The sequence below is a fragment of the Bradyrhizobium sp. T-12 genome, assembly GCF_058314695.1.
On sequence record NZ_CM177756.1, the window covers coordinates 893395 to 948053 of the forward strand.

Sequence of the window (54659 nt, forward strand, 5' to 3'; positions counted from 1 at the left end):
ACTTGCGGTCCTCCGGCCGCGGCATGGCCGCCGTGCAGCAGAACATCACCTACCGGCGCGAGCTGGTCGCCGGCGACATCGTCGAGATCCGCAGCCATCTGCTCGAGGTTCGCGACAAGTCGATCCGCTTCCGGCATGACATGACGAACGCCGAGACCGGCGAGATCGCCGCGATTTGCGAGATCACCGGCGTGCACATGGACCGGAGCCAGCGCAAATCGGCGCCGTTCACCGATGCCGTCCGCGAGACCGCCTTGCGGCATCTCGCCGAGCCGGCCGAGGCTTGAACCATGGCTGCGTTCGAGCCGAAGAACCCGGGCTATCGGGCAGCGGCCATCGCCATGTTCGATGCCCAGCCGGCGATGCACACCCTCGGCATCGTGATTGTCCGCCTTGCACCGGGCGAGGTCGAGCTGGCGATGCTGCATTCGCCTGCATTCACCCAGCAGAACGGCTTTGTTCACGCCGGCATCATCACCGCCGGGCTGGACAACGCCTGCGGCGCTGCCGCCTTCACCCTGATGCCGCGCGAGGCGGATATCCTCACCGTGGAGTTCAAGACCACGCTGCTGGCGCCGGCCCGGGGCGAGCGCTTCGTGTTCAAGGCCGAGGTCGTCAAGCCCGGCCGCACGCTGACCTTCTGCGAGGCCAGGGCATTCGCCGAGCATGACGGCAAGACCACGCCGATCGCCACGATGACCGCGACATTGATGGCGATGCTTCCGCGCATTGCTGCCTCGCCCGCGCCGGCCCCGTCCGGCGCATAGCCGCAATTGACAAGCCTGCCGGCCCATCCCTTCATGCGGCGGTCATGCTTGCAAGTCTCGGCCTCATCCTGCTGTGCCAATTGATCGGCGAAGCCGTCGTGCGCGGCCTCGGCCTGCCCCTGCCGGGCCCCGTGCTCGGCCTGCTGCTGCTCCTGGTCCTGCTGCTCGTGCGCGACCGGGTTGCGTTGATCGCGCGCGGGCCGCTCGGCGGCGACGGCGTGGAGACGACAAGCAAGGGCCTGCTTGCCCATCTCTCGCTGCTGTTCGTGCCGGCCGGCGTCGGCGTGGTGCAGAAGCTCGATCTCCTCGCGGCCCACGGCATCGCCATCGTTCTGGTGCTCGCCCTCTCCGTGGTCGTCACGCTGCTTGCGACCGTGCTGACCTTTCGGCTGGTCAGCCGCCTGTTGAAGCAGCAGGACGCGCCATGAGCGACAATCCGTTCTCGCTGTGGGTCTATCTCTCGCAGTCGCCGCTGCTCTGGCTGACCGTGACGCTGCTGGTCTATGCGGCCACGGACGCGGTGTCGCTGGCGACGCGGCGCCATCCGCTGGCCAATCCCGTGCTGCATGCGATGTGGATCATCGGCGCGTTCCTGCTGCTGACCGGCACCTCCTACACGACCTATTTTGCCGGCGCGCAATTCGTGCATTTCCTGCTCGGGCCTGCAACCGTCGCGCTCGCCGTGCCGCTCTACGAGAACCGCAAGCGCGTGGTCGCCTCCATCGTGCCGATGCTGTTGGCGTTGGTCGCGGGCTCGGTCACCGCCGTGGTGTCGGTGGTGCTGCTGGCCGAGCTTGCCGGCCTTCCCCGCGAGGTGGTGCTGTCGCTGGCGCCGAAATCGGTCACCGCGGGCGTTGCCATGGGCATCGCCGAATCCCTGCATGCCGATCCCTCGCTGGCGGCCGTCGCGGTGATCCTCACAGGCATCATGGGCGCCATCATCGTGACGCCGCTGATGAACCGCACCGGCATCACCGATTACCGTGCCCGCGGATTCGCGGCCGGCCTTGCGGCCCATGGCATCGGGACCGCGCGCGCGTTCCAGGTCGACGAGATCGCGGGCGTGTTTTCGGGTATCGCCATGAGCTTGAACGCCTTGGTGACCTCGTTCCTGGTCCCCCTGGCCGTCGCGCTGCTGGTGCGATGACATCGCCGCCGCGACACTCTATATGACCTGTAACAATTCCCAGTCCCGAACCGTATCGACGGAGATGGGACCGAAACGGGACGAGATATGGCCGGATTCAAGAACAAGGCATTTGAGCCGACGCGGCGCACGGCTCTGACGCTGATCGGGGCGAGCGCCCTTGCGGCGGGCGGGATCAACTCTGCGCTGGCAGCCGCTGGTGACGACGAGGTGTTGACCGAAGCCAAGGTGCTGCGCGATCCCGATACGCCCGTCGCCGGCAATCCCGATGGCAACATCACCATCGTCGAATGGTCTGATTATAATTGCCCCTATTGCCGCAAGCTCGAGCCCGAGCTGCGCCAGGTCGTTCAGGACGACGGCAAGGTGCGACTGGTGATGAAGGATTGGCCGATCCTCGGGCCGGTCTCGGTCACGGCGGCGCGGTCCGCGCTCGCGGCGAAATTCCAGGACAAGTATCATAAGGCCCATGACGCCATGATGGGCGTCAGCTCGCGCCTGACCGAGTCGCGCATCAACGAGCTGCTGGCGGCGGCCGGCGTCGACATGGACCGCCTGAAACGCGATCTTGCCGGCCGGGGCAGCGACATCGATGCGCTGCTCAAGCGCAACAACGAGCAGGCCGAGGCCTTCGGCTTCAACGGCACCCCGTCTTTCATCGTCGGCAAGTACCGTGTGCCCGGTGTGCTCAGCATGGCCGAGTTCGAGCAGGTCATCGCCGATGCCCGCAAGGCCAAGATGAACTGACGCGCACGGCGTCGATCGGCGCCGACACGTCGACCGCAGCCAACACAAAGGCGCCGCCGCGGTGTTCGCGACGGCGCCTTGTTCATGATACGGCGTCGTTACTTCGACGAGATCCGGACCCAGTCCTTGTGCGCGCGATCGCGCAGCGCATCCCAATCCGCCTTCGCCACGTCCCAGTTCACGATGGTGCGATTGGTGGTCGCGACCTGGCCGTTGGCGACGGACGACGTCTGCATGGAATCATAGACGTAGACGCCGCCCGCGAGCAGCAACGCGCCCAAAATCATTCCTAAAAACGTCTGCATTTGCGAACCTCCGGTGACGGGCGATAACGTCGGTGGGGCTGGACGGTTCCGTGCTGGTCCAGGGGGAGTTCGGCCCGGATCGGCCCTACGGGGCGTGGATTAACGGAAGCAGGTTGGCTATATTTGAAATCAATGACGAACGATGCATCCGCAAGCCTGATCGACAAGCTCGGTCGCAAGTACCTCTGGTGGCGACCGGTCGACGGATTGCCATTCTCCGAGGATCGCGTCGTCGCGCAGATCATGAACTTCGGCACATACGACGATATTCTCCAGCTGGAGGCCGCGCTGGGTACCGCCCGTCTCTCAGACATCATGCTTCACGCCGAGCCGGGTTGGTTCAGCGATCGCTCCTGGGAATTTTGGCGCGGGCGCCTTTCCCTCGCAACGGGGACCGAGCTGCCGGACAAGGCGCCACGAAGAGCCTTCGATGCAGCAACGTTTTGAGCCGAAACTGTCGATCTTGCCTGCCGCTCAACGCGAAATTTGGCCCCTGCTTGTCCCTTCACGGAAGTTGCAGCTTGTCCTCTACGGCGGAACTGCCGTTGCCCTTCAATTGGGGCACCGAGAGTCGCTCGATTTCGACTTCTTCTGCTCTGCTCCATAAGGACGAAGTCCGTGCGCAATTCGACTTCGTCAAGGGTGCGGTCATCCTTCATGATGCGCCCAATACACTGGTTGTCTCGACCACCATGCCCTCAGGCTCAGTGAAAGTCTCATTCTTCGGACGCATCGGCTTCGGTCGCATCAACGACCCGATGCAAGTGGCTGATGGCACCATGTTTGTAGCATCGCTTGAGGACTTGCTGGCCGCCAAGCTCAAGGCGACGCTCGACCGCGCCGAAGCCAAGGACTATCGGGACATGGCTGAAATGATCTCCGCGGGTGTGTCGTTGCCGCGCGGAATCTCGGCATTCCGGGAGATGTTTGGCGGCGAACCAGCGCAAGTGCTGCGCGCAATAGGTTTCTTCGAAGATGGAGATCTTCGAGCTCTGAGGGCGAGCGATCGCCGGATCCTGCGGGAGGCCCGAGATCGCGTAGGGGCGTTACCCGATGTGTCTCTCAAGCAGGGCTTATTGTGATGACTGCTAAGCGGCATTCAGCCACTGCATCAGCGCCGTGTTGATCTCGCGCGGATAGGTGTGGCTGAGATCGTCGATCTCGCGATAGGTGACATCGGCGCCGGCGGCTGCGAGCGCCGCCTGCGTCTGGCGCGCTGTCTGCACGGGAAACATCCAGTCGAGCTTGCCGTGGGTGATGAAGATCGGCAGCCTCTGCAGGCGCGTGGCGTCCGCCATCTCCGCCATCAGCGGATGGAAGGTTGCCGAGACCGGGGCGAGATGGGTGAAGGGCGAAGCGGCTTCAAGCCCGCTCACGTAACAGAAGGTGCCGCCATCGCTCATTCCGGTCAGCAGCATGCGCGAGGCATCGACGGTCCAGCGGCTGCGCACGGCTTCGAGGATGCGCATGAGATTGGGCGTATCGGCATCATCGCCCATCAGCGCCCAGGTCGAGCCCATCGCGGTCGGCGCCACCAGGATCGCGCCGAGGCTGCGCGCATCGCGCAGCCAGCTCCACAGAAAACCGCGTCCGTTGCCGCTGCCGCCATGCAGCGCCATCACCAGCGGCATGGCGCGATCCTGCGTGTAATACTCGGGCACATAGACCGAGAAGCCGCCGCGGCTGCCGGGCTCGTTGTGATCGTGCAAGATGCCGGTGTCTTCGCGCGTGCCGGCTTCGAGCCGGGATAACAGGTCCGCATCGTCGCGATGGGCGGCGTTGAGGAAGAAGCTGCTTACCGGCGGAAACTGCGCCGCAAGGGGATAAAGCGCCTCCTGCGCGCGCGGCAGATGGCGCAGCGCGCGGAACACCGCGACGAGATCGCCATGGCCGCGCCCGACCTCACGGATGCCGGCAAAGGCGGCGAGCGTCTCGTCGCAGGCGCGATTCAGTTGCGCGCGCAAGCCGGCGAACTGCTCCGGCCAATCCCCGATCGCATCGCGTGCCGTCTGCAGCGCCTCGTCCGGCGTGCCGATTGCGTTCATGACGGAGGCAAACGCCGGCGGATGCAGATGACGGGCAAAGAAGCCGAGCGCCTCCAGCGCGTTCAGCAGCGGCGGAAGCACGGCCACGATGTCGTCGATCACGGCCTCGCTCATTGCAGCTTCCTTGGCGGCGTCCTTCAGCGGGGAGTCAATGCAGCTTCGGTGCCTTCAACAGCTTGAAGCGATCGGTCGAGGTCACCGTGACGTCGAAGGTGACGCCTTCGTGGTGCACGGTCAGCGGCACGTCGACACCGGCGGCGCCGAGCGACCACATCTTCTTGTAGAATTCGGTCTGGCTCGTGACCTTGTCGCCGTCGACGGCGAGGATGACGTCGCCGGTCTTGAGCTCGGCGCGCGCGGCCGGGCCGTTGGCGGAGATTCCGATCACCACTACGCGGTTGTCGATGTCGGTCGAGAACAGCCCGAGCCATGGCCGCGCCGGCTTGTTGACGCGGCCGAACTTGCGCAGATCTTCCAGGATCGGCTTCAACAGGTCGATCGGCACGATCATGTTGACGTGCTCGGCCTTGCCGTCGCGTTCGCGATCCAGCTGAAGCGAGCCGATGCCGATCAACTCGCCGCGCTCGTTGAGCAGCGCGGTGCCGCCCCAGTTCGGATGCGCGGGATAGGTGAAGATGGCTTCGTCCAGCAGGTATTCCCAATAGCCGGCGAATTCCTGCTTGGCCACGATCTGGCTCGCGACGGAGCGCGTGCGGCCGCCGGTGCCGCCGACCACGACGCGGTCGCCGATTCGGGTTGCTGCCGAGTTGCCGAGCGGCAAGGGCTCGACGTCGAGCGCACCGAGCGCCTGCACGAGGCCGAAGCCGGTGACGGAATCGAAGCCGAGCGCATGCCCTTCGACCACCCGTCCGTCAGCGAGATGCAGCCACACCGATTCCGCCTCGGTGATGAGATAGCCGATGGTGAGCACGAGGCCGTCATCAATCACGACGCCGTTGCCCGCGCGCTCGGTGCCCAGCGTTTCGGCGCTGAAGGCGTCCGGCGGGATGATGGCGTGCAGGCCGACGACGGATGCGAGCGCGCGGTCGAGATCGAAACCGTAGTCGCTCGCACGCGGCTGGTTGGCCGGCGGCACTCTCCATTCGGTCAGGGTGGTCATGGAGTTCTCCTGGCTGAGTGCATCGCTCCGGGATTGCTGCAGAGCGGCGCGCGACGCACGCATAATTTAGGCCGGGGGAGGCCGTCTTGAAAGCCTCGTTCCCCAACTATTCGTGAGAACGCCGCGTGAAATCTTCGAAAGGCGCGGGGAACGCGCACGGCGGCAGGCGTCCCCTCGATCCGGCACGTGCCGCATGGCTGGTGTCCGGCGAGGTGCTAGGCGCCGTGCAGTGAAGCTGCTAACCATTGCCGCTTCGTTTGACCAAGGGATCACGGATCGAAGCATGGACAACCGCAGCGACATCTGGCGTGGCATCGACACGATCAAGGCGCGTTTCATCGACCTCAGCGACAAGGTCTGGGGCATGCCCGAGGTGTGCTACACCGAGGCGCGGTCCGCCGCCGAACATCTCGCCGAGCTGCGCCATCAAGGTTTCCGCATCACCGAGAAGGTCGCGGGCATTCCGACCGCGGTGATGGGCGAGTGGGGCGAGGGCGGTCCGGTCATCGCTTTCATGGGGGAATATGACGCGCTGCCCGGCCTCAGCCAGGAAGCGGGCGTCGCCGAGCATCGTCCGATCGAAGCCGGCGGACACGGCCATGGCTGCGGTCATAATCTACTCGGTTCCGCCGCGCTGCTCGCCGCGACCGCGGTGAAGGACTGGCTCGCCCAGAACAAGGTGCCCGGTCGCGTGCGCTATTATGGCTGCCCGGCTGAAGAGGGCGGCGCAGCCAAGGCCTTCATGGTGCGCTCCGGCGCGTTCGAGGACGCCGACATCGCGATCACCTGGCATCCGCACAGCTTCTGGGAGGTCGCGGTGACGCCGTCGCTCGCCAACACGCGTGCGGACTTCATCTTCACCGGCCGCACCTCGCATGCCGCGGCCTCGCCGCATCTCGGCCGTTCCGCGCTCGATGCGGTGGAACTGATGAATGTCGGCGTGAACTACATGCGCGAACACATGCCGAGCGATGCGCGCGTGCATTATGCGTTGCTCGACACCGGCGGCATCGCACCCAACGTGGTGCAGGCCCATGCGCGGGTGCGCTATTCGATCCGCGCACGTGATCTTCCCGGCATGAACGAGCTGGTCGAGCGCGTGTCCAAGATCGCGCAGGGCGCGGCGCTGATGACGGAAACCAAGGTGGAGATGAAGATCATCTCCGCGGTCTCCAACATCCTGCCGAACGCGCCGCTGGAGCAGGCGCTGCACCGGGTCATGGAAGAGCTCGGACCGCCGCATTTCGATGATGCCGACAAGAGCTTTGCCGGCCAGATCCGCGCGACGCTGAGCGACAAGGACATCGCGTCCGTCTATTACGCGATCGGCATGGAGCCGACCGATCGGCCGCTGGCCGACTTCCTGGTGCCGCTCGATGCCAAACGCAACCCGCTGGTCGGCTCGACCGACGTCGGCGACGTCAGCTGGGTGGTGCCGACCGTGCAGGTTCACGCACCGACGGTTGCAATCGGCACGCCCTTCCACACCTGGCAGGTGGTGGCGCAGGGCAAGAGCCCGCATGCCCACAAGGCCATGGTGCAGGCGGCCAAGGCGATGGCCGGTCTCGGCATCAAGGCGCTGTCGGATCCGGAGCTGATCAAGGCGGCGAAGGCCGATTTGAAGAAGCGGACGGCCAAGACACCTTATGTCTGTCCGCTGCCGGACCACGTTGAGCCGCCGCTCGACATGTCCGTGGCGTAGAATTTCGCCTCGACATTTCGTCTGATCCGGCGAACAAATTTTTCGCAGTGCAGCGTGCAATCCAGCATGTTTTGATGCTGGATTGCCGAACGGATGGGCTGCAGAACGCAGTTTTGCCCAACGGACAGCCAGAAGACCGTTTGCATACACACGGTCCCAGTTGACGCGCCCCCCATTCGGTGTGCCATCTACTGCCAGCTAATTGGGCGGCTCCTTATCACGGCCGTCTTCATCACGATGGGAACCAGACGGGGGACAACCATGCTGGATAAAGAACTGCGTTCGATGATCGGCCAGGTGAAGGACGGGCGAATGGATCGCCGCGCCTTCATCAAGCACATGGCCGCGGTCGGCCTCACCGCCCCCCTGGCCAACCAGATCCTCGCGCTCGGCGGCGTCGCCATGGCGGAGGGCGCCTCGACCTACAAGCCGACCAAGCGCGGCGGCGGCGGTGCGCTGAAGCTGTTGTGGTGGCAGGGTCCGACCTTGCTCAATCCGCATTTCGCCACCGGCACCAAGGACCAGGACGGTGCGCGTCTGTTCTATGAACCCCTCGCCTGCTGGGATCCCGACGGCAACATGAAGCTGGTGCTGGCGGCGGAGATTCCGTCGATCCAGAACGGCCTGCTCGCCGCCGACGGCAAGTCGGTGACCTGGAAGCTGAAGCCCGGCGTGAAGTGGCACGATGGCCAGCCGTTCACGGCTGACGACGTCGTGTTCAACTGGGAATACGCCAAGGATCCGGCGACCTCCGCACTGACGATCGCGACGCTCCGCGACATCACGGTCGAGAAGGTGGATGAGCTCACGGTGCGCATCGTCTTCAACAAGCCGACGCCGTTCTGGGCCGACGCCTTCGTCGGGGCGCCCAACACCATCATCCCGAAACATCTGTTCAAGGACTACACGGGGTCCAAGTCGCGCGAGGCGCCGACCAACCTCTCGCCGGTCGGCACCGGCCCCTACAAGTTCGTCGAGTTCAAGCCGGGCGATCTCGTTCGCGGCGTGCTCAACCCCGATTATCACATGCCGAACCGTCCCTATTTCGATTCGGTCGAGATGAAGGGCGGCGGCGACGCCGTCTCGGCCGCGCGTGCGGTGATCCAGACCGGCGAGTATGATTTCGGCTGGAACATCCAGGTCGAGGACGACGTGCTGTTGCGCCTGGAGAAGGGCGGCAAGGGAAAGACCGTCTATGCCGTCGGCGGCGACACCGAATTCATCGCACTGAACTTCACCGATCCCAACACCGAGGTCGACGGCGAACGCTCGTCGATCAAGACCAAGCACCCGCTGTTTTCCGATCCGGCGGTGCGCAAGGCGCTCTCGCTGCTGATCGATCGCGAGTCGGTCAAGAAGGCGATCTACGGCCGCGCCGGCCGCACCACCGCGAACTTCCTCAACGGGCCCGAAAAATTCGTGTCCAAGAACACCTCGTGGGAATTCAGCATCGAGAAGGCCTCGAAGATGCTCGACGATGCCGGCTGGAAGCCGGGCGCCGACGGCATCCGCGAGAAGGACGGCAAGAAGCTCAAGCTCGTCTACCAGACCTCGATCAACGGCCCGCGCCAGAAGACCCAGGCGATCGTCAAGCAGGCCTGCCAGAAGGCCGGCATCGACGTCGAGCTGAAATCGGTCGTCGCCTCGGTGTTCTTCTCCTCCGACGTCGGCAATCCCGACACCTACTCCAAGTTCTACGCCGACATGGAGATGTTCCAGATCCCGCTGAGCCAGCCGGATCCGTCGCAGCACATGCGCCGCTATCTCTCGACCCTGGTCGCCACCAAGGAGAACAAGTGGCAGGGCACCAACTTCCCGCGCTGGGTCAACAAGGAGTACGACGCGACCATCCAGGCCGCGGACGGCGAGATGGATCCGGTCAAGCGTGCTGCGCTCTACATCAAGGCCAATGACCTCATGTACCAGGACACGGTGTTCATCCCGGTGCAGCATCGCCTGAAGGTCGAGGCGGCCGCCAACAACCTGCGGCCGGTCGTTTCCGGCTGGGCCAACGAGACCGACAATCTGTTCGACTGGTACCGCGAGGAATGATCCCCCAGCGCTAGACGGGGGCTTTCCCTCATGAGTCAATATGTTCTACGTCGCCTGCTGATCGCGATTCCGAGCCTGCTCGGAATCTCGGCCGTGCTGTTCTTCGTGCTGGCGCTTGCGCCCGGCGATCCCTTCTCCGAATTGGCGACGAATCCGAACGTTCCGCCCGAAGTGCAGGCCGCACTTCGGGCCAAGTTCGGCCTCGACGATCCGATCCATCTTCGCTACCTGCATTGGCTCAGCGCCATGCTGCACGGCGACTGGGGCTTCTCCTTCGTCAGCCGGATGAACGTCGACACGCTCATCCTGCAGCGCCTGCCGGCCACGCTCTACGTGATCGGCTCGGCGCAGATCCTGGCCCTGCTGATCGCGATCCCGGTCGGCGTCTATGCCGCGACCAAGCCCTATTCGCTGTTCGACCAGATCGCCAACACGCTCGCCTTCGTCGGCTTCTCGCTGCCGACCTTCTTCACCGGCATCCTGTTCATCCTGATCTTCTCGGTCACGCTGGACTGGCTGCCGTTCGTCTATACCACCGACATCAAGGCCACCGGCATCCACTGGGTGCTGGAGATGATCCGCCAGGCGATCATGCCGGTGGCGGTGCTCGGCCTGTTCCAGGCGGCGTCGATGACGCGGTTCGTGCGTTCGGCGATGCTGGACGTGATCCGGCTCGACTACGTCACCACCGCCCGCGCCAAGGGGCTCGGGCAGGCCAAGGTCATCGTCAAGCACGTGATGCGCAACGCCATGATCCCGGTCGTGACGTTGATCGCGCTGCAGATGCCCGCGGTGTTCGGCGGCGCCATCGTCACCGAGCAGATCTTCCGCATCCCCGGCATCGGCTCGCTGCTGATCTCCTCCATCCTCTCCAACGACACGCCGGTGGTGATGGCCGTCACCTTCGTCTTCGCGTGTCTCGTCGTGCTGTTCAATCTCATCGCGGACGTGCTTTATGGCTGGCTTGACCCTCGCATCTCCCTCCGCTGAGCGGCGCGTCTACTCGCCCTGGCGCGAGACGTGGCGGCGTTACAGCCGCCACAAGCTCGCCGTCGTCAGCGCCTTCCTGCTCCTCATTCTGGTTCTCGCCGTCGTGGCCGGGCCGTTCGTGTGGCGTGTGAAGATCAACGACATCGACATCGTCGCGGGCATGCAGGGGCCGTCGCTCGCCCATCCGTTCGGGACCGACGATCTCGGGCAGGACATCCTGGCGCGCATGATCTATGGCGGCCGCATCTCGCTCGCGGTCGGCCTCGCCGCGATGCTGGTCTCGGTCTTCATCGGCACGCTGATCGGCGCGCTCGCCGGCATGTCGCGCGGTGCGCTCGGGCACGGCCTGATGTGGCTGACCGACCTCTTCCTGTCGCTGCCGCAACTGCCGCTGCTGCTCCTGCTCATCTACCTGTTCCGCGACGGGTTGAAACAGGTGTTCGGCCCCGAAGGCGGCATCTTCATCCTGATCGTGCTCGTGATCGGGGGGCTGCGCTGGATGCCGGTGGCGCGGCTCGTGCGCGCGCAATTCCTGTCGATTCGCGAGAAGGAGTTCGTCGAGGCTGCACGCGCGCTCGGGGCCAGCCCGGTGCGGCAGGTGGTGCGGCATATCCTGCCCAATGCGCTCGGCCCGGTGATCATCGCCGGCACCATCGACGTTGCCGCCGCGATCATCGCGGAATCGACGCTGTCCTTCCTCGGCCTCGGTTTTCCGCCGGATACGCCGACCTGGGGCCGGCTGCTGTATGACGCCAAGGACTTTCTCGACATCGGCCCGCACTGGGCGCTGTTCCCGGGCGGCGCGATCTTCATCGCGGTGGTGGCCATCAACTTCATCGGCGACGGTCTGCGTGACGCGCTCGATGCGCGACGGGTGATCTGATGGCGCCGCTGCTCGAGATCAAGGGACTGAAGACCCACTTCTCCACCGATGACGGCATCCTGCAGGCCGTCGACGGCGTCGACATCTCCATCAACCGGGGCGAGACGCTTTGCGTCGTCGGCGAGTCCGGCTGCGGCAAGACCGTCACCGCGATGTCGATCCTGAAGCTGATCGCGATGCCGCCGGGCCGCATCGCGGCGGGCCAGATCATCTTCGAGGGCCGCGACCTGGTGCCGCTGACCAGCAATCAGCTCGACGAGATCAGGGCCAAGGAGATCGGCTTCATCTTCCAGGAGCCGATGACCTCGCTCAACCCGGTGCTGACCATCGGCGAGCAGATCGCCGAGAGCCTGCGCCGCCACGAGGCCGTGACCAGAAAGCAGGCGCTCGATCGCACCATCGAGATGCTGAAGCTGGTGCAGATCCCCAACGCCGAAGGCAGGGTGCACAATTATCCGCACCAGTTTTCCGGCGGCATGCGCCAGCGCGTGATGATCGCGATGGCGCTGGCCTGCAAGCCGAAGCTGATCATCGCCGACGAGCCCACCACGGCGCTCGACGTCACCATCCAGGCCCAGATCCTCGACCTGCTCCAGGACATGAAGGAGCGCTTTGGCATGGCGGTGATGCTGATCACCCATGCCATGGGCGTCGTCGCCGAAACCGCGCAACGCGTCGTCGTGATGTATGCCGGCAAGGTCGTGGAGGAGGCGCCCGTCGACGACCTCTTCGACCATCCCGGCCATCCCTATACGCAAGGCCTGATCCGCTCGATCCCACGCATCGATCTCGACAGCGAGCACAAGACGCGGCTCGAGGCGATCGGCGGCTCGGTGCCGATCCTGATCAATCCGCCGGTCGGCTGCCGCTTTGCGCCGCGCTGCAAGTTCGCCATGAATGTCTGCACCGAGAAGGAGCCGCTGCTGCGCGAGATCGCGCCGGGTCACCGCATGGCCTGTCATCTCGGGGATCCGAACCTGGGAGCCGCGTCATGAGCGAACCCTTGCTCCGCGTCAGCGGCCTGAAGAAACATTTCCCCGTGCTCGGCGGCCTGTTGTCGCGCCAGGTCGGCACCGTCTATGCGGTCGACGGCGTGTCGTTCTCGGTCAACCGCGGCGAAACGCTCGGTCTCGTCGGCGAATCCGGCTGCGGCAAGTCGACGACGGGACGTTGCGTGCTGCGCCTGATCGAGCCGACCGACGGCGAGGTCGTCTTCGACGGCCAGGACGTGCGTCAGCTCGGCGGAAATGATCTGCGCGCGATGCGGCGGAACATGCAGCTGGTGTTCCAGGATCCCTTCGCCTCGCTCAATCCGCGCATGACGGTCGGCGCCATCCTCGGCGAGGCCTTCACCATCCACAATCTCGCATCGTCCGCGAAAGAGCGCGAGGAACGTGTCGCGGGACTCCTGGTCAAGGTCGGGCTCAAGGCCGAGCATATGCGGCGCTATCCGCATGAATTCTCGGGCGGCCAGCGCCAGCGCATCGTGATCGCGCGCGCGCTCGCGGTCGAGCCGAAGCTGATCGTCTGTGACGAGCCGGTCTCGGCGCTCGACGTGTCGATCCAGGCCCAGGTCATCAACCTGCTGGAAGACCTCCAGGCCGAGCTGAACCTCACCTATCTCTTCGTCGCGCACGACCTCTCGGTGGTCGAGCACATCTCCGACCGCGTCGCGGTGATGTATCTCGGACGCATCGTCGAGCTGGCGAAAGCGAGCGACCTCTACCGCAACCCGCAGCATCCCTACACCCGGGCGCTGCTCTCGGCGGTGCCGGTGCCCGATCCCAAGCTGAAGCGTGAGCGCATCCGCCTCAAGGGCGACGTGCCGAGCCCGATGAAGCCGCCGTCGGGCTGTCACTTCCACACCCGCTGCCCGATTGCCCAGCCGCGCTGCGCCGAGAGCGCGCCCGTGCTGAAGGAGGGCGCTGGAGGGCATTTCGTGGCGTGTCATCTGGCCTGACGCCGGCAGGCGATTGCGACGGATTGGTGCGGGGAGGGGAACGTGAGTCAGATCCATGATACCGGTCTCATCATGACTGAAGCGGAGCTGCTTTCGACTCGAGCCACTAAAATCGGCGCCGATGCGCGCCGGGCGTTGTGGGGATCTGCGCTGGGTTACGGCATGGATGGGTTCGATCTGCTCATCCTGGGCTTCATGCTGACGGCGATCTCGAGGGATCTTCATCTGACGCAGCCGCAGGCTGCTTCGCTGGTGACCGCGACACTGGTCGGGGCGGTGCTCGGTGGCTTCGTCTTCGGCCTGCTATCCGACCGGCTCGGGCGGGTCCGCGTCCTGACCTGGAGCATTGTCCTGTTTGCGGTCTTCACGGGACTATGCGCCTTGGCTCAGGGTTATTGGGATCTCATGATCTACCGGGCCATCGCAGGCATCGGGCTCGGCGGCGAATTCGGCATAGGCATGGCGCTGGTCGCGGAGGCCTGGCCGTCGGACAAGCGGGCGCGGGCGACCTCCTATGTCGGTCTCGGCTGGCAATTCGGCGTGCTCTGTGCGGCGCTGGTGACGCCGGTGCTCCTGCCCCTCATCGGCTGGCGCGGCATGTTCGCGGTGGGGCTGTTTCCGGCTCTGGCTGCCTATGTGATCCGGCGCAGGCTGCACGAGCCCGACATCTTTCTGGCTCGTCGGGCCACGACGACGGATGCCGTCGCCTCGCTTCGCGCGCTCGTCGCCGACAGAGAGACGGCAAAGATCAGCCTTGCCATGGTCATCCTCTGCTCGGTGCAGAATTTCGGCTATTACGGCATCATGATCTGGCTGCCGAACTATCTCTCGACGCGGTTCGGCTATGGCCTCACCCAATCGGCAGTCTGGACCTCCGTCACCATTGCCGGCATGGCGCTTGGCATCTTTCTGTTCGGCCATGCGGCCGATCGCTTCGGTCGCCGACCTGCGTTTCTCACTTACATGCTGGGCGCAGCCGTCATGGTGCTGGTCTATTCGCAATTGACTGCCGCCACCGCGCTGTTGGTCGGCGGAGCCGTGATGGGCTTCTTCGTCAACGGCATGCTCGGCGGCTATGGCGCGCTGATGAGCGAGCTCTATCCGACCGCTTCGCGGGCGACTGCACAAAACGTGTTCTTCAATATCGGCCGCGCGGTCGCGGGGTTCGGTCCGCTGGTGGTCGGCCTGATCAGCGCGTCCTACGGCTTTCCGACGGCGATCGGTGCGTTGGCGCTGCTCTATTTGCTGGATGTCGTGGCGCTGCTCGCGCTGGTTCCAGAGCGGCGCGGCGCGGAGCTTGCCTGATCCGGCCTCTGCTCATGACGCCGCGAGCAGGCCGTGCTTCGCGAGCGCCTGCCTCAGAGCCTCCGGCGTGGTGTGATGATGCGCCAGGAGACCGGCTTCCTTCGCTCCGGCGACATTCTGCGCGAGGTCGTCGATGAAGAGAACGGTCGCGGGCACCACCTGCAGCTCGGACAGGCAGAGACGGTAGCAGCGCGGGTCCGGCTTCGCGGTCTTGAACTGGGCCGAGGTGTAGATGTTCGCGCCGAACAGCGGACGCAGCTCCGGCAGCAGCGTGTCGATGTGGTCCGCGACCAGCGTGGTGTTGTTGGTCAGCACGGCGATATCGACGGTTTTGCGTAAGCTCGCGGCAATTTCCAGCATCGCGCGATCCGCCTGCATCGAGCGGCGCCGCGCCTCGACCCATTCGTCGAGCGATAGCGGATAGCCGATGCGTTCGCCAAAGCCGCGCAGATAGTCGGCGGCGTCGAGCGCGCCGGAATCGCCGAGCAGCTCGAATCCACTGTCCCAGATCGCCTTGTAGACGGCGTCGCTGGTCGATCCCGCAAGCTCCGCGAGACACGCGACACGCTTGCCCCTGTCGTAGCCGCAGAGGACGTTGTCCATGTCGAACAGGACGAGCTTGATTGTATCGGTCACGGCAGCACTCTCGGGTCGGCCGGCGCCCGGCCGGGCCCGGACTCATATCCCGTCAGGCCGCAGGCGACAAACGGATGCGAGAAGGCGAGGGCGGATCCGTGTCACGCAGTCTTGGCTGGCCAGGGGACGACCTGTCCCGACATCACCAGGCGGTCACGGCCGCTGTCCTTGGCAGCGTAGAGCGCGCGGTCGGCGGCGGCGACCAGCGTGCTGCAATCCGTCGTGGCCTGGGCCGGACGAGCGGTTGCAGCGCCGACGCTGGCGGTGACCAGCCGGCTGGGCGGATTTTGCACGTGCAGCAGCGCGAGCTCGTGCAGCGCCCGGCGGATCCCTTCACCGACCTCGGCGCAACCGGCGGCGTCGGAATTGGGCAACAGGACGGCGAATTCCTCCCCGCCGTAGCGCGCCGCGAGGTCGGCCGGGCGCTTGGCATGGGCAGACAGAATCCGACCGATGGCACGCAGGCAACCATCGCCCGCCACGTGCCCGTAATGGTCGTTGAACTTCTTGAAATGATCGACGTCGATCAGGAGCAGCGAAAGCTGTGTGTCGTCGCGCCGCGCGCGCGCCCATTCGTCGGCGAGACGTTCGTCGAAGGCGCGCCGGTTGGCGAGGCCGGTGAGGCCGTCGGTCGTTGCAAGCGAGGCGAGCTTGTCCTGCAGGTCCTTCTGCTCGGTGATGTCGCGCACGACTGCGACGACACCGTCGATCTCGCCGCTGTCCGACGCCAGCGTCACGTGCAGTGCAGCCTCGGCCCAGATCTCGCCCTTGTCGCGATGACGCTGGCGATAGACGAACCGCGCTTCCTCCGCTTCGCCGTTCTTCAGCGCGGTGACGGCCTGCTCGACCCGTTCCGTGTCGTCGGAATGAATGCCGGCGAGCGACGAGGTGCCCAGCAGTTCCTCGGGCGACCAGCCGGTGATGCGCACGCATGAGGGAGACACGTAGAGCAACTGGTTGTCCAGTCCGATCCGGGTCACCATGTCGCTGGACTGCTCTGCCAACAGGCGGAAGTTCGCTTCCTGGGCGACCAGCGCCTGTGCCGTCCGCTGCCGCTGCAGCAACTGACGGACCAGGAGGAAACCGATCACCGCGATCAACAGGACGAGGCCGAGGACGAAGGTCATGCGTGCGGCGGCCGCTTTTCGCCACGGAGCCAGCACGTCGTCCTGCGACTTGCTCGCGAGCACCATCAGGGGGTAGCGGCTGCTGCGCTGATAGTAGCTCAGCCGCCTCACGCCATCGAGCGGCGACGTGAAATAGTAGATCGCCGCCGCGGGTCGGCTTCCCCACTCCCTGAACAGCGGCGTGTTGGACAGGTCGCGTCCGACGAAGGTGTCGCCTTCGTCGCGGCTGCGCGCCAGCAGGATGCCGCTGGTGTTGAGCAGCGATGCCGAGCCGTTCGGCCCGAAGTCGAACCGTTGGTAGAATTTCGCGAAATAGCTGACGTCGATCGTGAGCAGGGCAACGCCGGCGAAGCCGCCGTCGGCATCGTTGATCCGGCGCGAGGCCGTGATGATCCACTGGCCCCCGGCGCGGCTCTTGACGGGCCGCCCGATCAGCGTGCCCGTCTCCGGGGAGTCGCGATGGCGCTGGAAATATTCGCGGTCGCTGTTGTTGAGCTTGGAGAAGTCGAGGCGCTCCGTCGTGGCAAGCCAGCGGCCGGTGGCATCGTAGACGAAGATGCCGCGGATACGGTCCGATGATTTGCGTGTCGGCAGATAGGCCTGGAGTTTCGTGATCGTGTCCGGACCCATCCCGTCGATTTCGAGCCGGTGGACCAGTCCGACCAGCAGTGTGTCGGCCAGTTCGAACGTGTCGTCCGCATGCTGGATCAGGGAGTGGGCGAGGTTGGCGACGTCGATCTCGGCACTCCTGAGCTCGGCATTGCGTGCCTCCCATTCGCGCCAGATGCTCATGCCGAGGATCGCCACGCAGATGAGCACGACGAACCCAGCCGCCCAGAGCGGAAGGCGCGTCTTGCCGAGTTCGCGACTCGTCACCATCGGGCTTGCTCCAAATCGGAGCAAACCTCTCACTTTGACCTTAACGGCCTGTTGCAATATTTGCGATGATTGCGCAGGGTCCGTACTCTACCGGGGACCGTCGTGGATATCTCTCGATCGCCTTGCGGCCGGTGGATGTTCACGGCGGACGGCGCGAGATGGTTCCCGTCGAAATCAGCCGCGTCATTCCTCCAGCGTGAAGCCGACGCGCAGCGTCACCTGATAGTGGCGGACGGCGCCGTTCTCGATGTGGCCGCGGGTCTGCACAACCTCGAACCACTTCATCTCCCGAATGGTCTTCGACGCGCGGCTGACCGCATTTTTGATCGCGTCCTCGATCGAGGTCTCGGACGATCCGACCAGGTCCAGGATCTTGTAGACATGGTCCTTCTCGGCTGCAGGCATGATGGTCTCCCTCGGTTGCACTGCGGCACGCGCCCACGCGCCGTGCTCTCATCTGAACGGGCGCCGGGCGGTCCAGTTCCGTTCTGCGCGATGGCTTGCATGCGCCGGCCGAGGTGGAGCGGCCGGTGGCCGCCTGCTATGCGCAATCCATGGATCCCGCACGACGCGACAGGATGATCGGCTCTCTCTGCCTCGGTGTCACGGCCTTCGGCTGGGCGTTGAACTGGCCGCTGATGAAGCTGCTGCTGCAGCAATGGCCGCCTTTGTTCGCGCGCGGGCTTGCGGGTGTTTGCGCCTCGCTCATCCTTGGTGCCCTGGTGTTGAGCCGGAAGGAATCGTTCGTCGTTCCGCGCGAGGCGATCCCGCGGCTGGTGTTCGCGACCTTCACCAACGTCTTTGCCTGGATGGGGCTCGGCACGGTCGCGATGAAGTACGTGACGGTGAGCGAGGGCGCCCTGCTCGCCTACACCATGCCGATCTGGGCGATGCTGTTCGCCTGGCCGGCGCTGCATGCACGGCCGGCCCCGCGCGATATCTTCGGGCTCGTCCTCGGTGTCGCCGGCGTCACGCTGCTCCTGAGCGGCAACGGTCTTGCGTTCGGCGCCGACAAGCTGCTGGGTATTGTGCTGGCGCTGTCTTGCGCCATCCTGTTCGCGCTCGGCAACGTGCTCAACCGCAAGCCGCTGCCGATGCCGCCGCTGGTCGTCGTCGCCTGGCAGGTCGGGCTCGGCTGCGCCACGATGCTGATCCTCGGCGTCGCGTTCGAGCGTCCCGACGTCACCGCGATCACCCCGCTGGGGCTCGGCTGCTTCGTCTACATGACGCTGGTGCCAATGGGGATCTGCTACGTCACCTGGTTCGAGACGCTGCGCCGTCTGCCACCGACCACGGCCTCGACCGGCATGTTGATCGTACCCGTGATCGGCGTCGTCTCCGCCGCCATCATTCTCGGCGAGCCACTGGGCTATCGCGAATGGACGGCGATGGCGCTCACGCTCGGCGGCGTGACGCTGGCCCTGCAGCGGGGGTGAGGGCGCCGGCGCCTCCTACGGATCCAGCTCCGTATCCCAGTAGAGATAATCCAGCCAGCTGTCGTGCAGATAGTTCGGCGGAAACAGGCGGCCGTTGCGGTGGAGCTGGTGCACGGTCGGCGCAAACGCGCTCTGGCGCGGAAACATTCTTGCTTGCGCCGGCGTCAGATTGCCCTTGCGCAGGTTACACGGCGAGCATGCCGCGACCACGTTCTCCCAGGTGGTCTGGCCGCCTTTGCTGCGCGGGATGATGTGATCGAAGGTGAGGTCTTCGGGCGAGCCGCAATATTGGCAGGCGAAACGATCGCGCAGAAAGACGTTGAAACGGGTGAAGGCGGGGTGGGTGGTCGGCTTGACGAAGGACTTGAGCGAGACGACGCTCGGCAGCTGCATTTGCAGCGTCGGACTGTGGACCGCCTGATCGTAGTGAGCGACGATGTTGACGCGGTCGAGGAACACCGCCTTGATCGCGTCCTGCCACGACCAAAGAGACAGCGGGTAGTAACTCAGCGGCCGGAAGTCCGCATTCAGCACCAACACCGGCCAACTGCCTTGCGAGACATGTGCGTTCAAGTAACGCTCCCGGCCTCCAATATACGCTGCGAAGCAGCATGTGTTGACATACTACATGCAGCGTGACGGGATTGTGAAGCCCGTTGAGCGACTTATTCGGGCGCAAGCAATGCGGCGCCGGGGTGGCGAAGGCGCACAAAAAGCCGCGATCTGGCGGAGGCATGCGGCGGGCGCGGAACTGCCTGCCTCTGCACGTCGTGACGTGCCGTGGCAGCTACTCCCGTACCCGCTCCAGCTTCTGCAGGCATCGCGTGGCGCGCACCGTTGCCGGCATCTCCTCGTCCGGAAAGCTGGTCTTCCAGTCGGTGACTCCGACCTCGCCGACATAGATGTCGCCCTTCGAATCCAGCGCGATGCCGTGCGGCGCCAGGAATTTGCCGCTGGCAATGCCCGGGCCGTCCTCGCCGCCGAGCCGTGCGATGCGCTGGCCCTTGGCGTCCACGATCGACAGTCGCGGGCCGAGATTGGGCACCTTGCGGTTGACGGCCATGCCGGGGCCGAGCTCGCCGATCACGAAGGTCGGGCTCTTCGCTCCGCCGCAGCAGCACAGCGCACAAGGGCGGTGCAAATTGTTCCACTGCGTCTCGTATTTGCCTTCGCCGTTGAACACCTGCACGCGATGGTTCTCGCGGTCGGCGACATAGACCCAGCCGTCGGGATCGGTGGCAATATTGTGCACGATGTTGAACTGGCCAGGATCGGTGCCCGGCTCGCCCCAGCTCGTCATCAACTTCCCGTCCGGCGTGAATTTATGCACGCGCGCATTGCCATAGCCGTCGGAGACGTAGATCTCGCCCTTCGGCGACAGCGCAGTGTGGGTGCAGCGGTGGAACGGCTCGCCGCTCATGAACGGCGACGGTTTTGCGGGGATGCCGATGGTCAGCAGCACCTTGCCGTCGGTGGTGCATTTGCGCACGGTGTGGTCGCCGTCATCGGTGCAATAGAGATTGTCGTCGGCGTCGATGTGCAGGCCGTGCGCGCGCGAGAACAACCCTTCGCCAAAACTGCGCAGGAAATTGCCCTCGCGGTCCAGGACGACCATCGGATGAGCGCCGCGGTTGAAGACGTAGACGCGGTCCTTGCTGTCGACCGCGACCGAGGCGACGTCGGTGAGCTGCCAGCCGCCCGGCAACTTTGCGAAGTTGTCGACGACGCGATAGCGATGCTCGCCGCTGCCGAGAATGGCTGGCACTGATCTCTCCTCTTGTCATTCCGGGGCGCGATGAAGTCGCGAGCCCGGAATCCATTGGGCCGCGGGTCCCGGAGTCTCCATGGATTCCGGGTTCGCGCTACGCGCGTCCCGGAATGACGACTGTGATTACGTCCGCCCCAAAATTCCCTCCTCGATCGCCTTGATCTGCAGCGCGAGAAATTTCGAGTTGATGCGGCATTGCGCGAGGCTGCCGGCGATGAACCAGAGGCCGGGCTGCCGAGTGCGCGCGTACATGTTGCGCAGCTCGAAGCCGTCGCCAAAGCCCCAGATCGGGCCGACGCGGTCGGCGACGGCATCGCCGAACAGCTTTCGCACGAGGTATTCCTGCGGCTTGTAGCCGGTGGAGAGCACGACGAGGTCGGCCGCAAGGGTCGAGCCGTCCTTCATCCGTGCGCCTTCGGTGACGAAGCTCTCGATGTCGGCAAATTGCCTGAGCCTGATCTTGCCCTCGACAATCAAATTGGAGCAGCCGACGTTGAAATAATAGCCGCCGCCGCGGGTGAGGTATTTGAATTGCCACCCCGTTCCGGCCTCGCCGAAATCGAGCTCGAAGCCGACGCGGGCAAGGCCGTCGAGCAGCTCCTTGTCGAGCTGTTTCGACTGCTCGGTCAGCATGACGTGCGTCTTCTTCGCGAGCGGCGTCGGCATCGAGGCCGCGATCAAATCGTTGTCCTCGAGCGTGCCCTCATTGTAGGTGGCATAAGCAAGCTGCGCCGACGGTTCGATATTGGTGACGAGGGTGGGCGAGCGCTGCACCAGCGTCACCTCGGCGCCGCTGGAATAGAGATCCTGCGCGATGTCGTGGCCGCTGTTGCCGGTGCCGATGACGATCGCGCGCTTGCCGGTCCAGCTCTCGCCGTCCTCGTAGCGGCTGGAATGCAGCAGCGTCCCCTTGAAATTGTCGAGGGTCGGAATAGCAGGAATGTTGGCAATGCCGCTGACGCCGGTCGCCATGATGACATGGCGTGGCTGCATGGTGCGCTTGCCCCCGTCGGCGCGCCGCAATGTCACCGTCCAGCATGCCTTCGCCTCGTCATAGGCGCCGCCCTCGAATTCGGTGCCGGTCCAGAAGTTCAGCTCCATCGCGTCGACGTAAGCTTCGAACCAGTTGGCGAGCTTGTCCTTGGGGATATAGGTCGGCCAGCTCGGCGGAAACGGCATGTAGGGCAAATGATTGACCTGCACCTGGTTGTGCAGGGTCAGCGCATGATAGCGCTTGCGCCAATTGTCGCCGATCCGCGTCTCGCGATCGACGATCAGCGTGTCGACTTGCAATTGCTTCAGCCGCGCTGCGATCGCAAGCCCGGCTTGGCCGCCGCCGACCACCAGCACGGCCGGATCGCGGTCGGCATAGTCGCGCGAGGCGTTGCGCAGATCGAGCCAGTTCGGCCCGCGGAAATCGCGCGAATAGGCCTGGCCGCGTGGTCGCGAGGTGCCGAGCCGCTCCTCGAATCCCCTGAGCTCCTCGAGCGCGGTCAGCAGTGTCCACGCTTTCAGACGGTCGCCGTCAGCGGTATCCGGAATGAGCCGGATGATGCCGCTGCCGCGCCCGATCGCGGTTTCGAACTTGAAGATCGCCTCGATGGTATTGGTGCCGGCGCGCGTTACCCAGCGCGGCGGTGCGCGGTCGGGCGCGATCTTGAAATCGGTTGGTGACGCTCTGGGCGCGAGCGCGGCCAGCGCTTGCGCAATCGTGTCGCGGCCGGCGAGCGTTTGCAGGTTCCAGCTCAGCGCCAGCGCGTCGCGCCAGAAGCTGTCGGCGAGGAAGAGATGGCCGAGCGCATCGGGCTCGGGCTTGCCCAGCGTGCGCTCGAATGCATCGAGCCAGGCCTGCGCGGATGCGGCGATATCCTTCGTCCTGTCCAGCATGCGACCTCGTGGCCGTCTTCGCGGCGTTTCCTCGGGTCGAAGCTATCCTGTTTCGCGGGCCGCCAAAAGCCGGCGACCCCAGCGATGCCGGCATATGGCACTGCTCGGACGGAATGTGCCGGCGATGCCCTGGCCGGGCTTCGGCGGTGAACTAAGGCCCGCCCGCCTTGTGGTCAGCCCAATAGGGATCGCGCAGCTTGCGTTTGAAGATCTTTCCGGTCGCCTCGCGGGGCAGCGCATCCAGGAACTGAACGTCCTTCGGCACCTTGAAGTTGGCCAGCCGGTCGCGCAGCCAGCCTTGTACGGCGCCGGCGGAGAGCTGTGCGCCGCTGTCGGGCTCGATGCAGGCGCATAACCGCTCGCCGTATTCCGCGTCAGGGACGCCGAAGACGGCGCAATCGCGCACGCCGGGCATTCCGATCAGCACGCTCTCGATCTCGGCGGGATAGATGTTGACGCCGCCCGAGATCACCATGTCGCGCTTGCGGTCGCACAGGAACAGATAGCCGTCTTCGTCGAGATAGCCGACATCGCCGACGCTGACGAGACCCTCGCGCCCCGCCTCGGCCCTGGCCTGCGCCTTGCCGTGATAGTCGAAATCCGGCACCGCCGTCTGCCGCATGAAGATCTCGCCGACCTCGCCGACGCCGCAGAGGCTGCCGTCATCGCGAAAGATCTTGACGATGCCGCCTTCGATGGCGCAGCCGACCGTCCCGGGCTTCTTCAGGGCTTCCTCGGCCGAATGCCACACCGGGATTCCGGTCTCGGTCGAGCCGAAATATTCGTTGATGACCGGTCCCCACCATTCGATCATGGCCCGCTTGACCTCGGGCGGGCAGGGCGCGGCGCCATGCACGACGAACCGCAGTGACGACAGGTCATAGCGATGGCGCACCGCCTCGGGCAGGCGGAGCAGGCGCACGAACATGGTCGGCACCATGTGGATGTGCGTCACGCGGTGCCGCTCGATCAGCGCCAAGAGTTCCTCGGCGTCGAACCGCGCCTGCAGCACGATGGTGCAGCCGTTGCGGAACGCCATCATGCCGTAGGAATGCGGCGCCGAATGATACATCGGCCCGTTGATCAGCACGATCTGGCCCTCGCGCGGCTTGATGCCGTAGGCGATGGCGCCGACGCGCTCGGAGGCGGCGGCCTGCTCGGGAGGCATCGGCATGCGCCGCACGCCCTTCGGCATGCCCGTGGTGCCCGACGTATAGATCATCGCGGCGGCGCGGCGCGGCGCCTCCTGGGTTTCGGTGTGGCCGTCGCGCCAGCGGTCCCAATCGGTCAGTCCGGCGGGAACCTCGGTCAACCCCGGAGGAAGGGCGAACGTCGCCGCAAGCTCCGGCGGACTTGCGACGACGAGCAGGCGGACGTCGTCGGGGATCCCGGCGCGGATCTGCGGCAGCAGGTCGGCATGGCAAACCAGGATCTTCGCGCCGCTGTCAGTCAGGATGTAGCGGACTTCCTCGGCCTTGAGATGCCAGTTGATCGGCACCACCGGACTGCCGAGCGCGGCAGAGGCCGCAACCACTTCGAACAGCGCGAAATCGTTGCGCAGCATCATGGCGACTGGCGCGCCTTCGGCAAGATCCATCTCGCGAAGCCCGCTCGCCGCGCGTTTGATGCGCGCCTGGATCTCGTCATAGCCGATCCGGCGTTCGCCGCTGATGATCATGGCCTGTCCTTGTTCCGCTCGCATCACCGATCGTCCAGCACGTCGCCGAACCCGACCCAGCTCTTGCCGTTGAAGCGGCGGAGCTGCAGCTGCTGGAACGGCAGATAGTCGTCAGGGCCTGTCGTGACGGACATGCCCGGCAGCAGCAGCGGCAGCTTGACGTCCTTCAGCGACGCGGCCTGGCGCATGATGTTGTCGCGGCTGAAATCATCCTTGCAGGCCTTGAGGACCGTCATCAGCAGCGTCGCGTAATGGTAGCCGGCCGCGTAGTTGGAATTGGAGAGATCTGCGGTCGGCATGTATTGCTTCATGAAGGCGAAATACTCCTTCACGCCGGGATCGCTGGCCCATTGCGGGTCCATCGTGTCCTTCTGGTTGCTCGACGAGATCAGGCCCACCGCGTTGTCGAGCCCGGCCGGCTCGAGGAACGAGATCGACGAGGCTGATGTCGGCACGAAGAACAGCTCGGGCTTCCAGCCGATCTCGGCGACGCCCTTGATCATCTGCGAGGTGAACTTGCCGAGCACGACGCCGAACAGCACGTCGGCGCCCGATGCCTTCAACGTCGAAAGCTGCGAGCTGATCGTCGGCGCGCTGGTCTCGTAGGTCTGCTCCGCGACGATCATGCTCGCGGCCTTGTCGCCGAGCGCGCGCTTGAAGCCGGCGACATAGTCGCGGCCGAAATCATCGTTCTGGGACAGGATGGCGATCTTGGCGCCCGGCCTGGTCCGCAGCACGTGCTTGGCATAGACCACGCCCTCGGATTCGTAGGCGGCCATGCCGGGCATGGTCCATTGATATTTCTGCGGATCGGCCCATTTGGTCGCGCCGGACAGCACGAAGAGCTGCGGCACCTTCTTGCCGTTGAGGTAGCGCTGCACGGCGCTGTTGGTGGCGGTGCCGAGCGAGCCGAACATCATCAGCACCTCGTCCTGCTCCACAAGCTTGCGGGTCTGCTCGACCGTCTTCGGCGGCGAATAGGCATCGTCCAGCGTGATGAACTTGACCTTGCGGCCGTTGATGCCGCCCTCGGCATTCACCTTCTCGAAGAACGCCTCCTGCGTCCGTCCGATCGCGCCGAAGCCGGAGGCCGGGCCGCTATAGGGCAGGGTCTGCCCGATCCGGATCTCATCGCTGCCTTCGGCATGGGCCTTGCCGGCGGCGAGCGTCAGCAACGACAGGCCGATCAGTGCGGCTGCCAGCTTCATGGTGTCCTCCCGTTTTTCGTTCTGTCAGTCCGAACCATCAGGCGCTGGCGCGCATCAGGAAATCCTGTCTTGCCTGGTCGAATTCGCCCTTCATCCGGTCCACGAGCTCGGCGACCGGCGGCGCGTCCACGATCTGGCCGATGCCCTGGCCTGATCCCCAGATGTCGCGCCACGCCTTTGATTTCATGTTGCCGCCGGAGCCGAAATTCATCCTCGACTTGTCGGCGGCCGGAAGATTGTCCGGATCGAGTCCCGCGGCGGCGATCGAAGGGCCGAGATAATTGCCGTGCACGCCGGTGAACAGGTTGGTGTAGACGATGTCATGCGCGGCGTGCTGCGTCAGCGCGGATTTGTAGGCCTCGTCGGCATTGGCTTCCTTCGTCGCGATGAAGCGCGTGCCCATATAGGCGAGGTCGGCGCCCAGCGTCAGCGCCGAGGCGATGCCGAAACCGTCGCTGATCGCGCCCGACAGCAGGATGGCGCCGCCGAACCATTGCTTGACCTCGCGCACCAGCGCGAAGGGCGACAGCGTGCCCGCCGGCGCCGGCGCAGACCAGGATCAGGCCGTCGACGCCCTGCTCGGCGGCTTTGCGCGCATGCTTGACGTTGATGACGTCGTGGAACACGAGGCCGCCATAGGAATGCGCGGCCTCGACGATCTCCGCGGGCGGCCGCAGCGAGGTGATGATGATGGGCGCCTTGTGCTTCACACAGGTCTCCATGTCCTTCATCAGCCGGTCGTTGGAGGCATGGCAGATCTGGTTGACGGCGTAGGGTGCGACCTTCTTGCCGGGATTGCGCGATTTGTATTCGCCGAGTTCGTCCTCGATGCGGCTCAGCCACTCGTCGAGCTTCTCGACCGGACGGGCATTGAGCGCGGGAAACGAGCCGACGATTCCGGCCTTGCATTGCGCGATCACCAGCTCCGGGCCGGACACGATGAAGAGGGGTGAGCCGACGACGGGCAGCTCGAGATTGTTCTTGAGCAGGGCGGGCAGTGCCATCCGATCCTCCTGACGGCGCGCGTCGGTGGCCTGCCGGCCGATGGTCGAGCGCTTCCATGTCGATTGTCGCGCCGGCGGGTGTCCGCTAGCGCCTTTGGCCTCACTATAGGGTTGCACGGTAGCCGGGGGATCGTTCAATATTGAACATGTGTCTATCCAAGTTTGAACGGGAGCGCCTGTGGATTGGGATCTCTGCAAGACCTTCGTCGCGGTCGCCGATACCGGCAGTTTCACCGCGGCGGCGCGGCGGCTGCACGTCAGCCATCCGACCGTGAGCCGCAAGATCATGGCGCTGGAAGCGCAGCTCGGCACCAAGCTGCTGGCGCGCGCCGCCGAGGGGTTCGTGCTCACCGCCGACGGCCGCACTCTGCGCGAGCATGCGGAGGCGATGGCCGCTGCCGCGCTGCGGGCCGAGGCGGCCGTTGGCGCCGGCGGCCGCAAGGCGCGCGGCACCGTCAAGCTGTCGATCGGCGCGACGCTGGCCTCGCACTGGCTGATGCCGCGGCTGCGATCCTTCCTCGGCGCGCATGATCACATCCGGCTCGAGATCATCACGCATCCATTTCCGGCCAGCGTGCGGCGCCGCGAAGCCGACGTGGTGCTGCGTCCGGTCGACAGCGGCGAGGAAAATCTGGTCGGCCGCAAGATCGGCCGTCTCGGCACCGGTTTTTATGCCTCGCGTGACTATGCGGCGGGCCGGTCCCTGCCGGAGCGCAGCGGCGAGTGGAAGGGGCACAGCGTCATCGGCTTTGCCGATCAAGACTCCAACGCGCAGCTGGCGCGCTGGAGCGATGCGATCACGCGGCAGGGCACGATGGTGATGCGCTGCTCGTCGCAGGGCGACATGCTGGCGGCGGTGCGCGCGGGAATCGGGATCTCCGCGTTGTCCTGCTTCGTCGCGGAGAGCTATCCGGACCTCGTGCGTGTCGCGCCGCAGAAGCTCGCCAGCGTCGCCGATCTCTGGCTGCTCGCTCACCCTGATCTGGTCGAACTGTCCGCGGTGCGGGCCGTGGTCGATTTCGTGGCCGAATGCGCCCGCGCCGATCGCGAGCGGCTTCGCGGCTAGTTCGATCCTGCCAGCACGCCCTCGCGCTTCTTCACCGCGCGGTAATAGCTCCACCACAAATGCGCCGCCGCGCCGCGCAGGGGACGCCAGGGCTCGGCGAGCGGCGCCATCTGCTTCTCAGTAGGCCGCGCCTTCAGGCCGAGACCGATCTTGATGGCTTCCTGCACGGCGAGGTCGCCGGCCGGCCAGGCATCGCCATGGCCGAGGCAGAACAGCAGATAGACGTCCGCGGTCCAGGGGCCGATGCCGGGCAGCGCGATCAGCGTGTGATGCGCGGCATCGGCGTCTTCCTCGGCCAGCACGTCGAGGTTCAGCCGCTGCGCGCGGATCTCGCGCGCCAGGTGCTTCAGCGTCTTGATCTTGGCGGCCGAGAGCCCGAGCCGCCCCAGCCGGTCGGTGCGGGCGCGCCCCACCGCCTCATGGTCGAACGGATCGAAGGCCGCCGACAGCCGTCCCCAGATCGCCGCGGCGCTCGCGGTCGACAGCTGCTGCCCGCAGACGATGTGGGCAAGCCCCGCAAAGCCCGGCTCGCGCCGCCGCAGCGCCGGCATGCCCGCGATTTCGAGCACCGGTTTCAGGCGCGGATCGCGCTTGATCAGCGCTTGGACGGCCTCTTCGAGATCGGATTGGGTTTCGAGGTGGATGGTCATGTGTTTGGCAGGCTCTCTCCGACGTCATGCGCGGGCTTGACCACGCATCTATTATCCTACTCCGTCATTCCGGGGCGATGCGACGGGATCGCGCGAAGCGCGACCCGGACATCGAACCCGGAATCTCGAGATTTCGGGTTCGGTCCTTTCGGGCCGCCCCGGAATGACAGCCGTGGCGGCCACGCCCGGCCATGACGAGATCTATCAGATGGTGCCACCCGTTTTCCGTTTTGCCCCCAGCCCCAACGGCTTCCTGCATCTCGGCCACGCCTATTCCGCGCTGCTGAATTTCGACCGCGCGCGAGAGAGCGGCGGGCGGCTGCTGTTGCGGATCGAGGACATCGACGGCACGCGCTGCCGGCCGGAATTCGAGGCGGCGATCGACGAGGATCTTGCCTGGCTCGGGATTGAGTGGGAGACGCCGGTGCGGCGGCAGTCGGAACATCTCGCCGATTACCGCGCCGCGCTGGACGAGCTGTCGGCGCTTGGTCTCGTCTATCCCGCCTTCGAAAGCCGCGCCGAGATCGCGAAGCTCGTTGCCGCGCGCGAGGCGGATGGCCCGTGGCCGCGCGATCCCGACGGCGCGCCGCTTTATCCTGGTGATGCCAAATCGCTCTCGGCTCCCGAGCGCGATCGTCTCATCGCATCGGGCATGCCTTACGCGCTGCGGCTCGACATGGCGGCCGCCTGTCAGCGGATCGCCGGCCTGACCTGGAACGAATTCGGCGAGAAGCCCGACGGCGCGCGCGTCCCGGCGCGACCGGAGGCCTGGGGCGACGTGATCCTGGCCCGCAAGGAGACGCCCACCAGCTACCATCTGTCCGTGGTCGTCGACGACGCGCTGCAGGGCGTCAGCGAGATCGTTCGCGGCCAGGATTTGTTTCACGCGACTTCCGTCCATCGGCTGCTCCAGGCCCTGCTCGGCCTGGGCGAACCCGCCTACCGCCATCATCGGCTGATTTGCGACGGTGACGGGCGGAAGCTGTCGAAATCGAGCGGCTCGACCGGCCTGCGCGCCTTGCGCGCGGCCGGTATCACGCCTGCCGGTGTCCGCCAGCTGGTGGGATTAGGTTAAGTTTCTCTGGGGGTTAGCGAAACGTCGCCGTGACTCCGGGTGTTTCGCCGTGCCATGCTCGGTAAACAACCCGGGCCCGAAAGGGAGACTTCGAAGGGAATTCATGGCGGCGAAGAAGCGCCCAGCGCGCACCACGCGGACGTCCAGCCGACCGCCTCGGAAACGGTCCGGGACGACTGCACAGGTGCGCAAGCGCAGCACGAAGGTGGTTGCGCCTGACGTGGTCCAGGCGGCGCTCGCCGCCTTTGCCCATGAGGTCCGCACCCCCCTGACCGGCATTCTGGCGATCAGTGACCTGCTCGCGACCTCCGATCTCGGTGAACGGGAGCGGCGCTGGGCCGACACCATCAAGGCCGGGGCCGAGCATCTGGCGAGCCTTGCCACGCTGTTCGTGGATGCCGCCAGGAGCGGCAAGGGGGCCGGCAGGGGCAGCGCGCTGCGGCAGGACCTGTTCGATCTGCGCACGCTCGCCCGCAGCGCCGGCGATTCGCTTGCGGGGCGCGCCGCAGCCAAGGGGCTCCAGGCCGAGGTGAAGATCTCCGACAAGCTCCCCGGCCTCGTGGTCGGCGATCCCGTCCGCCTGCGCGCGGCGCTCGAGAACCTGATCGACAATGCCGTGAAATTCACGGACCAGGGCGGCGTGGCGCTGGCGGTCGAGCCGTGGCGTCCTGCCAAAGGCAAGGCCAAAACCAAAGGCAGGGTCGGCGTTGCTTTCGCGGTGTCCGACAGCGGCATCGGCCTCACCATGGCCGAGATCAAGCGGCTGTTCCGCCCGTTCACCCAGGCCAACGTCACCATTGCCTCGCGCTTCGGCGGCGCCGGTCTCGGCCTGTCCTCGGTCAAGCAATTGGCGCGGGCGATGGGCGGCGACATCAGCGTCGCACCACGACGCGGCGGCGGCGCCACCTTCACCCTGACGGTGTCACTGGATGCCACGGGACCGGGCAAATCCAGCAAGACAAAGGGCGGGGCCGAGGTCGATACGGTCGCCGCGCTGCGCGTCCTCAGCGTCGAGGACAACCCGTTCGGCCGTGTCGTGCTCAACACGATTCTGACCGAGCTCGGCCATCATGCCGAGTTCATCGGGCGTGGCGAGGACGCCGTCGGCCGGCTTGCGCAAGGCGCGTTCGATGCGGTGCTGATGGACATGGTGCTGCCCGGCATCGACGGCGTCGAGGCCATCCGGCGGATCCGTACCATGGACGCGCCGTTGGCTCAGATCCCGATCATCGGGGTGTCCGGTCGCGGCGAGGACGAGGCAGCCTCGCGTGAGGCCGGCGCCGACGCCTTCCTGGTCAAGCCTGTGTCTCCGCGGGCGCTAGCGACTGCGCTGCTTGAAGCGACACGCCGTGAGGAAGCCGCGACTTGATGATCGCGGCGTTGAGTTCGCCGCCGTAAACGAAGATCGCGGCGATGAAGTACAGGAACACCAGTGCGATGATGACCGAGGCGAGCCCCGCATACATCGTCACGTAATTGTTGGCGAAGCGCGCCAGATATTGGCCGAACACGATGCCTGATATCAGCGACGCCACGATGGTGAAGATGATGCCGGGCAGGATCTGGACAAATCTCCGCCGTCCCGCCGGCAGCCACACGTGGAGGATGATCAGCGCCACCACCAGCGCACCGATGGTGATGCCGTAGCGCAGCCAGGTGAGGATGCTCTCGTTGGACTCGACGAACAGCGGGATATGGCGCCGCGCCGCTTCGATCAGGAGCGGGCCGAGCACGATCAGGAACGCCATGGCGAGCGCGGTGAAAGCCGCAATCAGCGTGTAGAGGATGGATTCCAGCCGCAGCCAGTACCAGCGCCGCATCTCCACCACCGCATAGGCGCGGTTGAGCGCGACCCGGAGCGCCTCGACGCCGTTGGAGGCGAAATAGACCGACAGCGCCGCGCCGATGGTCAGAATGCCGGTGCGGGTCGTAGTCAAGACGTCATGGACCTCGCCCGAGATCGAATCGGCGACCTGCTTGGGCCAGATCTGCAGCATCAGGCTGGCAGCCTGGTCGGCGAGTTCCTTGGAGCCGAAGAAGCCGGCGAGCGAGGTCAGCACGATCAGGAACGGGAATAGCGCCATCAGTGTCGACAGGGCGATGTGGCTTGCGATCGCCCAGCCGTCATCGGCGAGGAACGTGTAGAACGCATCCTCCAGAACGCAGTAGATGTAGCGGACGGCTTTCACGTGGCACCTACGCCGCTGCTCTCTCCCCCTGGACGCAGGGAGAGGCGAGAAGGGCAGGCAATCGGCACAAATCGGAAATCATCACGCTACCATCTGACATTATTGGCCCAAAAGCCAGTTCGCGAAACGCCCCGCTGTCATTCCGGGACGCGCGTAGAAGGGCGCCGGCGGCTGCCGCTGCACCATGGCGGACCGGCGCACATGGTGTTATCACCCCCGAATGGCATCTATCCTGAGTACTTTTATCCTGCCGATCGCAGTCGGTGCCGTGGCGTTGGTGCTGCTGCTCGGTCTCGTCAACATGATGCGTGGCGGCTCGCCCGACACCTCGCAGAAGCTGATGCGCTGGCGCGTGCTGCTTCAGTTCGTGGCGATCGTCATCGCGATGGCCGCGGTCTGGGCCATGGGGCGCTAGGGCATGATCCGGAAAAGTGTGAAGCGGTTTTCCGACAGGATCATGCCTCAACTCAAGAGGACCCCATGGTCACGTTGAACCGCATCTACACCAAGACCGGTGACGACGGCACGACGGCGCTTGGAACCGGCGAGCGGCGTCCGAAATACGATCTGCGCGTCGAGGCCTATGGCACTGTCGACGAGACCAACGCCGCGATCGGAATCGTCAGGCTCCATGCCGGGGGCATGGCCGAGCTCGACGCGATGCTCGGCCGCATCCAGAACGATCTGTTCGATCTCGGTGCCGATCTCGCGGTGCCCGAGCGTGAAGGCAAGGCGGAACGGCTGCGGGTGGTGGCGAGCCAGGTCGAGCGGCTCGAGCGCGACATCGACGCGCTCAACGACGAGCTTGCCCCGCTGACCTCCTTCGTGCTTCCCGGCGGCACGCCCGCCGCGGCCCATCTCCATGTGGCGCGCACGATATGCCGCAGGGCGGAACGGGTGATCGTGGAACTGGCGGCCCGGCCGGGCGAGCCGGTCAGCGCGGCTGGCATCCAATATATGAACCGCCTGTCGGACTTCCTGTTCGTGGCCAGCCGAGCCGCCAACGGTAACGGCGCCGGCGACGTGCTCTGGGTTCCGGGCCAGAACCGCTGACCCATCGAGACCGCTGCATTTCAGAAGGCCAAAATTAGGCCCGTTCGCGCGTTGACCGGGGCAGATCAGGCCTTTAGGTTCCGCGCCAGTTGATAACCCCCCTCCCAAATTGAGTGAAAGAGGATCGATGAAGGTCTTAGTGCCGGTAAAGCGGGTGGTCGATTACAACGTCAAGGTCCGCGTCAAGGGCGATGGATCGGGCGTTGAACTCGCCAACGTCAAGATGTCGATGAACCCGTTCGACGAAATCGCGGTCGAGGAAGCGCTGCGTCTGAAGGAAGCCGGCAAGGCGACCGAGGTCGTGGTGGTCTCCATTGGACCGGCGCAGGCGTCGGAGACAATCCGCACTGGTCTTGCCATGGGCGCCGACCGCGGCATCCTGGTGAAGGCGGAAGGTGCGGTCGAGCCGCTTGCGGTCGCCAAGATCCTGAAGAAGGTCGCCGAAGAAGAGCAGCCGGGCCTCATCATCCTCGGCAAGCAGGCGATCGACGACGACAGCAATCAGACCGGCCAGATGCTGGCTGCGCTGCTCGGCTGGTCGCAGGCGACGTTCGCTTCGAAGCTCGAGGTCGAAGGTTCTGACTTCAAGGTCACCCGCGAAGTCGACGGCGGTCTGCAGACCGTGAAGCTGAAGGGACCGGCGATCGTCACCACCGATCTCCGTCTCAACGAGCCGCGCTACGCCTCGCTGCCGAACATCATGAAGGCGAAGAAGAAGCCGATCGCGGAGAAGGCCGTCGCCGATTACGGCGTCGACGTCGCCGCGCGCCTCGAGGTTCTCAAGACGACTGAACCGGCGGGCCGCAAGGCTGGCGTCAAGGTCAAGGACGTCGCCGAGCTGGTGTCGAAACTCAAGAACGAAGCCGGGGTGCTCTGATGACGACGCTTCTGATTGCCGAACACGACAACGCGTCGCTCAAGGATGCGACCAACAAGGCCCTGACCGCGGCCGCCGCGCTCGGCGCGGATGTCGAAGTCCTGGTCGCCGGCCAGAACGCCAAGGCCGCGGCCGATGCCGCGACCAAGCTCGCCGGCGTGAAGAAGGTGCTGCTCGTCGATGGCGACCTCTACGCGCACGATCTGGCCGAGCCGCTGGCCGCGCTGATCGTCTCGCTGGCATCCGGCTATGACGCGATCGTCGCGCCCGCGACCTCGCGCTTCAAGAACGTGATGCCGCGTGTCGCCGCCCTGCTCGACGTCATGCAGGTCTCAGAGATCATCAAGGTGGTCGCCCCCGACACCTATGAGCGCCCGATCTATGCCGGCAACGCCATCCAGACCGTGAAGTCGAAGGACGCCAAGAAGGTCATCACGGTGCGGACCTCGACCTTCGCCGCTGCGGGCGAGGGTGGCAGCGCGCCGCTCGAGACCGTTCAGGGTGCGGCCGATCCGGGCCTGTCGACCTTCGTCGGCGAGGAAGTTGCCAAGAGCGACCGTCCCGAGCTGACCTCGGCCAAGATCATCGTCTCCGGGGGCCGCGCCATGCAAAGCCGTGAGAATTTTGCCAAGTACATCGAGCCGCTCGCCGACAAGCTTGGGGCCGGTGTCGGTGCCTCGCGCGCGGCGGTCGATGCCGGCTATGCGCCGAACGACTGGCAGGTCGGCCAGACCGGCAAGGTCGTGGCGCCCGAGCTCTATGTCGCCGTCGGCATTTCCGGCGCCATTCAGCATCTGGCCGGCATGAAGGACTCCAAGGTGATCGTCGCGATCAACAAGGACGAGGACGCGCCGATCTTCCAGGTTGCCGATTACGGCCTGGTCGCCGACCTCTATCAGGCGGTTCCGGAGCTGACGACCGAACTCGGCAAGCTCGGCAAGTAAAAGACGTCGTAAACACCGGCCGGAGGTATAAACTCCGGCCGGTGTTTCATTTCTGAAGCGTTTTCTTTGGCGGGGGGCACGCCGGGGAAGCGATCCAATCTAGGTTTCGAGCCCGGGTTCTGATTAAATCAGCTCCTGATCAAATCAGACCTCCCGGCTCGGGGGATAGACAGGCGCGATCTGCGCGCCGTTCCGGTGGATGACATTATGGCGGCAGTGATCAAGAAGGTCGGCGTGATCGGCGCGGGGCAGATGGGCAATGGCATCGCGCATGTCGCGGCGCTCGCCGGCTTCGACGTGGTGCTCAACGACATCTCGGCGGACCGCCTCAAATCGGGCATGGCCACCATCAACGGCAATCTGGCGCGCCAGGTCTCCAAGAAGGCCGTCTCCGAGGACGACAAGGCCAAGGCGATGGCGCGCATCACGCCCGCCGAAAAGCTTGACGACCTCGCCGATTGCGATCTCGTGATCGAGACCGCGGTCGAGAAGGAAGAGGTCAAGCGCAAGATCTTCCATGAGCTCTGCGCGGTGTTGAAGCCGGAGGCCATCGTCGCCTCCGATACCTCCTCGATCTCGATCACACGGCTTGCGGCCGCCACCGACCGGCCCGAGCGCTTCATCGGCATTCACTTCATGAATCCGGTGCCGCTGATGGAGCTGGTGGAGCTGATCCGCGGCATCGCCACCGATGATTCGACCTTCGAGGCGTCAAAGGAATTCGTCTCCAAGCTCGGCAAGCAGGTCGCGGTCTCCGAGGATTTCCCGGCCTTCATCGTCAACCGCATCCTGCTGCCGATGATCAACGAGGCGATCTACACGCTGTACGAAGGCGTCGGCAACGTCGAGGCGATTGACGCGGCGATGAAGCTCGGCGCGCACCATCCGATGGGCCCGCTCGAGCTTGCCGATTTCATCGGCCTCGATACCTGCCTCTCCATCATGCAGGTGCTGCACGAGGGCCTCGCCGATTCCAAGTACCGCCCGTGCCCGCTGCTGGTGAAATACGTCGAGGCCGGCTGGCTCGGCCGCAAGACCCAGCGTGGCTTCTACGACTACCGCGGCGCCAAGCCGGTTCCGACGCGATAAGCGTGGTCTCGTGCCCCCCGACGCGGCGCAGCGCGTCAGCGATGCGCTGGAGGGCTGCAATATGGCCACTTCACAAGCCTCTGTGACATTTCATGTCGCGTTAACCTCTCGCGCCTAGGTTACGGCGAGTACGAGGGTTCGCGTAATGGACATGATGGCAATGGTCAGCACCATGCTGGCCGCCCAGCAAGGTGCGCTGCAGTCGAATATTGCGGCGACGCTCAGCAAGCAGAACGCGGATATGGAGAAATCCACCGTCCTGACGCTGCTCGGTGCCGGTCAGCCCTCGCTCGCCAATGTCGGCCCTGGCGTCGGCGGCAATCTCAACGTCACCGCCTGACTTTCTAAAGCGCCGCCGCGGCCTTGCCGGTTGCCGCGCGGATCAGCTTGAGCGCGTCCTCGCTCGCCCATTCCGCCGGCCCCGCGATCGTCGCGATCTCGCAGCCCTGCGGGTCGACCAGCACCGAGGTCGGCATGCCCAGCGCCCGGCCTATCGCCTTAAGATCCTGAAAAACCTTGGCTTTCTGGTCGCTGAAATAGCTCAGCTTTGAAAGATTGGCCTCTCTCAGGAAGTTTTTCGGCTTTTCGGGGTCGCGGGTGTCGATATTGATCGCCACCACGTCGAAATTCGGGCCCGACAACTTGCCCTGCAGCTCGTCCAGCGCCGGCATTTCCTTCCGGCACGGCACGCACCAGGTGGCCCAGAGATTCACCAGCAGCGTCTTGCCACGGAAATCCGACAGCTTCTTCGGCTTGCCATCGGCATCTTCGAAGGCGAGGTCCGGCAGCTTCAGGGGGGCGCTCGCCATGGTCAGCGCCGCCAGCTCGCCATGGGCGAGGGGAGCGATCTTTTGCGCCGTCGCGACCGCCGGCTTGCAGGTCGGATCGCCCGAGGGCGCCCGGCTCAGGCCCAGCCCGTACAGCGCGGCGAAGCCGGCCAGGCCCCCGACCGCCACGGTGGCGATCACGAGGGGGACCCGGCGCGTGGCGGAGGGCTTCTTGTCGAGCATATCGTTTGTCATCCGGTCGCAGATATGGCTATCAGAGGCCTCTTAATACGGCTGGCGGCGGCCAGCAAACGTGCGGCACATCAAGGCGTGAGCAGGGGATCATGAGCAACAAGATGTGGGGCGGCCGGTTCTCGGAACGTCCCGATGAGATCATGGAAGAGATCAACGTCTCCATCGACGTCGATCGTCACCTCTTCGCCCAAGACATTGCCGCGTCCAAGGCTCACGCCGCGATGCTCGCCAACCAAGGCATCATCACGGGTTCTGATGCGAAAAATATCGGCAAGGGTCTAGACACGATTTTGTCAGAGATCGGCAAGGGCGGCTTCGAATTCAAGCGCGCGCTCGAGGACATTCATATGAATGTCGAGAGCCGCCTGTCCGAGCTGATCGGTCCCGCCGCCGGCCGCCTGCACACGGCGCGCTCGCGCAACGACCAGGTCGCGACCGACTTCCGTCTCTATGTCCGTGACATCGTCGACGAGACGGATGCGGCGCTGGCGGCGTTCCAGCAGGCGCTGGTCGAGCGCGCGCTGGAGCACGCGGGCACCGTGATGCCCGGCTTCACGCATCTGCAGACCGCGCAGCCCGTGACCTTCGGCCACCATCTGCTCGCCTATGTCGAGATGGCCGCGCGCGACCGCGGACGGTTCCAGGATGCGCGCAAGCGGCTCAACGAATCCCCGCTCGGCGCCGCCGCGCTGGCCGGCACCTCGTTCCCGATCGATCGCCACGCCACCGCGAAGGCGCTTGCCTTCGATCGCCCGATGGCGAACTCGCTCGATGCCGTCTCCGACCGCGACTTCGTGCTGGAGACGCTGTCGGCGGCCTCGATCTGCGCCGTGCACATGTCGCGCTTTGCCGAGGAGATCGTGATCTGGACCTCACCGCTGGTCGGCATGATCCGGCTCAGCGACAAGTTCACCACCGGCTCGTCGATCATGCCGCAGAAGCGTAATCCGGATGCCGCCGAGCTGGTGCGCGCCAAGACCGGCCGCGTCATCGGCGCGCTCAACGGCCTGTTGATCGTGATGAAGGGCCTGCCGCTCGCCTATCAAAAGGACATGCAGGAGGACAAGCAGGGCGCGATGGAGGGCTTTGCCGCGCTGTCGCTCGCGATCCGCGCCATGACCGGCATGGTCCGCGACCTCGTGCCCGACGAAGCCAGGATGAAGGCCGCTGCGGGCGAGGGCTACGCCACCGCGACGGACCTGGCCGACTGGCTGGTGCGGACGCTGAAAATGCCGTTCCGCGACGCCCATCACGTCACCGGCCGCATCGTCGCCAAGGCCGCCGAGGGCGGCGTGGCGCTGCACGAGCTGCCGCTCAAGGAGATGCAGGCGATCGAGCCGAAAATCACCAAGGACGTGTTCGGCGTGCTCTCGGTCGAATCGTCGGTGAAGAGCCGCACCAGCTTCGGCGGTACCGCGCCGAAGAACGTGACGGCCCAGGCCAAAGCGTGGGCGAAGCGGCTGGAAAAAGAGCGGAAATTGGGCTGAAGGCAAAATTTCGCTGATGTTTCATGGTCATCCGGGCTCTCGCCAGAGCGCGCCAATCTCTGTATGGTGCGGCCCGCGTATTGGGGATTTCGTCGTGACGTCAAAGTTTCGCCCGGCCGGCTCGGGGTGGGCCATCGTTGTCTTGAGTCTGACGGCGCTTGCGCTTGCCGGTTGCGGCCGCAAGGGTCCGCTGGATTTGCCGCCGACGGCCACCAACGCACCCGCGCCCAACGGCGCGGCTTCGACCAACACCGACACCGCAGCCCAGAAGACGTCGAGCATGTTCAATCCCAGCTCAGGTGCGGATGCCGAGCCGGCGGCGGCCAAGGGCCGGAAGAAACCGTTTATTCTCGACCCGCTCCTGGACGAACCTCCCGGCAGAAAATAAGCCGGGACAACCGAGCCTAAGCCATGAACCATTTCGACTACCGCAACGGCGTACTGCACGCCGAGGCGGTGAACCTGTCCGAGCTGGCCGCGACCGTCGGCACGCCGTTCTATTGCTATTCGACCGCGACATTGGAGCGGCACTATCGCGTCTTCACCGACGCCTTCGCCGGCGAGAAGGTGCTGGTCTGCTACGCGATGAAGGCGAACTCCAACCAGTCGGTGCTGCGCACGCTGGCTAAGCTCGGCGCCGGCGCCGACGTGGTCTCCGGCGGTGAATTGAAGCGTGCGCTGGCGGCCGGCATTCCGCCAAACAAGATCCTCTTCTCCGGTGTCGGCAAGACCGAAACCGAGCTGCGCGCTGCGCTCGCCGCCGACATCCTCTGCCTCAATGTGGAATCCGAGCCCGAGCTCGAGCTGCTGTCGCGGATTGCGACCGAGATGGGCAAGACCGCGCGCGTCTCGCTGCGCGTCAACCCGGATGTCGATGCCGGCACCCACGCCAAGATCTCCACCGGCAAGTCCGAGAACAAGTTCGGCATCCCGATCGTGCATGCCCGCGAGGTCTATGCGCGCGCCGCGAAGCTGCCGGGCATCGAGGTGACCGGCACCGACGTGCATATCGGCAGCCAGATCACCGACCTCTCGGGCATGGAGACCGCGTTCCGCATCCTCTCCGAATTCGTGCAGACGCTGCGCGCCGACGGCCACAACATCAGCCACGTCGATTTCGGCGGCGGCCTCGGCATTCCCTATTACATGGACCGCGAGGCGCCGCCGGCGCCGGCCGCCTATGCCGCCATGGTCAAGCGCGTCAGCCACAATCTCGGCTGCACGCTGATGTTCGAGCCGGGCCGCATGATCGTCGGCAATGCCGGCATCCTGGTCGCCAAGGTGATCTATGTGAAGCACGGCGACGGCAAGAATTTCGTCATCATCGACGCTGCGATGAACGACCTCATCCGCCCCACGCTGTACGAGGCGCATCACGACATCCTGCCGGTGACGCAAGCCCCAAAGGGCGCGGCGACCATCATGGCCGATGTCGTCGGCCCGGTCTGCGAGACCGGCGACTATCTCGCGCTCGACCGCACGCTGCCGACGCCCGCGCCCGGCGATCTCCTCGCCATCATGACCGCTGGCGCCTATGGCGCGGTGCAGGCCGGCACCTACAACACAAGGCCGCTGGTGCCGGAAGTGCTGGTGAAGGACGACCAATACGCCGTGGTGCGCCCGCGCATCGAGGTCGAGCAGCTGATCGCGATGGATAAGCCGGCGCCGTGGCTGTGAGTGTGTCGTAGTCTGACCGTGAGGGTCCCGGATCAGCACGCGCTTTGGGCGCGCTTGTCCGGGACGGCAGTGGAGATGGGGACGGCTACTTCCCCGCCAATCCGCCCTTCGCTCCGCCCACCACGACTCCCGCCTTCTTCTCGATCGGCTTGATCGCCGCGGTGAAATCGGATTCGGCGCCTTCCGCGGCGATCACGGTCTCCCATAACCTACCGACCGCGTCGGCGACTTCCATCGACAGGCCGAGCTGCTTCATCTCCTCCAGCGCCAGCCGGACGTCCTTCACCATCAATCCCGTGGCGAAGCCGAAGTCGAAGCTGCGCGGCAGCACGGCGCGCGGAAACTTGTCGCGGCTCGCCGTGTTCATGCCGGAGCCGGCATTGATGACGTCGATCATCACGGCGGGATCGAGCCCGGCTTTCACGCCCATCACGACCGCTTCCGACGTCGCCACGATCGCGGTGGCCGACAGGAAATTGTTGGCGAGCTTCATGGTCTGCGCCGCGCCGGGCTTCTCGCCGATGAAGAACACCTTTCCGATCACGTCGAGCGCGGGTTTGAGCAGTTCGAACTCGGTCCTAGGTCCGGAGACCATCACCGCCAGCGTGCCCTTCTCGGCGCCGCCGACGCCGCCAGAGACCGGGCAGTCGATCTGCACGATTTTGCGCTTGGCGAGCAGGCCGTGAATCGTCACGGCCATCGCCGAGCCGACGGTGGAGAGATCGATGAAGCGTTTGGCGCGGCTGCCCTCGACGACGCCGTTCGCTCCCGTTGCGACCTGGAGCGAAGCCTGCAGCGAAGGCAGGCTCGCCATCACGGTCTCGACCTGATCGGCGACGTCCTTCGGCGATGTTGCGGCGGTCGCGCCGAGCGCCGTGAGCTTGCCCATAACGTCCTTGCGCATGTCGAACACGACGAGCCTGTGCCCTGCCTCGATCAGCCGCCGCGCCATCGGGAAACCCATGTTTCCGAGGCCGATGTATCCGATGTCCATGGTGTTTCCTTGTCTTTCTTCTTCGTTGTTGTGTAAGTGCTCGCTCCATCCCCGCTGTCGTCCCGGATCTGCGCTCCGCTCGGGACAACGCTACGCGTTTTCCCGAGCTCGCTTGTCCCGGACGGCAGCGGAGATTGGCGCTGCATCTCACGCCTTGCCGTCGATCTCCGCGAACACCTCGCGCGCGATGCGGAAGCTGTCGACCGCGGCGGGCATGCCGCCATAGATCGCGACCTGCATCAGGATCTCGCGGATCTCCTCGCGGCTGACGCCGTTGGTCAGCGCGCCCTTCAGATGCGCGCGGAATTCGTGCTGGCGGTTGAGGATCGCGATCATCGCGATGTTGAGCATGCTGCGGGTCTTGCGCGGCAGCTCCTCGCGGCCCCACACCGTCCCCCAGCAATATTCGTTCAGCATCTCCTGGAACGGACGGTTGAAGTCGTCGACGTTCTTCAGGGCGTTGTTGACATAGGCCTCGCCCAGCACCGCTTTGCGGACTTCCAGGCCCTTGTCGTGCATCTTCTTGTCCATGGCGTTTCCTCTCGTTTCCCTCGGATCACGCGCGGAAATTACGGGGTTGGGGCGAGCCAGTCACGTCCTCGTGTTATGCGGGAAAAGGGGTGTCTCCCGTACCGGAACGGATGCCTCAGTGCTGCCGTTGTGATAGGCTTCGCTCCACCGGGCAACCTGGAGAGTTGATTGAACGGCGTCACCCCCGACCCGTCAGACCCGATCCGCAACAGTGACGCTCTGTCGCGGTTGAAGCTGGCGCAGGCCCTGGATCGGGCCCTCTATGCCATCGCATGGGAGCGTGCCTGGCCACATCTGGCGCGGCTTCTGACCGTCGTCGGCCTGTTCCTGGCGGTGTCCTGGGCCGGCCTTTGGCTGGCGCTGCCTTTCATGGCCCGTGCCATCGGTCTCGTCGTTTTCGCCGGCATCGCCATTGCGGCCCTGTTGCCCCTGATTCGCTTCCGCTGGCCGAGCCGCGAGGAGGCACTTGGCCGGCTCGATCGTGGCTCCGGCATCCGTCACCGCCCGGCCACGACGCTGACGGACACGCTGTCCTCGCAGGATCCGGTCGCGCAGGCACTGTGGCAGGCGCAGCGCGAACGCACGCTGGCCTCGCTCAAGCGCATCCGCGCCGGTCTGCCGCATCCGCGGCTTGCGCTCCACGATCCCTGGGCGCTGCGCGCGCTGATCATGGTGATGCTGGTTGCAACCTTCTTCGCCGCCGGCGACGAGCGGGCGATGCGGCTCGGCGCCGCCTTCGACTGGAACGGCGTGCTGGCGCCCGCGAATGTTCGCGTCGACGCCTGGGTGACGCCGCCGCTCTATACCGGCAAGCCGCCGGTCATCCTGTCGGCCGCCAACAAGGAGGCCGCGGCGCTGCCCGCGTCCGGCCCGCTTGCCGTTCCCGCCGGCTCCACCCTGATCGTGCGCTCCTCCGGCGGCAGCCTGGATGTCGTCGTCTCCGGCGGCCTCAAGGAGGTCGCCGCCACGGAAGCCGCACCCAAGGGCACCAACGAGAAGCATTTCACCATCACCACCGACGGCACCGCGCATGTCCGCGCGCCCTCCGGCCAGCCGCAATGGGCGTTTGCCGCAACGCCGGACCATGCGCCGACGATCGCGCTTGCCAAGGATCCCGAACGCCAGGCGCGCGGCGGGCTCCAGCTCTCCTACAAGATCGAGGATGATTACGGCGTCACCGGCGCGGACGCGCACATCGCCTTGCGCCCCGCCGACGCCAAAGACGGAGCCAAGGATTCCGACGGGAAGGCCGCGCCGCGGCCGCTGTTCCAGCCGCCGCAATTCCCGCTCGTGCTGCCGAACGCGCGCACCCGCAACGGCGTCGGCCAGACCGTGAAGGACCTCAGCGAGGATCCCTATGCCGGTGCCGATGTCACGCTGACGCTCACCGCCAAGGACGAAGCCGGCAACGAGGCGCGAAGCGAGCCCTTCAACATGCGCCTGCCGGAGCGTCTCTTCACCAACTCGCTGGCGCGCGCGCTGATCGAGCAGCGCCGCATCCTCGCGCTCGACGCCAACAGGAATTCGGACGTCTACACCGCGCTCGATGCGCTGATGATCGCACCCGAATTGTTCACGCCGGACGCCGGCTGCTATCTCGGCCTCCGCAGCCTCGCGAGCCAGCTCGAGGCAGCCCGCACCGACGATGCGCTGCGCAATGTTGTGGCGAGCATGTGGGCCTTCGCGACCACCATCGAGGATGATGGTGTCGCCGGCAGCGTCAACGCCGCGTTGCGCTCGGCGCAGGACGCGCTCAAGGCGGCGCTCGACCGCGGCGCCAGCGAGGACGAGCTGAGAGTGTTGACGCAGAAACTCCGCGAGGCCATGGCCGGCAAGGTGCGCGATCTCGCCCGCCGCGCCGAACAGAATCCGCTCGGTGCCCGGCAGCCGTTCCCGGCGGAGGTCCAGCTCATTCTCGACAAGGCGATCGAGCTGCGACAGAAGACCCAGCATGCGACGCCCGAGCAGCTCGCCGAGCTGGCGCAGCAGCAGGACGCGTTGCGCGAGCAGCTTCAGGCCTATCGGAAGTCGGCGAACAACCGTGCCAACAAGGCGGGGGACGACAAGGCCAACCAGTTTACGCGGGACCGGAAATGCGGAAGCTAGCGCGCGTGCCAGTCTTGAAGGCGATGCCGATCGCCTGCCTCGCTTTCCTGTTGGGAAGCGTTACCCCGGTTGCGGCCCAGCTGGATCAGGATCCCGACGCGCTGCTCGACAGCGCCGAAAAGGCGATGCAGGAGTCCGGCGACAGCCTCAGGCAGAAGGAATCCGGCAAGAGCCTGGGCAACCAGTCCGACGCGATCCAGAAGCTCGAGGAGTACAAGCGGGCGACGGAACGGAGCCAATCCTCCAGCCGTGACCGCAACGTCATCACGCAGCGCGATCTGGACGACCTGTTGCGGCAGATCGAGAAGGCGGCGCGCGAAGGCAATAAAGAGGCCGCCCAGCGCCTGCTCGAGCAGCTCGCGCAGATCATGGAAAACCTCCAGATGGCGCAGCCCGGGCAATCCGGCGAAAGCGAGATGGAGCAGGCGCTCAACGAGCTCAGCGACATGATCCGCAAGCAGCAGCAATTGCGCGACAAGACGTTCAAGCAGGGCCAGGATTCCCGGCGTGACCGCTCGCGCGGCAAGCAGCAGGGCGACCAGTCGATGTCGGATCTGCAGCAGGATCAGCAGTCGCTGCGCGACCGCCTGAAGAAGCTGCAGGACGAGCTTGCCAAGCGCGGTCTCGCGCAGAAGGGACAAAAGGGTCAGAAGGGACAGCAGGGACAGAAAGGCCAGCAGGGGGACCAGGGCCAGAACGGCGATCAGGACGGCGACGACGGCGATGATGGCAGCCTCGACACCGCGGACGGCGCCATGGGTGATGCCGGCTCGAAGCTCGGCGAGGGCAATGCCGACGGCGCCGTGGATTCGCAGGGCAAGGCGCTCGACGCCATGCGCAAGGGCGCGCAGAAGATGGCCGAAGCGATGCAGCAGGGCGATGGCGACGGGCAGAACGATGGTCCCGGCAATCGGGCCGGCCGTCAGCAGAGCGGCGGCAATCAGACCGATCCGCTGGGACGCCCGCTGCACGGCCGCGATCTCAGCGACGACTACACCGTCAAGATTCCCGGTGAGATCGACGCCCAGCGTGTCCGTCGCATCCTCGAAGAGCTCCGCCGCCGCTTGGGGGACAGTTCGCGCCCGCAGATCGAGCTCGATTACATCGAGCGGCTGCTGAAGGATTTTTGACGACACACTCGGTGTCGTCGCCCGGCCTTGACCGGGCGATCCAGTATTCCGGGAAGCTAGTGGATCATCCGAGGGGCCGCGACGTACTGGATGCCCCGGTCAAGCCGGGGCATGACAGCGGAATCCATGGCTACCCCTTCTTTGCCGCCAGCGCGTCCGCCACCGCGGTGCGGATATCCGCGACCGAGAATGGTTTTGTCACGACGTCGTGCACCAGCGCATTGAGGTTCGATGCGCGCTCGCGCTGGTCGGCAAAGCCGGTCATCAAGAGGATAGTCAGATCAGGGAAATCGCGCGCGGCGGAGAGTGCCAGTGCGATGCCGTCCATGACGGGCATCTGGATGTCGGTGAGCAGCAGGTCGAAGGCGCCGTCCTCGCGGCTCAGGATCTCCAGCGCCTCGGCGCCGTCTTGCGCGGTGACGGTCTCGTGGCCGTCCATGGCGATGGCGCGCGCCACGAGCGTGCGCATCGAATCCTCGTCGTCGGCGATCAGGATTTTCGGCATCAGATCAACCTCTGGGACAAACCTTCCCGTGCGGGACCCTACAAGCTGATTACACGCTGCCGCCGGCAATGTCGCGCCGGTTGAAGAAGCGCACGTCGATATTGCGGCCCTCCGGCGGCGGCGAGGCGAGACGCGAGCGGAAGAAGGCGCGCTCGCCGGGCCGCAGCACGGTCTGCTCTAGCACCGTATTCCAGGCGTAGATCTCCGCGCCTTGCGCGTCGCGCACGGCAAAGCGCAGCCGCGGGATGTCGAGCGCCTTCTTGCCCTCGCCGACGATCACGCCCTCGATGACCAACACCTGTTTACCGTCCACGGTCTCGCTCGACAGCTTCACGTCCTTGAAGGCGAGGCCCCGCAGGTTCACCTCGAGCCCGACCATCTTGTAGAACGCTGCCGTCTGCGGCAGCAGGCGCACCATGTCGCCGCGCCAGATCACCAGCGCCAGCACCAGCGCGCCCATGGCGGCGCAGGCGGTCGGCAGCCCAAAATAGGATTTTCGCGGAGCGGCGGTGGCGGCGGGACGGCTGACCCGCGCCCCGCGACGGCTGAACAGGCCGCGGAACCAGGATTGGTGCTGCACGCCAGCGACCTCCTCCTCGACCTCCCGGGCCGCCGCTGACCACTCGTCCTCGGTTTCCTTGGCCTCTTCCTCGGGCCAGTCGCTGGCGATCGACGGGCTGTCGACAACGGGCGTGTCAGTGGCGCTGTCGTCCTTGGCGTAGGAGTTCCACTGCTCGGCGAGGTCGGATTGGTCGTCGGCCTGGCTGGCTGCAGCCATGGCCGGAACGGACGCCTCCTCGATGGCATCCTCGGCATGGGCGATCCAGGTCTCCTTGCAGCGGGAACAGCGGACCGCCCGCCCGTTCGCCCCAAGGCTCGCAAGCTTGATGGCGTAGGATGTCATACAATGGGGGCAGACGATATGCATGGACGAGCCTTGATGCATGAACCAGGACTTGAACGAGGTCCTGACCATAACCCTTTCGGGAAGAACCGGGCGGCCAGGATGCGACCAATATGCTACAGGGCGACCGTTAACGAACCGGAAACCATAACGGCGGCAAAACCCGTGGATCGCGCATGGCGGAGCGCGGCCATGTGTCCCGCGCCCCCTCTCGAACGGAGCTGAGCTTGGTTCGGTTCGAAAATGTCGGATTGCGTTACGGTCTGGGGCCGGAGATCCTGCGCGACCTCAGCTTCCAGATTCCGGCGCATTCGTTCCAGTTCCTCACCGGCCCGTCGGGCGCCGGCAAGACCTCATTGCTGCGCCTGTTGTTCCTGTCGCATCGGCCGACGCGGGGCCTCGTCAATCTGTTCGGCCACGACATCTCGCAGCTCGGCAAGGACGAGATCGCCGATCTGCGCAAGCGCATCGGCATCGTGCTCCAGGATTTCCGCCTGCTCGATCACATGACGACGTATGAGAACGTCGCGCTGCCGTTCCGCGTCATGGGCCGCAGCGAGTCGAGCTACCGCAAGGAGGTGATCGATCTGTTGCGCTGGGTCGGGCTTGGCGACCGCATGGACGCGCTGCCGCCGATCCTGTCGGGGGGCGAGAAGCAGCGCGCGGCGATCGCGCGCGCCGTGATCTCGCGGCCGCAGCTGCTGCTTGCGGACGAGCCGACCGGCAGCGTCGATCCGACGCTCGGACGCCGCCTGCTGCGGCTGTTCATCGAACTCAACAAATCGGGCACCGCCGTCATCATCGCGACCCACGATATCGGCCTGATGGACCAGTATGAGGCCCGGCGGCTGGTGCTGCACCAGGGACGGTTGCACGTCTATGAGTAGGACAGACGAGCGCGGCGTGCTGGTCGACCTCGGACAGGAGCGTCCGCAGCTGCCGGCCAAGGCGCGCAACATGTCACCGATCGTGCCGCGCGCCTCGATCCAGGGCCGGGCGCTGGTCGCCGTCGTCGCCATCATGACTTTCCTCGCGTCGATGACCACGGGCACCGTGCTGCTGGTGAGTGCTTCCGCCGCGGAATGGCAGTCCGACGTCGCGAGCGAGATCACCATCCAGGTTCGTCCGCAAACGGGGCGCGATCTCGATCGCGACACCGCCGCGGTGACGGAGGCGATGCGCGCGCAAGCCGGAATCGTCGAGGTCAAGCCGTTCAGCAAGGAGGAGAGCGGCAAGCTGCTCGAGCCCTGGCTCGGCACCGGGCTGGCGATGGACGACCTGCCGGTGCCGCGCATGATTATCGCGCGCGTGCAGCCCGGCACGCCGCTCGATCTCGGCGCCTTGCGCGCGCGGGTGACCCAGGTGGCGCCGGGCGCCAGCGTCGACGATCATCGCGCCTGGATCGAGCGGATGCGCTCGATGACCAACGCCACCGTGCTCGCCGGCCTCGGCATCCTCGCGCTCGTCATCGTCGCCACCATCATCTCCGTCTCGTTCGCCACCCGCGGCGCCATGGCGGCGAACCGCCCGATCGTCGAGGTGCTGCATTTCGTCGGCGCCGGCGACCGCTACATCGCCAATCACTTCCTGCGCCATTTCCTCCGCCTGGGCCTCGAGGGCGGCGTGATCGGCGGCGGCGCTGCCATGCTGGTGTTCGGGTTCTCCGAGTCGATCGCCGGCTGGTTTTCCGGTACGCCCGTCGGCGACCAGTTCGCCGCGCTGCTCGGCACCTTTTCGCTGCGGCCGTCCGGCTACATCGTACTGGCGGTCCAGGCCGTGCTGATCGGCGCGATCACCGCAGTGGCCTCGCGCCAGACGCTGTTTGCGACGCTGAATGACGTGGATTGAGATCATTTCTTCCCTTCTCCCCTTGTGGGAGAAGGTGGCGCGAAGCGCCGGATGAGGGGTATATCTCGGCGCAAAAGAACTGTGCGAATTCGCGGAGAGAGACCCCTCACGCGTCTCGCCGCTTCGCGTCGAGCCACCCTCTCCCACAAGGGGAGAGGGTGCAGAAACGAGACTCCACTTCGCCTCAAAACGTCCTAAAATCACTTCAGGGAAGGGATCAACGACATCACATGGCCTCGCCGACCGACGATCGATCGCCGAAACTGCCGCGCGGCTGGCTGCGCGCGGCATTGGTGTCGACGATTGCGCTCGCCTTCGTCGGCGCTGCGGCGGGGTTCATCGCGTTCCTATCGCAATTGCGCGGCGCCGAGGTCGCGCCGGGTCGCAAGGCCGACGGCATCGTGGTCCTGACCGGCGGCTCCTCGCGGGTCTCGGACGCGATGGAGCTGCTCGCTGCCGGCTACGGCAGGCGGCTCTTGATCTCCGGCGTGCATCCGACCTCGACGGCGAGCGACATCTCCAGGACGTTGCCGGAGAACCAGTCCTTCATGACCTGTTGCGTCGATCTCGACCGCACCGCGCTCTCGACCCGCGGCAATGCGGCGGAGGCGCGGCGCTGGGCCGAGGGACGCCGCTTCAAGTCGCTGATCGTGGTCACGTCGAACTATCACATGCCGCGCGCGCTGGTGGAATTCTCGCATGCGATGCCGCAAACGACGCTGATCCCGTTCGCGGTAGTCGGCGACAAATGGCGCGAGGAGCCGTGGTGGACCTCGGCCTCCACCTTGCGGCTGCTGCTGTCGGAATATGTCAAGTACATCGCGGCCGAGATCAGGGTGCGGCTGGAGGATTTCGGGATTGACCTTTCGCCCGAGATGTCGGAGCAGCCTGCAGGTCACCAGCTCAAGCGGCCCGCCACCGCCCAGGCGAACTGACACGCCAATTGACCGGCAAATAATCGGATCGTCGATGTTCCTGATTTTCCTGCGCTCGCTCGTGTTCAACGTGCTGTTCTACGCCGTGCTGGTGTGCCTCGCGATCGTGGCGCTGCCGACCTTCGCATTGCCGCCGCGCGCGATGCTGACGGTCGCCGAATGGTGGGCCAAGGCGACGCTGGTCCTGATGCGCGTGATCTGCAACATCAAGGTGGAATTCCGGGGCACGGAGAAGATTCCGCAGGGACCGCTGGTGATCGTGGCGAAGCACCAGTCGTTCTGGGAGACGTTCGTGCTGCCGGGCTTCTTCAATCGGCCGATCTTCATCCTCAAGCGTCAGTTGATGCAGATCCCGGTGTTCGGTCAGTTCCTGGTCAAGACCGGGATGATCGCGATCGATCGCAATGCCGGCGTGAAGGCGCTGCTCGACATGACGCGACGCGCGCGCGAGGCAGTGCGCAGCGGCCGGCAACTCGTCATCTTTCCGGAAGGTACGCGCCGCGCGCCCGGCGCTGAGCCCGACTACAAGACCGGCTTTGCGCAGATCTATTCGTCCTGCGGCGTGCCGTGCCTGCCGGTCGCGCTCAACTCCGGCCTGTTCTGGCCCCGCCGCACCTTCATGCGCTATCCCGGCACGCTGGTGGTGGAGTTCCTCGATCCGTTGCCGCCGGGCCTGCCGAAGGACGAATTTCTCTCCCGCGTGCAAACCGCCATCGAAGAAGCAACCGGCCGCCTCGTCGAGGCCGGCCGCAAGGAGCAGGAGCAGTTGATCGGCTCGGCGCCGAGCTATACTCCGGCGGAGCGCTAGCGACTCTCGCGGTCTTGCCCTGGTACAGGCGTGTGCAGGGAATACGCATCACCATGCAGCATCAATGCAAGCTGATGCAGCTGCGCGTCGCGAAAGCCTTCGGCCTCGATCGCCTTCACCGTTGCGGTGACATAGTCGCGGTTGGCGCCGGACTGGCCGTGGCCCTGGATGACATGGCGGTGCTGCTCGGCGAGCGACAGCCGGCCGGCATATTGCACGTGGCCGCGATCGACGACGTAAGCGAGCGCGGAGACGCGCTGGCGCGCGTCGTTCTCCAGCCAGACCGAGCGCATCACCTCGCGATAGACCGAGGTGACCTGCTCGCGCGCGCGCAAGTACGCGACGACCTCGGCACGGTTCTTCTCGGCCACGCGGAAGGCAATGCCGCGGCATGCGCCGCCACGGTCGAGCCCGAGCACCAGGCCCGGCTTCTCCGGCGTGCCGCGATGCACGAAGGAATAGACGCAGAGCGCGCGGTGCTCGCCGACCAGCCGCGCCGGAACGCGCTCCTCGAAGTCGAAGCCCGGCCGCCACATCAGCGAACCGTAGCCGAACACCCAGAGGTCGCCGGTGGCTGTCGTGACGGAGGGGAGGGTGATTTCGGACATTTCGCGCACGGCTACCAGAACGAAGGCCCCAAGCGAAGCAAATTCTCCGCCTTTCGTCGCAGGCCTGCCTCGCTTACATTTGCCAAAATCTGGGATCAAAGGGTCGCCGCATGTCCAATATGACCGTTGCCGCCGGCCGCCGCTCCCGCTGGGGCCTTTTCATCGCACCCGTTATCGTCCTGATCCTTGCCGTCGCATGGAGCTGCTTCTGGTTCTATGCGGCCTCACAGGCCGAAGTGGCCGCAGACGCCTGGCGGGCGCAAGAGGCCAAGTCCGGCCGCATCTATGATTGCGCCAAGCGCTCGATCGCCGGCTTCCCGTTCCGCTTCGAGGTCCAGTGCTCCGGCGCCAGCGTCGCCCTGGTCTCGCAGAATGCGAGCAAGACGCCATTCACGGCCAAGCTGGACAACATCCTGGTCGTCGCCCAGGTGTACGATCCCAAGCTCGTCATCGCCGAATTCTCCGCACCCGCGACGCTGACCGACAGCGTCACGCAGAACACCTTCGTGGTGAACTGGAGCAAGGGCCGCAGCAGCGTGGTCGGCCTTCCGGCGGTGCCGGACCGCGCCTCCCTCGTGTTCGACGATCCCTCGCTCAACCGCCTCGACGGCAGCGTGCAGGTGCCGCTGGCGCGCGCCAAGCAGATCGAGCTGCACGGCCGCCTCGCAGACCGCTCGCCGGCCGATCATCCCGTGATCGAGACCGTGCTCCACGTCGCGCAGGGCAGCATCCAGGGCGTTCATCCCCTGCTTGCCGAGCCGTTCGAGGCCGACACCCGCGCCAAGGTCACCGGCCTCTCCGACCTCACGCCAAAGCCTTGGCCGCAGCGCTTCCGCGAGATCCAGGCCGCCGGCGGTCATATCGAGATCGTGCAGTCGCGGGTCCAGCAGGGTGAGATGATCGCGATCGCGGCCGGCACGCTCGGCCTCTCCGCCAACGGCCGGCTCGACGGTGAATTGCAGATGACCGTGACGGGCCTCGAGCGCGTGATCCCGGCGCTCGGCATCGAGAAGATGCTGGAGGAGGGCGTGCCGCAGGCAACGCTCGACCGCGTGGCGCCCGGCGTGAAGTCGCAGGACCTCAACAATCTGTTCGGTGCGCTTGATCGTGCCGTGCCCGGTCTCGGCAAGGTCATCAAGCAGAACGCCAATGCCGGCGTTGCCGCCGGCATCAACTCGATCGGCACCGAGAGCACGCTGGAAGGCAAGAAGGCGCGCAGCTTCCCGCTGAAGTTCGTCGACGGCGCCGTGCTGCTCGGCCCGGTCAAGGTCGGCCAGATCCCGCCGTTGTATTGATTGGTTCGTCGCGTCATTCCGGGTTCGACGCTGCGCGTTGCCCCGGAATGACGGAAGACGAGGAGACGTCGCTACGGCTTCTTGCCGAGCTGTCCGTGCTGCCGGCCGAAGTCGGGCGCCGCCGAATCCTGGCCGATCTCGACGATGCCGCGGCGGATGGCGCGCGTGCGGGTGAAATGGTCGAACAGCGCCTCGCCGTCGCCGCGGCGGATCGCGCGCGTGAGCTTGGCGAGATCCTCGGTGAAGGTGCCGAGCATCTCCAGCACGGCCTCCTTGTTGGCGAGGAAGACGTCGCGCCACATCGTCGGGTCGGAGGCCGCGATGCGGGTGAAATCGCGGAAGCCGCCGGCGGAGAACTTGATCACCTCTGACTCTGTCACCTGCGCCAGCTCGTCGGCGGTGCCGACGATGGTGTAGGCGATCAGATGCGGCAGATGGCTGGTGATGGCGAGCACGAGATCGTGGTGATCCGGCGTCATGACCTCGACCTTGGCGCCCATCGCCGCCCAGAACGCGCGCAGGCGATCGGTGGCTGCGGCATCGACGCCTTCGGGCGGCGTGAGAATGCACCAGCGGTTGATGAAGAGCTCGGGGAAACCTGAATCCGGGCCGGAATGCTCGGTGCCCGCAACGGGGTGCGCCGGCACGAAATGAACGGTCTTCGGCAGATGCGGCGCCATGTCCCTGACGATCGCGCCCTTCACCGAGCCGACGTCGGACACGATCGCGCCGGGCTTCAGATGCGCGGCAATCTCCTGCGCCACCGGCCCGCAGGCGCCGACGGGAATGCAGAGGATGACGAGATCGGCATCCTTCACGGCTTCCGCATTGGTCGCCACGACCTGATCGACGATGCCGAGCTCCATCACCCGCGCGCGGGTCTTCTCGGAGCGCGCGGTGGTGACGATCTCGCCCGCCAGCCCCTGAAGCTTCGCAGCGCGCGCGATCGAGCCGCCGATCAGGCCGAAGCCGATCAGCGCGACGCGCTGGAAGTGCGTCTGCTCGCTCATTTGCCGGCCATGAAGTCGCGCAAGGCGTCGACCACGAGGCGATTGGCCTCCTCGGTGCCGATGGTCATGCGCAGCGAATGCGGCAGGCCGTAGTTCTTCAACGCGCGCAGCACGAGGCCGCGCTTGGTGAGGAAGGCGTCGGCGTCGTCAGCTGTCCTGCCCTTCTCGGTTGGGAAGTGGATCAGCACGAAATTGGCGACGCTCGGCGTCACCTTCAGCCCGAGCTTGCCGATCTCCTCGGTCAGCCAATTGCGCCAGGTCTCGGTGAACTGCTTCGACATCGCCTGGTGCGCGGTGTCCTCGATCGCGGCGACCGCGGCATACATCGCCGGCGTCGACACGTTGAAGGGCCCGCGGATGCGGTTGACGGCGTCGATGATGTGCTCGGGGCCGAACATCCAGCCGATGCGCAGCGCGGCGAGGCCGTGGATCTTGGAGAAGGTGTGCGTCACCACCGTGTTCTCGGTGGTGGCGACCAGCTCGATCCCCATTTCATAGTCGTTGCGAGACACGTAGTCGCAATAGGCGGCATCCAGCACCAGCAGCACGTGCGAGGGCAGGCCGGCGCGCAGCCGCTTGACCTCGTCGAACGGCACATAGGTGCCGGTCGGATTGTTGGGGTTGGCGAGCCAGACCAGTTTCGTGCGGGGCGTCACCGCCTTGAGGATGGCGTCGACGTCACAGGTGAGGTTGGTCTCCTGCGCGACGACGTTCTTGGCGCCGACCGCCATGGTCGCGATCGGGTAGACCAGGAAGCCGTGGGTGGTCGAGATCGCCTCGTCGCCGTGGCTGAGATAGGTGTGGGCCAGCAGATTGAGGATCTCGTCCGAGCCGGCGCCGCAGATGATCCGGTTGGGATCGAGCCCGAACGAGCGGCCGATCGCCTCGCGCAGCACGCGCGAGGTTCCTTCCGGATAGTCTTCCAGGTGATCCGCGACGCGCCTGAAGGCTTCGATCGCCTTGGGCGAGGGCCCGAACGGTGTTTCGTTGGCGGAGAGCTTGAACACCTTGCGGCCCGGCTCGGCGACCGGGCTCTTGCCGGGCGTGTAGGGCGCAATATCGAGAATGCCGGGATTCGGCACGGGGCGGGACATCTTGAACTCCGAAAATGGCGGGGCGGGCGCGCGGTTTACGATTTCGCCCCGGTCGGGGGCACCGTATAGCGCGTTGCGTGGCTGCCGACGAGGGCCACAGAGCGCACCGAGGCCCCCGCCTCGATCAGGGCAGCCCTGATTTTGTCGATGCTGGTCGCGCTCGTGACCGAGACCAGGAGCGCTGCGCCGTCGAAGGCGGTGTCGGGCACCGCCACGATCTCGGCGAGCGGCGACAGCGCGCGCGCGACCTCCGCGTTCCAGCCGGACACGCGGACACTGAAGGTCTCGACCTCGGTCACCAGGGCGCTGTCGGCGACGCGCGAGATCGCGAACACCGGCAGGGCGGCCGGATGGTCGGCACGCTCGATGAAGGGCATCCGCGCGATGATCTTCGGCGCGCCGTCCGCTTCCAGCTCCAGCCACCACGGCGTGCGGCTCGAGGTTGCCGAGACCATTGCCAAATCGCCCTTGGATTTCGCCACCGCCTCGACCGCGGCCTGCGCGCTGAAATGGGCGACGTAAGGCACCGTGAAGCCGAAATTGAAGCGCACGGAATCGCGCATCGCCGCCTCGCTGGCCGAGATGTCGGCATGCACGGAGAACGGCGCCTGCACATAGGTGAAGGTCGAGATGATGACGCGCCAGATGCTCTCGACCGTGTCGAGCGGCAGGATGCCGCGATGGCGCTGCACGAGCTCGCGCATCATGGATGCCTCGCGCGCCGGGCGGAACGCCGAGCCGACCTCCTGGGTCTGCTTGACCTGGATCAGGCGGTCGATGATGTCGCCGCGCTGCATCAACAGGCGGTGCATGCCCTCGTCGATCGCGTCGATCTCCTTGCGCAGTTCCTGCAGCGATGGTGGCGCGGGCGGACGTTGGGACATGTCTGGCTGTCGATCGTTCCGATGGGGAATGCCCTGATTAGGCAGTCGGAGCGGCGAAAGCAAAGAGAAATGACGTCCTTTTCGTCCCGCGCGACAGAGGCGAATTGAACCGATCCGGGCCGCGACTTGACGAAAACCGCCCAAGACGGTAGTTTTCATCCGTTCCGTGGTCATTTGAGCCGGCCGGCTTGCAGCCACGTTAAAAAACTCGCTAAACAGGCCGGGGACGCTT

Annotated in this window: 57 protein-coding genes, 1 pseudogene and 1 riboswitch (2 of these 59 only partly in view); of the genes and pseudogenes, 35 read left to right on the top strand and 23 right to left on the bottom strand. The window is 65.6% G+C overall.

Going from position 1 to position 54659, the window contains the following annotated elements; genetic code table 11:
* The 5 genes from AC0WRY_RS04265 to AC0WRY_RS04285 all read left to right on the top strand — a co-directional run.
* On the top strand, positions 1-287 hold the 3' portion of the coding sequence (locus AC0WRY_RS04265; protein ID WP_491123541.1) for an acyl-CoA thioesterase. It extends 142 nt beyond the left edge of the window; the window shows 287 of its 429 coding nt (coding positions 143-429); its start codon lies off the left edge, out of view; its stop codon occupies positions 285-287.
* Between the two features lie 3 nt (positions 288-290).
* The gene (locus AC0WRY_RS04270) at positions 291-767 is read left to right on the top strand and encodes a PaaI family thioesterase (RefSeq protein WP_194405819.1); all 477 of its coding nucleotides are present in this window, start codon (positions 291-293) and stop codon (positions 765-767) included.
* 44 nt (positions 768-811) lie between these two features.
* Positions 812-1195: a CidA/LrgA family protein gene (locus tag AC0WRY_RS04275; protein ID WP_194405820.1), complete on the top strand. Its 384-nt coding sequence runs from the start codon at positions 812-814 to the stop codon at positions 1193-1195.
* A complete protein-coding gene (locus AC0WRY_RS04280) occupies positions 1192-1914 on the top strand; it encodes an LrgB family protein (protein WP_491122710.1) in 723 nt (240 codons plus the stop codon). The genes AC0WRY_RS04275 and AC0WRY_RS04280 overlap by 4 nt, the downstream gene beginning before the upstream one ends.
* Before the next feature lie 87 nt (positions 1915-2001).
* Positions 2002-2661 carry a DsbA family protein gene (locus AC0WRY_RS04285; protein WP_194405822.1) on the top strand — a complete coding sequence of 220 codons (660 nt, stop codon included), beginning with the start codon at positions 2002-2004 and terminating at the stop codon, positions 2659-2661.
* 98 nt (positions 2662-2759) lie between these two features.
* On the opposite strand, the gene AC0WRY_RS04290 is transcribed toward AC0WRY_RS04285, so the two are convergent.
* On the bottom strand, positions 2760-2966 hold the full coding sequence (locus AC0WRY_RS04290; RefSeq protein ID WP_194405823.1) for a hypothetical protein: 207 nt from the start codon (positions 2964-2966) through the stop codon (positions 2760-2762).
* A 132-nt stretch (positions 2967-3098) separates the two neighbouring features.
* Between AC0WRY_RS04290 and AC0WRY_RS04295 the strand changes: the two genes are divergently transcribed.
* Genes AC0WRY_RS04295 through AC0WRY_RS04305 form a run of 3 tightly spaced genes read left to right on the top strand, consistent with a single transcriptional unit; the run spans position 3099 to position 4048 of the window.
* Complete coding sequence (locus AC0WRY_RS04295) at positions 3099-3413, top strand: hypothetical protein (protein WP_491122711.1); 315 nt, start codon at positions 3099-3101, stop codon at positions 3411-3413.
* On the top strand, positions 3397-3573 hold the full coding sequence (locus AC0WRY_RS04300; RefSeq protein WP_491122712.1) for a nucleotidyl transferase AbiEii/AbiGii toxin family protein: 177 nt from the start codon (positions 3397-3399) through the stop codon (positions 3571-3573). The genes AC0WRY_RS04295 and AC0WRY_RS04300 overlap by 17 nt, the downstream gene beginning before the upstream one ends.
* Entirely contained in the window at positions 3488-4048 is a 561-nt protein-coding gene (locus AC0WRY_RS04305) for a nucleotidyl transferase AbiEii/AbiGii toxin family protein (RefSeq protein WP_491122713.1), read from the top strand. Before AC0WRY_RS04300 ends, AC0WRY_RS04305 begins: the two co-directional genes overlap by 86 nt.
* A gap of 6 nt (positions 4049-4054) precedes the next feature.
* On the opposite strand, the gene AC0WRY_RS04310 is transcribed toward AC0WRY_RS04305, so the two are convergent.
* Together AC0WRY_RS04310 and AC0WRY_RS04315 are read right to left on the bottom strand one after the other, a co-directional pair.
* A complete protein-coding gene (locus AC0WRY_RS04310; protein WP_491122714.1) occupies positions 4055-5125 on the bottom strand; it encodes a dienelactone hydrolase family protein in 1071 nt (356 codons plus the stop codon).
* Between the two features lie 34 nt (positions 5126-5159).
* Entirely contained in the window at positions 5160-6131 is a 972-nt protein-coding gene (locus AC0WRY_RS04315) for a S1C family serine protease (protein WP_194405826.1), read from the bottom strand.
* A 283-nt stretch (positions 6132-6414) separates the two neighbouring features.
* Here AC0WRY_RS04315 and AC0WRY_RS04320 point away from each other — a divergent pair, with 283 nt between their 5' ends.
* The 7 genes from AC0WRY_RS04320 (at position 6415) to AC0WRY_RS04350 (ending at position 15023) form a co-directional block, all read left to right on the top strand.
* Positions 6415-7833 carry a M20 family metallopeptidase gene (locus AC0WRY_RS04320; protein ID WP_491122715.1) on the top strand — a complete coding sequence of 473 codons (1419 nt, stop codon included), beginning with the start codon at positions 6415-6417 and terminating at the stop codon, positions 7831-7833.
* Positions 7834-8094: 261 nt separating this feature from the next.
* Positions 8095-9885: a peptide ABC transporter substrate-binding protein gene (locus tag AC0WRY_RS04325; RefSeq protein ID WP_194405828.1), complete on the top strand. Its 1791-nt coding sequence runs from the start codon at positions 8095-8097 to the stop codon at positions 9883-9885.
* Positions 9886-9915: 30 nt separating this feature from the next.
* On the top strand, positions 9916-10875 hold the full coding sequence (locus tag AC0WRY_RS04330; RefSeq protein WP_194405829.1) for an ABC transporter permease: 960 nt from the start codon (positions 9916-9918) through the stop codon (positions 10873-10875).
* Entirely contained in the window at positions 10841-11758 is a 918-nt protein-coding gene (locus AC0WRY_RS04335; RefSeq protein WP_194405830.1) for an ABC transporter permease, read from the top strand. The genes AC0WRY_RS04330 and AC0WRY_RS04335 overlap by 35 nt, the downstream gene beginning before the upstream one ends.
* A complete protein-coding gene (locus tag AC0WRY_RS04340; protein ID WP_194405831.1) occupies positions 11758-12753 on the top strand; it encodes an ABC transporter ATP-binding protein in 996 nt (331 codons plus the stop codon). Before AC0WRY_RS04335 ends, AC0WRY_RS04340 begins: the two co-directional genes overlap by 1 nt.
* Complete coding sequence (locus AC0WRY_RS04345) at positions 12750-13718, top strand: ABC transporter ATP-binding protein (protein ID WP_194405832.1); 969 nt, start codon at positions 12750-12752, stop codon at positions 13716-13718. The genes AC0WRY_RS04340 and AC0WRY_RS04345 overlap by 4 nt, the downstream gene beginning before the upstream one ends.
* Before the next feature lie 42 nt (positions 13719-13760).
* Positions 13761-15023 (top strand): MFS transporter, encoded by a 1263-nt coding sequence (locus tag AC0WRY_RS04350; protein ID WP_491122716.1) that lies wholly within the window; start codon positions 13761-13763, stop codon positions 15021-15023.
* A gap of 12 nt (positions 15024-15035) precedes the next feature.
* Here the strand turns inward: AC0WRY_RS04350 and AC0WRY_RS04355 are convergent, their stop codons facing one another.
* The 3 genes from AC0WRY_RS04355 to AC0WRY_RS04365 form a co-directional block, all read right to left on the bottom strand.
* Positions 15036-15626, bottom strand: a complete 591-nt coding sequence (locus AC0WRY_RS04355) for an HAD family hydrolase (protein WP_194408163.1) — start codon at positions 15624-15626, stop codon at positions 15036-15038.
* Positions 15627-15760: 134 nt separating this feature from the next.
* Positions 15761-17665 (bottom strand): diguanylate cyclase domain-containing protein, encoded by a 1905-nt coding sequence (locus AC0WRY_RS04360; protein WP_194405833.1) that lies wholly within the window; start codon positions 17663-17665, stop codon positions 15761-15763.
* 183 nt (positions 17666-17848) lie between these two features.
* Complete coding sequence (locus AC0WRY_RS04365) at positions 17849-18070, bottom strand: dodecin (RefSeq protein ID WP_194405834.1); 222 nt, start codon at positions 18068-18070, stop codon at positions 17849-17851.
* Between the two features lie 149 nt (positions 18071-18219).
* On the opposite strand from AC0WRY_RS04365, the gene AC0WRY_RS04370 reads away from it, so the two are divergent.
* Positions 18220-19101, top strand: coding sequence for a DMT family transporter (locus AC0WRY_RS04370; protein ID WP_194408164.1), 882 nt, complete (start codon positions 18220-18222; stop codon positions 19099-19101).
* Positions 19102-19116: 15 nt separating this feature from the next.
* Here the strand turns inward: AC0WRY_RS04370 and AC0WRY_RS04375 are convergent, their stop codons facing one another.
* The 6 genes and pseudogenes from AC0WRY_RS04375 to AC0WRY_RS04400 all read right to left on the bottom strand — a co-directional run bounded on the left by AC0WRY_RS04375 (position 19117) and on the right by AC0WRY_RS04400 (position 26646).
* Positions 19117-19674, bottom strand: a complete 558-nt coding sequence (locus tag AC0WRY_RS04375; RefSeq protein WP_194405835.1) for an HNH endonuclease — start codon at positions 19672-19674, stop codon at positions 19117-19119.
* Between the two features lie 214 nt (positions 19675-19888).
* Positions 19889-20866, bottom strand: coding sequence for a peptidyl-alpha-hydroxyglycine alpha-amidating lyase family protein (locus AC0WRY_RS04380; protein ID WP_194405836.1), 978 nt, complete (start codon positions 20864-20866; stop codon positions 19889-19891).
* 126 nt (positions 20867-20992) lie between these two features.
* Entirely contained in the window at positions 20993-22756 is a 1764-nt protein-coding gene (locus AC0WRY_RS04385) for a flavin-containing monooxygenase (protein ID WP_194405837.1), read from the bottom strand.
* Between the two features lie 151 nt (positions 22757-22907).
* Positions 22908-24434 (bottom strand): acyl-CoA synthetase, encoded by a 1527-nt coding sequence (locus AC0WRY_RS04390; protein WP_194405838.1) that lies wholly within the window; start codon positions 24432-24434, stop codon positions 22908-22910.
* A gap of 23 nt (positions 24435-24457) precedes the next feature.
* Positions 24458-25642 (bottom strand): ABC transporter substrate-binding protein, encoded by a 1185-nt coding sequence (locus AC0WRY_RS04395; protein ID WP_194405839.1) that lies wholly within the window; start codon positions 25640-25642, stop codon positions 24458-24460.
* Positions 25643-25679: 37 nt separating this feature from the next.
* Positions 25680-26646, bottom strand: a pseudogene (locus tag AC0WRY_RS04400) (NAD(P)H-dependent flavin oxidoreductase).
* 178 nt (positions 26647-26824) lie between these two features.
* On the opposite strand from AC0WRY_RS04400, the gene AC0WRY_RS04405 reads away from it, so the two are divergent.
* Positions 26825-27712, top strand: coding sequence for a LysR family transcriptional regulator (locus AC0WRY_RS04405; RefSeq protein WP_483071824.1), 888 nt, complete (start codon positions 26825-26827; stop codon positions 27710-27712).
* On the opposite strand, the gene AC0WRY_RS04410 is transcribed toward AC0WRY_RS04405, so the two are convergent.
* Positions 27709-28362, bottom strand: coding sequence for a DNA-3-methyladenine glycosylase family protein (locus AC0WRY_RS04410; RefSeq protein WP_194405842.1), 654 nt, complete (start codon positions 28360-28362; stop codon positions 27709-27711). The genes AC0WRY_RS04405 and AC0WRY_RS04410 overlap by 4 nt on opposite strands.
* Before the next feature lie 208 nt (positions 28363-28570).
* Here AC0WRY_RS04410 and gluQRS point away from each other — a divergent pair, with 208 nt between their 5' ends.
* Together gluQRS and AC0WRY_RS04420 are read left to right on the top strand one after the other, a co-directional pair.
* On the top strand, positions 28571-29437 hold the full coding sequence (gluQRS, locus tag AC0WRY_RS04415) for a tRNA glutamyl-Q(34) synthetase GluQRS (RefSeq protein ID WP_194408165.1): 867 nt from the start codon (positions 28571-28573) through the stop codon (positions 29435-29437).
* Between the two features lie 103 nt (positions 29438-29540).
* Positions 29541-30806 (top strand): ATP-binding protein, encoded by a 1266-nt coding sequence (locus tag AC0WRY_RS04420; protein ID WP_491122717.1) that lies wholly within the window; start codon positions 29541-29543, stop codon positions 30804-30806.
* Here AC0WRY_RS04420 and AC0WRY_RS04425 read toward each other — a convergent pair.
* Positions 30733-31626 (bottom strand): YihY/virulence factor BrkB family protein, encoded by an 894-nt coding sequence (locus tag AC0WRY_RS04425; RefSeq protein WP_194405844.1) that lies wholly within the window; start codon positions 31624-31626, stop codon positions 30733-30735. The genes AC0WRY_RS04420 and AC0WRY_RS04425 overlap by 74 nt on opposite strands.
* A gap of 220 nt (positions 31627-31846) precedes the next feature.
* Between AC0WRY_RS04425 and AC0WRY_RS04430 the strand changes: the two genes are divergently transcribed.
* The 6 genes from AC0WRY_RS04430 to AC0WRY_RS04455 all read left to right on the top strand — a co-directional run bounded on the left by AC0WRY_RS04430 (position 31847) and on the right by AC0WRY_RS04455 (position 35929).
* Positions 31847-32041: a twin transmembrane helix small protein gene (locus tag AC0WRY_RS04430; protein ID WP_183246976.1), complete on the top strand. Its 195-nt coding sequence runs from the start codon at positions 31847-31849 to the stop codon at positions 32039-32041.
* 65 nt (positions 32042-32106) lie between these two features.
* Positions 32107-32679, top strand: coding sequence for a cob(I)yrinic acid a,c-diamide adenosyltransferase (locus tag AC0WRY_RS04435; protein WP_491122718.1), 573 nt, complete (start codon positions 32107-32109; stop codon positions 32677-32679).
* A 127-nt stretch (positions 32680-32806) separates the two neighbouring features.
* On the top strand, positions 32807-33556 hold the full coding sequence (locus AC0WRY_RS04440; protein WP_194405846.1) for an electron transfer flavoprotein subunit beta/FixA family protein: 750 nt from the start codon (positions 32807-32809) through the stop codon (positions 33554-33556).
* Positions 33556-34500: an electron transfer flavoprotein subunit alpha/FixB family protein gene (locus AC0WRY_RS04445; RefSeq protein ID WP_194405847.1), complete on the top strand. Its 945-nt coding sequence runs from the start codon at positions 33556-33558 to the stop codon at positions 34498-34500. The genes AC0WRY_RS04440 and AC0WRY_RS04445 overlap by 1 nt, the downstream gene beginning before the upstream one ends.
* Before the next feature lie 207 nt (positions 34501-34707).
* Positions 34708-35589, top strand: coding sequence for a 3-hydroxybutyryl-CoA dehydrogenase (locus AC0WRY_RS04450; RefSeq protein WP_194405848.1), 882 nt, complete (start codon positions 34708-34710; stop codon positions 35587-35589).
* Between the two features lie 145 nt (positions 35590-35734).
* Entirely contained in the window at positions 35735-35929 is a 195-nt protein-coding gene (locus AC0WRY_RS04455) for a hypothetical protein (RefSeq protein ID WP_142250949.1), read from the top strand.
* A 4-nt stretch (positions 35930-35933) separates the two neighbouring features.
* Here the strand turns inward: AC0WRY_RS04455 and tlpA are convergent, their stop codons facing one another.
* Positions 35934-36599: a thiol:disulfide interchange protein TlpA gene (tlpA, locus tag AC0WRY_RS04460; protein ID WP_491122719.1), complete on the bottom strand. Its 666-nt coding sequence runs from the start codon at positions 36597-36599 to the stop codon at positions 35934-35936.
* 101 nt (positions 36600-36700) lie between these two features.
* Between tlpA and argH the strand changes: the two genes are divergently transcribed.
* The 3 genes from argH to lysA all read left to right on the top strand — a co-directional run bounded on the left by argH (position 36701) and on the right by lysA (position 39775).
* A complete protein-coding gene (argH, locus tag AC0WRY_RS04465; RefSeq protein ID WP_194405850.1) occupies positions 36701-38098 on the top strand; it encodes an argininosuccinate lyase in 1398 nt (465 codons plus the stop codon).
* Between the two features lie 94 nt (positions 38099-38192).
* Positions 38193-38486, top strand: coding sequence for an LPS translocon maturation chaperone LptM (gene lptM / locus AC0WRY_RS04470; protein ID WP_491123542.1), 294 nt, complete (start codon positions 38193-38195; stop codon positions 38484-38486).
* A 23-nt stretch (positions 38487-38509) separates the two neighbouring features.
* The gene (lysA, locus tag AC0WRY_RS04475) at positions 38510-39775 is read left to right on the top strand and encodes a diaminopimelate decarboxylase (protein ID WP_194405851.1); all 1266 of its coding nucleotides are present in this window, start codon (positions 38510-38512) and stop codon (positions 39773-39775) included.
* 85 nt (positions 39776-39860) lie between these two features.
* On the opposite strand, the gene AC0WRY_RS04480 is transcribed toward lysA, so the two are convergent.
* Entirely contained in the window at positions 39861-40769 is a 909-nt protein-coding gene (locus tag AC0WRY_RS04480; protein WP_491122720.1) for an NAD(P)-dependent oxidoreductase, read from the bottom strand.
* Between the two features lie 147 nt (positions 40770-40916).
* The gene (locus AC0WRY_RS04485) at positions 40917-41300 is read right to left on the bottom strand and encodes a carboxymuconolactone decarboxylase family protein (RefSeq protein ID WP_018316258.1); all 384 of its coding nucleotides are present in this window, start codon (positions 41298-41300) and stop codon (positions 40917-40919) included.
* 168 nt (positions 41301-41468) lie between these two features.
* On the opposite strand from AC0WRY_RS04485, the gene AC0WRY_RS04490 reads away from it, so the two are divergent.
* Together AC0WRY_RS04490 and AC0WRY_RS04495 are read left to right on the top strand one after the other, a co-directional pair.
* Positions 41469-43406, top strand: a complete 1938-nt coding sequence (locus AC0WRY_RS04490; RefSeq protein ID WP_491122721.1) for a TIGR02302 family protein — start codon at positions 41469-41471, stop codon at positions 43404-43406.
* Positions 43394-44536, top strand: a complete 1143-nt coding sequence (locus AC0WRY_RS04495; protein ID WP_491122722.1) for a DUF4175 family protein — start codon at positions 43394-43396, stop codon at positions 44534-44536. The genes AC0WRY_RS04490 and AC0WRY_RS04495 overlap by 13 nt, the downstream gene beginning before the upstream one ends.
* Before the next feature lie 130 nt (positions 44537-44666).
* On the opposite strand, the gene AC0WRY_RS04500 is transcribed toward AC0WRY_RS04495, so the two are convergent.
* Together AC0WRY_RS04500 and AC0WRY_RS04505 are read right to left on the bottom strand one after the other, a co-directional pair.
* Complete coding sequence (locus tag AC0WRY_RS04500) at positions 44667-45041, bottom strand: response regulator (RefSeq protein ID WP_194405855.1); 375 nt, start codon at positions 45039-45041, stop codon at positions 44667-44669.
* Positions 45042-45090: 49 nt separating this feature from the next.
* Positions 45091-45969, bottom strand: a complete 879-nt coding sequence (locus AC0WRY_RS04505) for an MJ0042-type zinc finger domain-containing protein (RefSeq protein ID WP_491123543.1) — start codon at positions 45967-45969, stop codon at positions 45091-45093.
* Positions 45970-46172: 203 nt separating this feature from the next.
* Here AC0WRY_RS04505 and ftsE point away from each other — a divergent pair, with 203 nt between their 5' ends.
* The 4 genes from ftsE to AC0WRY_RS04525 all read left to right on the top strand — a co-directional run bounded on the left by ftsE (position 46173) and on the right by AC0WRY_RS04525 (position 49536).
* Entirely contained in the window at positions 46173-46832 is a 660-nt protein-coding gene (gene ftsE / locus AC0WRY_RS04510) for a cell division ATP-binding protein FtsE (protein WP_018646542.1), read from the top strand.
* Entirely contained in the window at positions 46825-47793 is a 969-nt protein-coding gene (locus AC0WRY_RS04515) for a cell division protein FtsX (RefSeq protein ID WP_194405856.1), read from the top strand. Before ftsE ends, AC0WRY_RS04515 begins: the two co-directional genes overlap by 8 nt.
* A gap of 230 nt (positions 47794-48023) precedes the next feature.
* Positions 48024-48728 (top strand): YdcF family protein, encoded by a 705-nt coding sequence (locus AC0WRY_RS04520; RefSeq protein ID WP_194405857.1) that lies wholly within the window; start codon positions 48024-48026, stop codon positions 48726-48728.
* A 34-nt stretch (positions 48729-48762) separates the two neighbouring features.
* Positions 48763-49536, top strand: coding sequence for a lysophospholipid acyltransferase family protein (locus AC0WRY_RS04525; protein ID WP_194405858.1), 774 nt, complete (start codon positions 48763-48765; stop codon positions 49534-49536).
* Here the strand turns inward: AC0WRY_RS04525 and AC0WRY_RS04530 are convergent.
* Positions 49533-50144, bottom strand: coding sequence for a gamma-glutamylcyclotransferase (locus tag AC0WRY_RS04530; RefSeq protein WP_491122723.1), 612 nt, complete (start codon positions 50142-50144; stop codon positions 49533-49535). The genes AC0WRY_RS04525 and AC0WRY_RS04530 overlap by 4 nt on opposite strands.
* A 110-nt stretch (positions 50145-50254) precedes the next feature.
* Between AC0WRY_RS04530 and AC0WRY_RS04535 the strand changes: the two genes are divergently transcribed.
* Complete coding sequence (locus AC0WRY_RS04535; protein ID WP_491122724.1) at positions 50255-51439, top strand: DUF2125 domain-containing protein; 1185 nt, start codon at positions 50255-50257, stop codon at positions 51437-51439.
* Positions 51440-51510: 71 nt separating this feature from the next.
* Here AC0WRY_RS04535 and AC0WRY_RS04540 read toward each other — a convergent pair whose 3' ends face one another.
* The 3 genes from AC0WRY_RS04540 to AC0WRY_RS04550 are packed head-to-tail and all read right to left on the bottom strand — an operon-like array spanning position 51511 to position 54427.
* Positions 51511-52449, bottom strand: a complete 939-nt coding sequence (locus tag AC0WRY_RS04540; RefSeq protein ID WP_285810190.1) for a prephenate/arogenate dehydrogenase family protein — start codon at positions 52447-52449, stop codon at positions 51511-51513.
* Complete coding sequence (gene hisC, locus AC0WRY_RS04545) at positions 52446-53543, bottom strand: histidinol-phosphate transaminase (protein WP_194405862.1); 1098 nt, start codon at positions 53541-53543, stop codon at positions 52446-52448. The genes AC0WRY_RS04540 and hisC overlap by 4 nt, the downstream gene beginning before the upstream one ends.
* 35 nt (positions 53544-53578) lie before the next feature.
* Positions 53579-54427: a chorismate mutase gene (locus tag AC0WRY_RS04550; RefSeq protein WP_194405863.1), complete on the bottom strand. Its 849-nt coding sequence runs from the start codon at positions 54425-54427 to the stop codon at positions 53579-53581.
* Positions 54428-54583: 156 nt separating this feature from the next.
* Positions 54584-54659, top strand: a riboswitch (SAM riboswitch); it runs 4 nt beyond the window's last position.

Bases quoted from the DNA above. Each gene is read 5' to 3' on its own strand.
- AC0WRY_RS04360 (WP_194405833.1), bottom strand. From the start codon at position 17,665: ATGGTGACGAGTCGCGAACTCGGCAAGACGCGCCTTCCGCTCTGGGCG.
- AC0WRY_RS04440 (WP_194405846.1), top strand. From the start codon at position 32,807: ATGAAGGTCTTAGTGCCGGTAAAGCGGGTGGTCGATTACAACGTCAAG.
- AC0WRY_RS04445 (WP_194405847.1), top strand. From the start codon at position 33,556: ATGACGACGCTTCTGATTGCCGAACACGACAACGCGTCGCTCAAGGAT.
- AC0WRY_RS04520 (WP_194405857.1), top strand. From the start codon at position 48,024: ATGGCCTCGCCGACCGACGATCGATCGCCGAAACTGCCGCGCGGCTGG.
- AC0WRY_RS04335 (WP_194405830.1), top strand. From the start codon at position 10,841: ATGGCTGGCTTGACCCTCGCATCTCCCTCCGCTGAGCGGCGCGTCTAC.
- AC0WRY_RS04455 (WP_142250949.1), top strand. From the start codon at position 35,735: ATGGACATGATGGCAATGGTCAGCACCATGCTGGCCGCCCAGCAAGGT.
- AC0WRY_RS04530 (WP_491122723.1), bottom strand. From the start codon at position 50,144: ATGTCCGAAATCACCCTCCCCTCCGTCACGACAGCCACCGGCGACCTC.
- AC0WRY_RS04325 (WP_194405828.1), top strand. From the start codon at position 8,095: ATGCTGGATAAAGAACTGCGTTCGATGATCGGCCAGGTGAAGGACGGG.
- AC0WRY_RS04480 (WP_491122720.1), bottom strand. From the start codon at position 40,769: ATGGACATCGGATACATCGGCCTCGGAAACATGGGTTTCCCGATGGCG.
- lysA (WP_194405851.1), top strand. From the start codon at position 38,510: ATGAACCATTTCGACTACCGCAACGGCGTACTGCACGCCGAGGCGGTG.
- gluQRS (WP_194408165.1), top strand. From the start codon at position 28,571: ATGGTGCCACCCGTTTTCCGTTTTGCCCCCAGCCCCAACGGCTTCCTG.
- AC0WRY_RS04495 (WP_491122722.1), top strand. From the start codon at position 43,394: ATGCGGAAGCTAGCGCGCGTGCCAGTCTTGAAGGCGATGCCGATCGCC.
- AC0WRY_RS04540 (WP_285810190.1), bottom strand. From the start codon at position 52,449: ATGAGCGAGCAGACGCACTTCCAGCGCGTCGCGCTGATCGGCTTCGGC.
- AC0WRY_RS04410 (WP_194405842.1), bottom strand. From the start codon at position 28,362: ATGACCATCCACCTCGAAACCCAATCCGATCTCGAAGAGGCCGTCCAA.
- argH (WP_194405850.1), top strand. From the start codon at position 36,701: ATGAGCAACAAGATGTGGGGCGGCCGGTTCTCGGAACGTCCCGATGAG.
- AC0WRY_RS04270 (WP_194405819.1), top strand. From the start codon at position 291: ATGGCTGCGTTCGAGCCGAAGAACCCGGGCTATCGGGCAGCGGCCATC.
- AC0WRY_RS04390 (WP_194405838.1), bottom strand. From the start codon at position 24,434: ATGATCATCAGCGGCGAACGCCGGATCGGCTATGACGAGATCCAGGCG.
- AC0WRY_RS04300 (WP_491122712.1), top strand. From the start codon at position 3,397: ATGCAGCAACGTTTTGAGCCGAAACTGTCGATCTTGCCTGCCGCTCAA.
- AC0WRY_RS04285 (WP_194405822.1), top strand. From the start codon at position 2,002: ATGGCCGGATTCAAGAACAAGGCATTTGAGCCGACGCGGCGCACGGCT.
- tlpA (WP_491122719.1), bottom strand. From the start codon at position 36,599: ATGCTCGACAAGAAGCCCTCCGCCACGCGCCGGGTCCCCCTCGTGATC.
- AC0WRY_RS04280 (WP_491122710.1), top strand. From the start codon at position 1,192: ATGAGCGACAATCCGTTCTCGCTGTGGGTCTATCTCTCGCAGTCGCCG.
- AC0WRY_RS04330 (WP_194405829.1), top strand. From the start codon at position 9,916: ATGAGTCAATATGTTCTACGTCGCCTGCTGATCGCGATTCCGAGCCTG.
- AC0WRY_RS04355 (WP_194408163.1), bottom strand. From the start codon at position 15,626: ATGGACAACGTCCTCTGCGGCTACGACAGGGGCAAGCGTGTCGCGTGT.
- AC0WRY_RS04550 (WP_194405863.1), bottom strand. From the start codon at position 54,427: ATGTCCCAACGTCCGCCCGCGCCACCATCGCTGCAGGAACTGCGCAAG.
- AC0WRY_RS04370 (WP_194408164.1), top strand. From the start codon at position 18,220: ATGGATCCCGCACGACGCGACAGGATGATCGGCTCTCTCTGCCTCGGT.
- AC0WRY_RS04395 (WP_194405839.1), bottom strand. From the start codon at position 25,642: ATGAAGCTGGCAGCCGCACTGATCGGCCTGTCGTTGCTGACGCTCGCC.
- AC0WRY_RS04535 (WP_491122724.1), top strand. From the start codon at position 50,255: ATGTCCAATATGACCGTTGCCGCCGGCCGCCGCTCCCGCTGGGGCCTT.
- AC0WRY_RS04315 (WP_194405826.1), bottom strand. From the start codon at position 6,131: ATGACCACCCTGACCGAATGGAGAGTGCCGCCGGCCAACCAGCCGCGT.
- AC0WRY_RS04420 (WP_491122717.1), top strand. From the start codon at position 29,541: ATGGCGGCGAAGAAGCGCCCAGCGCGCACCACGCGGACGTCCAGCCGA.
- AC0WRY_RS04340 (WP_194405831.1), top strand. From the start codon at position 11,758: ATGGCGCCGCTGCTCGAGATCAAGGGACTGAAGACCCACTTCTCCACC.
- AC0WRY_RS04275 (WP_194405820.1), top strand. From the start codon at position 812: ATGCTTGCAAGTCTCGGCCTCATCCTGCTGTGCCAATTGATCGGCGAA.
- AC0WRY_RS04385 (WP_194405837.1), bottom strand. From the start codon at position 22,756: ATGCTGGACAGGACGAAGGATATCGCCGCATCCGCGCAGGCCTGGCTC.
- AC0WRY_RS04310 (WP_491122714.1), bottom strand. From the start codon at position 5,125: ATGAGCGAGGCCGTGATCGACGACATCGTGGCCGTGCTTCCGCCGCTG.
- AC0WRY_RS04505 (WP_491123543.1), bottom strand. From the start codon at position 45,969: ATGCATATCGTCTGCCCCCATTGTATGACATCCTACGCCATCAAGCTT.
- AC0WRY_RS04525 (WP_194405858.1), top strand. From the start codon at position 48,763: ATGTTCCTGATTTTCCTGCGCTCGCTCGTGTTCAACGTGCTGTTCTAC.
- AC0WRY_RS04435 (WP_491122718.1), top strand. From the start codon at position 32,107: ATGGTCACGTTGAACCGCATCTACACCAAGACCGGTGACGACGGCACG.
- AC0WRY_RS04515 (WP_194405856.1), top strand. From the start codon at position 46,825: ATGAGTAGGACAGACGAGCGCGGCGTGCTGGTCGACCTCGGACAGGAG.
- AC0WRY_RS04345 (WP_194405832.1), top strand. From the start codon at position 12,750: ATGAGCGAACCCTTGCTCCGCGTCAGCGGCCTGAAGAAACATTTCCCC.
- AC0WRY_RS04485 (WP_018316258.1), bottom strand. From the start codon at position 41,300: ATGGACAAGAAGATGCACGACAAGGGCCTGGAAGTCCGCAAAGCGGTG.
- AC0WRY_RS04290 (WP_194405823.1), bottom strand. From the start codon at position 2,966: ATGCAGACGTTTTTAGGAATGATTTTGGGCGCGTTGCTGCTCGCGGGC.
- AC0WRY_RS04295 (WP_491122711.1), top strand. From the start codon at position 3,099: ATGACGAACGATGCATCCGCAAGCCTGATCGACAAGCTCGGTCGCAAG.
- AC0WRY_RS04500 (WP_194405855.1), bottom strand. From the start codon at position 45,041: ATGCCGAAAATCCTGATCGCCGACGACGAGGATTCGATGCGCACGCTC.
- AC0WRY_RS04450 (WP_194405848.1), top strand. From the start codon at position 34,708: ATGGCGGCAGTGATCAAGAAGGTCGGCGTGATCGGCGCGGGGCAGATG.
- AC0WRY_RS04365 (WP_194405834.1), bottom strand. From the start codon at position 18,070: ATGCCTGCAGCCGAGAAGGACCATGTCTACAAGATCCTGGACCTGGTC.
- hisC (WP_194405862.1), bottom strand. From the start codon at position 53,543: ATGTCCCGCCCCGTGCCGAATCCCGGCATTCTCGATATTGCGCCCTAC.
- AC0WRY_RS04320 (WP_491122715.1), top strand. From the start codon at position 6,415: ATGGACAACCGCAGCGACATCTGGCGTGGCATCGACACGATCAAGGCG.
- AC0WRY_RS04430 (WP_183246976.1), top strand. From the start codon at position 31,847: ATGGCATCTATCCTGAGTACTTTTATCCTGCCGATCGCAGTCGGTGCC.